The sequence below is a fragment of the Pacificispira sp. genome (genome assembly GCF_965228185.1).
Classification (GTDB): Bacteria; Pseudomonadota; Alphaproteobacteria; order UBA8366; family Aestuariispiraceae; genus Pacificispira.
The window spans coordinates 685,926-742,781 of sequence record NZ_CBDDHE010000006.1 but is presented as its reverse complement, the minus strand read 5'-3'; the positions used below and the strand labels follow the sequence as shown (position 1 = coordinate 742,781).

At 63.6% G+C, this 56,856-nt stretch carries 49 protein-coding genes and 4 tRNA genes (2 of these 53 running past the window's edge); 36 read left to right on the top strand and 17 right to left on the bottom strand.

Annotation, left to right across the window (positions count from 1 at the left end; all coding sequences use genetic code 11):
• Together pdeM and ACO06O_RS14190 are read right to left on the bottom strand one after the other, a co-directional pair.
• Nucleotides 1-684 carry the 5' portion of a ligase-associated DNA damage response endonuclease PdeM gene (gene pdeM / locus ACO06O_RS14195; protein ID WP_421880890.1) on the bottom strand. It extends 6 nt beyond the left edge of the window, so 684 of the gene's 690 nt are visible here — the first part of the coding sequence; its start codon is at nucleotides 682-684; its stop codon lies beyond the left edge, outside the window.
• Between the two features lie 6 nt (nucleotides 685-690).
• The gene (locus tag ACO06O_RS14190) at nucleotides 691-3,186 is read right to left on the bottom strand and encodes a ligase-associated DNA damage response DEXH box helicase (RefSeq protein WP_421880888.1); all 2,496 of its coding nucleotides are present in this window, start codon (nucleotides 3,184-3,186) and stop codon (nucleotides 691-693) included.
• 171 nt (nucleotides 3,187-3,357) lie between these two features.
• Here ACO06O_RS14190 and ACO06O_RS14185 point away from each other — a divergent pair, with 171 nt between their 5' ends.
• On the top strand, nucleotides 3,358-3,624 hold the full coding sequence (locus ACO06O_RS14185; RefSeq protein WP_420419514.1) for a hypothetical protein: 267 nt from the start codon (nucleotides 3,358-3,360) through the stop codon (nucleotides 3,622-3,624).
• A gap of 131 nt (nucleotides 3,625-3,755) precedes the next feature.
• On the opposite strand, the gene ACO06O_RS14180 is transcribed toward ACO06O_RS14185, so the two are convergent.
• Together ACO06O_RS14180 and ACO06O_RS14175 are read right to left on the bottom strand one after the other, a co-directional pair.
• On the bottom strand, nucleotides 3,756-4,178 hold the full coding sequence (locus ACO06O_RS14180; protein WP_421880885.1) for an HIT domain-containing protein: 423 nt from the start codon (nucleotides 4,176-4,178) through the stop codon (nucleotides 3,756-3,758).
• Entirely contained in the window at nucleotides 4,175-5,092 is a 918-nt protein-coding gene (locus ACO06O_RS14175) for a pseudouridine-5'-phosphate glycosidase (protein ID WP_421880882.1), read from the bottom strand. The genes ACO06O_RS14180 and ACO06O_RS14175 overlap by 4 nt, the downstream gene beginning before the upstream one ends.
• A gap of 107 nt (nucleotides 5,093-5,199) precedes the next feature.
• Between ACO06O_RS14175 and ACO06O_RS14170 the strand changes: the two genes are divergently transcribed.
• Entirely contained in the window at nucleotides 5,200-6,468 is a 1,269-nt protein-coding gene (locus ACO06O_RS14170; protein ID WP_421880880.1) for a glycerate kinase type-2 family protein, read from the top strand.
• 1 nt (nucleotide 6,469) lies between these two features.
• Here ACO06O_RS14170 and ACO06O_RS14165 read toward each other — a convergent pair whose 3' ends face one another.
• The 5 genes from ACO06O_RS14165 to ACO06O_RS14145 are packed head-to-tail and all read right to left on the bottom strand — an operon-like array spanning nucleotide 6,470 to nucleotide 12,877.
• Nucleotides 6,470-7,420: a dimethyl sulfoxide reductase anchor subunit family protein gene (locus ACO06O_RS14165; protein WP_421880877.1), complete on the bottom strand. Its 951-nt coding sequence runs from the start codon at nucleotides 7,418-7,420 to the stop codon at nucleotides 6,470-6,472.
• Nucleotides 7,421-7,426: 6 nt separating this feature from the next.
• Entirely contained in the window at nucleotides 7,427-8,173 is a 747-nt protein-coding gene (locus ACO06O_RS14160; RefSeq protein WP_421880875.1) for a 4Fe-4S dicluster domain-containing protein, read from the bottom strand.
• Nucleotides 8,170-11,163: a molybdopterin oxidoreductase family protein gene (locus ACO06O_RS14155; RefSeq protein ID WP_421880871.1), complete on the bottom strand. Its 2,994-nt coding sequence runs from the start codon at nucleotides 11,161-11,163 to the stop codon at nucleotides 8,170-8,172. Before ACO06O_RS14155 ends, ACO06O_RS14160 begins: the two co-directional genes overlap by 4 nt.
• Nucleotides 11,164-11,186: 23 nt before the next feature.
• On the bottom strand, nucleotides 11,187-11,945 hold the full coding sequence (locus tag ACO06O_RS14150; protein WP_421880869.1) for a TIGR02186 family protein: 759 nt from the start codon (nucleotides 11,943-11,945) through the stop codon (nucleotides 11,187-11,189).
• Complete coding sequence (locus ACO06O_RS14145) at nucleotides 11,942-12,877, bottom strand: sulfite exporter TauE/SafE family protein (protein WP_421880866.1); 936 nt, start codon at nucleotides 12,875-12,877, stop codon at nucleotides 11,942-11,944. Before ACO06O_RS14145 ends, ACO06O_RS14150 begins: the two co-directional genes overlap by 4 nt.
• A 216-nt stretch (nucleotides 12,878-13,093) precedes the next feature.
• Here ACO06O_RS14145 and ACO06O_RS14140 point away from each other — a divergent pair, with 216 nt between their 5' ends.
• A complete protein-coding gene (locus ACO06O_RS14140) occupies nucleotides 13,094-13,318 on the top strand; it encodes a sulfurtransferase TusA family protein (RefSeq protein ID WP_421880863.1) in 225 nt (74 codons plus the stop codon).
• A 19-nt stretch (nucleotides 13,319-13,337) separates the two neighbouring features.
• On the opposite strand, the gene fliN is transcribed toward ACO06O_RS14140, so the two are convergent.
• Nucleotides 13,338-13,649, bottom strand: a complete 312-nt coding sequence (gene fliN, locus ACO06O_RS14135; RefSeq protein ID WP_420419524.1) for a flagellar motor switch protein FliN — start codon at nucleotides 13,647-13,649, stop codon at nucleotides 13,338-13,340.
• A 117-nt stretch (nucleotides 13,650-13,766) separates the two neighbouring features.
• Between fliN and ACO06O_RS14130 the strand changes: the two genes are divergently transcribed.
• Both ACO06O_RS14130 and ACO06O_RS14125 read left to right on the top strand, forming a co-directional pair.
• Nucleotides 13,767-14,798, top strand: a complete 1,032-nt coding sequence (locus ACO06O_RS14130; protein ID WP_421880860.1) for a tetratricopeptide repeat protein — start codon at nucleotides 13,767-13,769, stop codon at nucleotides 14,796-14,798.
• Nucleotides 14,795-15,547 carry a YdcF family protein gene (locus tag ACO06O_RS14125; protein ID WP_420419526.1) on the top strand — a complete coding sequence of 251 codons (753 nt, stop codon included), beginning with the start codon at nucleotides 14,795-14,797 and terminating at the stop codon, nucleotides 15,545-15,547. Before ACO06O_RS14130 ends, ACO06O_RS14125 begins: the two co-directional genes overlap by 4 nt.
• A 7-nt stretch (nucleotides 15,548-15,554) precedes the next feature.
• Here the strand turns inward: ACO06O_RS14125 and ACO06O_RS14120 are convergent, their stop codons facing one another.
• Together ACO06O_RS14120 and ACO06O_RS14115 are read right to left on the bottom strand one after the other, a co-directional pair.
• Nucleotides 15,555-18,671 (bottom strand): efflux RND transporter permease subunit, encoded by a 3,117-nt coding sequence (locus ACO06O_RS14120; protein ID WP_421880857.1) that lies wholly within the window; start codon nucleotides 18,669-18,671, stop codon nucleotides 15,555-15,557.
• Nucleotides 18,668-19,753, bottom strand: a complete 1,086-nt coding sequence (locus ACO06O_RS14115) for an efflux RND transporter periplasmic adaptor subunit (RefSeq protein WP_421880854.1) — start codon at nucleotides 19,751-19,753, stop codon at nucleotides 18,668-18,670. Before ACO06O_RS14115 ends, ACO06O_RS14120 begins: the two co-directional genes overlap by 4 nt.
• A gap of 222 nt (nucleotides 19,754-19,975) precedes the next feature.
• On the opposite strand from ACO06O_RS14115, the gene ACO06O_RS14110 reads away from it, so the two are divergent.
• From ACO06O_RS14110 to arsJ, 4 genes are all read left to right on the top strand, one after another.
• On the top strand, nucleotides 19,976-23,395 hold the full coding sequence (locus ACO06O_RS14110; RefSeq protein WP_421880851.1) for an acyl-[ACP]--phospholipid O-acyltransferase: 3,420 nt from the start codon (nucleotides 19,976-19,978) through the stop codon (nucleotides 23,393-23,395).
• A gap of 96 nt (nucleotides 23,396-23,491) precedes the next feature.
• The gene (locus ACO06O_RS14105; RefSeq protein WP_421880848.1) at nucleotides 23,492-24,340 is read left to right on the top strand and encodes a metalloregulator ArsR/SmtB family transcription factor; all 849 of its coding nucleotides are present in this window, start codon (nucleotides 23,492-23,494) and stop codon (nucleotides 24,338-24,340) included.
• A 14-nt stretch (nucleotides 24,341-24,354) separates the two neighbouring features.
• Nucleotides 24,355-25,398, top strand: coding sequence for an ArsJ-associated glyceraldehyde-3-phosphate dehydrogenase (locus ACO06O_RS14100; RefSeq protein WP_421880846.1), 1,044 nt, complete (start codon nucleotides 24,355-24,357; stop codon nucleotides 25,396-25,398).
• 7 nt (nucleotides 25,399-25,405) lie between these two features.
• Nucleotides 25,406-26,620, top strand: a complete 1,215-nt coding sequence (gene arsJ / locus ACO06O_RS14095; RefSeq protein WP_421880843.1) for an organoarsenical effux MFS transporter ArsJ — start codon at nucleotides 25,406-25,408, stop codon at nucleotides 26,618-26,620.
• A 29-nt stretch (nucleotides 26,621-26,649) separates the two neighbouring features.
• Here arsJ and ACO06O_RS14090 read toward each other — a convergent pair.
• Nucleotides 26,650-26,725, bottom strand: a tRNA-Thr gene (locus ACO06O_RS14090).
• Between the two features lie 162 nt (nucleotides 26,726-26,887).
• On the opposite strand from ACO06O_RS14090, the gene ACO06O_RS14085 reads away from it, so the two are divergent.
• From ACO06O_RS14085 to ACO06O_RS14075, 3 genes are read left to right on the top strand one after another with little or no spacing between them, the layout of a single operon-like run.
• Nucleotides 26,888-27,649 carry a hypothetical protein gene (locus ACO06O_RS14085; protein WP_421880840.1) on the top strand — a complete coding sequence of 254 codons (762 nt, stop codon included), beginning with the start codon at nucleotides 26,888-26,890 and terminating at the stop codon, nucleotides 27,647-27,649.
• Between the two features lie 28 nt (nucleotides 27,650-27,677).
• A complete protein-coding gene (locus ACO06O_RS14080) occupies nucleotides 27,678-29,048 on the top strand; it encodes a M48 family metalloprotease (RefSeq protein ID WP_421880838.1) in 1,371 nt (456 codons plus the stop codon).
• 57 nt (nucleotides 29,049-29,105) lie between these two features.
• Nucleotides 29,106-29,684: a hypothetical protein gene (locus ACO06O_RS14075; RefSeq protein ID WP_421880835.1), complete on the top strand. Its 579-nt coding sequence runs from the start codon at nucleotides 29,106-29,108 to the stop codon at nucleotides 29,682-29,684.
• Here the strand turns inward: ACO06O_RS14075 and rlmB are convergent.
• Nucleotides 29,681-30,511, bottom strand: coding sequence for a 23S rRNA (guanosine(2251)-2'-O)-methyltransferase RlmB (gene rlmB, locus ACO06O_RS14070; RefSeq protein WP_421880832.1), 831 nt, complete (start codon nucleotides 30,509-30,511; stop codon nucleotides 29,681-29,683). The two genes, ACO06O_RS14075 and rlmB, sit on opposite strands and share 4 nt — an antisense overlap.
• Nucleotides 30,512-30,674: 163 nt before the next feature.
• Between rlmB and ACO06O_RS14065 the strand changes: the two genes are divergently transcribed.
• The 12 genes from ACO06O_RS14065 to rpoC all read left to right on the top strand — a co-directional run bounded on the left by ACO06O_RS14065 (nucleotide 30,675) and on the right by rpoC (nucleotide 45,024).
• Nucleotides 30,675-30,759: transfer RNA gene (locus ACO06O_RS14065), tRNA-Tyr, on the top strand.
• Between the two features lie 87 nt (nucleotides 30,760-30,846).
• Nucleotides 30,847-30,920, top strand: a tRNA-Gly gene (locus tag ACO06O_RS14060).
• Between the two features lie 135 nt (nucleotides 30,921-31,055).
• Nucleotides 31,056-32,246: an elongation factor Tu gene (gene tuf, locus ACO06O_RS14055; protein ID WP_420419538.1), complete on the top strand. Its 1,191-nt coding sequence runs from the start codon at nucleotides 31,056-31,058 to the stop codon at nucleotides 32,244-32,246.
• 68 nt (nucleotides 32,247-32,314) lie between these two features.
• Nucleotides 32,315-32,390: transfer RNA gene (locus tag ACO06O_RS14050), tRNA-Trp, on the top strand.
• Nucleotides 32,391-32,771: 381 nt separating this feature from the next.
• Entirely contained in the window at nucleotides 32,772-32,963 is a 192-nt protein-coding gene (gene secE / locus ACO06O_RS14045; protein ID WP_420419539.1) for a preprotein translocase subunit SecE, read from the top strand.
• A gap of 62 nt (nucleotides 32,964-33,025) precedes the next feature.
• On the top strand, nucleotides 33,026-33,556 hold the full coding sequence (gene nusG / locus ACO06O_RS14040) for a transcription termination/antitermination protein NusG (RefSeq protein ID WP_420419540.1): 531 nt from the start codon (nucleotides 33,026-33,028) through the stop codon (nucleotides 33,554-33,556).
• 156 nt (nucleotides 33,557-33,712) lie between these two features.
• The gene (gene rplK / locus ACO06O_RS14035; RefSeq protein WP_420419541.1) at nucleotides 33,713-34,144 is read left to right on the top strand and encodes a 50S ribosomal protein L11; all 432 of its coding nucleotides are present in this window, start codon (nucleotides 33,713-33,715) and stop codon (nucleotides 34,142-34,144) included.
• 5 nt (nucleotides 34,145-34,149) lie between these two features.
• The gene (gene rplA / locus ACO06O_RS14030; protein WP_420419542.1) at nucleotides 34,150-34,848 is read left to right on the top strand and encodes a 50S ribosomal protein L1; all 699 of its coding nucleotides are present in this window, start codon (nucleotides 34,150-34,152) and stop codon (nucleotides 34,846-34,848) included.
• Between the two features lie 336 nt (nucleotides 34,849-35,184).
• Entirely contained in the window at nucleotides 35,185-35,694 is a 510-nt protein-coding gene (gene rplJ, locus ACO06O_RS14025; RefSeq protein ID WP_421880828.1) for a 50S ribosomal protein L10, read from the top strand.
• Nucleotides 35,695-35,751: 57 nt separating this feature from the next.
• Nucleotides 35,752-36,135: a 50S ribosomal protein L7/L12 gene (gene rplL / locus ACO06O_RS14020; protein ID WP_420419544.1), complete on the top strand. Its 384-nt coding sequence runs from the start codon at nucleotides 35,752-35,754 to the stop codon at nucleotides 36,133-36,135.
• A 279-nt stretch (nucleotides 36,136-36,414) separates the two neighbouring features.
• A complete protein-coding gene (rpoB, locus tag ACO06O_RS14015) occupies nucleotides 36,415-40,593 on the top strand; it encodes a DNA-directed RNA polymerase subunit beta (RefSeq protein ID WP_421880825.1) in 4,179 nt (1,392 codons plus the stop codon).
• An 81-nt stretch (nucleotides 40,594-40,674) separates the two neighbouring features.
• Entirely contained in the window at nucleotides 40,675-45,024 is a 4,350-nt protein-coding gene (gene rpoC / locus ACO06O_RS14010) for a DNA-directed RNA polymerase subunit beta' (protein ID WP_421880823.1), read from the top strand.
• 69 nt (nucleotides 45,025-45,093) lie between these two features.
• Here rpoC and ACO06O_RS14005 read toward each other — a convergent pair whose 3' ends face one another.
• The 3 genes from ACO06O_RS14005 to ACO06O_RS13995 form a co-directional block, all read right to left on the bottom strand.
• A complete protein-coding gene (locus tag ACO06O_RS14005) occupies nucleotides 45,094-45,552 on the bottom strand; it encodes a GNAT family N-acetyltransferase (protein ID WP_421880820.1) in 459 nt (152 codons plus the stop codon).
• A gap of 78 nt (nucleotides 45,553-45,630) precedes the next feature.
• Complete coding sequence (locus ACO06O_RS14000) at nucleotides 45,631-46,779, bottom strand: substrate-binding domain-containing protein (protein WP_421880818.1); 1,149 nt, start codon at nucleotides 46,777-46,779, stop codon at nucleotides 45,631-45,633.
• A 103-nt stretch (nucleotides 46,780-46,882) separates the two neighbouring features.
• Nucleotides 46,883-48,022 (bottom strand): ABC transporter substrate-binding protein, encoded by a 1,140-nt coding sequence (locus ACO06O_RS13995; RefSeq protein ID WP_421880815.1) that lies wholly within the window; start codon nucleotides 48,020-48,022, stop codon nucleotides 46,883-46,885.
• 632 nt (nucleotides 48,023-48,654) lie between these two features.
• Here ACO06O_RS13995 and rpsL point away from each other — a divergent pair.
• The 12 genes from rpsL to rpsC all read left to right on the top strand — a co-directional run.
• Nucleotides 48,655-49,026: a 30S ribosomal protein S12 gene (gene rpsL / locus ACO06O_RS13990; RefSeq protein WP_169627166.1), complete on the top strand. Its 372-nt coding sequence runs from the start codon at nucleotides 48,655-48,657 to the stop codon at nucleotides 49,024-49,026.
• Between the two features lie 17 nt (nucleotides 49,027-49,043).
• The gene (rpsG, locus tag ACO06O_RS13985) at nucleotides 49,044-49,514 is read left to right on the top strand and encodes a 30S ribosomal protein S7 (protein WP_420419551.1); all 471 of its coding nucleotides are present in this window, start codon (nucleotides 49,044-49,046) and stop codon (nucleotides 49,512-49,514) included.
• 12 nt (nucleotides 49,515-49,526) lie between these two features.
• Nucleotides 49,527-51,605 (top strand): elongation factor G, encoded by a 2,079-nt coding sequence (gene fusA, locus ACO06O_RS13980; RefSeq protein WP_421880811.1) that lies wholly within the window; start codon nucleotides 49,527-49,529, stop codon nucleotides 51,603-51,605.
• 63 nt (nucleotides 51,606-51,668) lie between these two features.
• Nucleotides 51,669-52,859 (top strand): elongation factor Tu, encoded by a 1,191-nt coding sequence (gene tuf / locus ACO06O_RS13975; RefSeq protein ID WP_420419538.1) that lies wholly within the window; start codon nucleotides 51,669-51,671, stop codon nucleotides 52,857-52,859.
• A 109-nt stretch (nucleotides 52,860-52,968) separates the two neighbouring features.
• Nucleotides 52,969-53,277, top strand: a complete 309-nt coding sequence (gene rpsJ, locus ACO06O_RS13970) for a 30S ribosomal protein S10 (RefSeq protein ID WP_169626973.1) — start codon at nucleotides 52,969-52,971, stop codon at nucleotides 53,275-53,277.
• A gap of 16 nt (nucleotides 53,278-53,293) precedes the next feature.
• Entirely contained in the window at nucleotides 53,294-54,088 is a 795-nt protein-coding gene (rplC, locus tag ACO06O_RS13965; protein WP_421880808.1) for a 50S ribosomal protein L3, read from the top strand.
• Between the two features lie 13 nt (nucleotides 54,089-54,101).
• A complete protein-coding gene (gene rplD / locus ACO06O_RS13960) occupies nucleotides 54,102-54,722 on the top strand; it encodes a 50S ribosomal protein L4 (RefSeq protein WP_420419554.1) in 621 nt (206 codons plus the stop codon).
• Nucleotides 54,719-55,042, top strand: coding sequence for a 50S ribosomal protein L23 (locus tag ACO06O_RS13955; RefSeq protein ID WP_421880805.1), 324 nt, complete (start codon nucleotides 54,719-54,721; stop codon nucleotides 55,040-55,042). Before rplD ends, ACO06O_RS13955 begins: the two co-directional genes overlap by 4 nt.
• 42 nt (nucleotides 55,043-55,084) lie before the next feature.
• Nucleotides 55,085-55,915 carry a 50S ribosomal protein L2 gene (gene rplB / locus ACO06O_RS13950; protein WP_420419556.1) on the top strand — a complete coding sequence of 277 codons (831 nt, stop codon included), beginning with the start codon at nucleotides 55,085-55,087 and terminating at the stop codon, nucleotides 55,913-55,915.
• A 12-nt stretch (nucleotides 55,916-55,927) separates the two neighbouring features.
• On the top strand, nucleotides 55,928-56,206 hold the full coding sequence (gene rpsS, locus ACO06O_RS13945) for a 30S ribosomal protein S19 (protein WP_420419557.1): 279 nt from the start codon (nucleotides 55,928-55,930) through the stop codon (nucleotides 56,204-56,206).
• A gap of 2 nt (nucleotides 56,207-56,208) precedes the next feature.
• Nucleotides 56,209-56,589, top strand: a complete 381-nt coding sequence (gene rplV / locus ACO06O_RS13940) for a 50S ribosomal protein L22 (RefSeq protein WP_420419558.1) — start codon at nucleotides 56,209-56,211, stop codon at nucleotides 56,587-56,589.
• A protein-coding gene (rpsC, locus tag ACO06O_RS13935; protein WP_420419559.1) for a 30S ribosomal protein S3 crosses the window boundary here: on the top strand, nucleotides 56,589-56,856 show its 5' portion. The gene runs 443 nt beyond the window's last position; 268 of the gene's 711 nt are visible here — the first part of the coding sequence; it begins with the start codon at nucleotides 56,589-56,591; the stop codon falls past the right edge of the window. The genes rplV and rpsC overlap by 1 nt, the downstream gene beginning before the upstream one ends.

The window sequence follows — 56,856 nt, the reverse complement described above, 5'->3', positions numbered from 1 at the left end:
GGCTTTCCTCAATCGAGATCGCGGTACGCGCAGCACGCCTTGGCGCAGCGCCAGATGGACGGTGAAGCCTTTTGGGAACAGGCCGGAGATCGCCGTGTCCCACACATTGAGCCCGCCTGTATAGGCGCCGAAAGCGGGCAGGATCAGGCGTCGGGAATCCTCAACGAAGCACCGGGCGGACAGGCGTCGGGCGCGGGTTTCGACAGCGGCCTTGGGATGGAAATGCCCTGAGATTTCGCCCGCCCCGGCCTGCGGTGACGCCTCGTGCCGGAAGACCAACGGACCGTCGACCGCTTCCTCCATCACGATGCCGCCGAGATCGGCGGGCGGGGCGGGGTCGTGATTGCCGGCGATCCACACCCAGTCGCACTGCCGGGTCAGGCCGACCAACTGGTCGCGGTCCTGGGGCGTCAGCCGCGCGGCCGCCCGGACGTCATGAAAACTATCACCCAGACAGATAACGCGCTTCGGCCGGGTCGCCGCCATCGCCTGCCGCAGGGCCGTCAGGGTCGCGCGGCTGTCATAGGGGGGCAGCATCTGGCCCGTCGCCGAGGCGAAGGCGGATCCCTTCTCCAGATGCAGATCGGCGACGATCAACGTCTCGCGATCCGGCCAGTACAGCGCGCCGTCGGACCGCGCATGCAGCACCGCGCCATTCAGGGGAAAGGAGCTATTCAAGGACATGAAGGTTTATAACGGGAGTCCGCCTTGAGGGTCCATATGCATCGCCTCGTCGATCAGCTCCTGCGCCAACTCGTCGAACAACTGGTCCTCCGCGTCGCCATAGACGGCCTCCTTCCCGACCTCCAACAGGATCGGGACGGCCAGGGGCGATACCCGGTCCAGGCGGCGGTGGCGAATGCCCTGCTTCGCGCGGCGCAGAAATTCCGCCAGGCGTTCGACATCGATCATCCCGGTGCGCGCATCCGCCCGCGTCGCGCGCAGCAGCACATGGTTCGGCTCGTGACGGCGCAGCACGTCGTAAATCAGGTCGGAATTGAAGGTGACCTGACGGCCGGTCTTCTCCTGGCCCGGCTGGCGGCGCTCGATCAGCCCGGCGATCACCGCGACATTGCGGAAGGTCCGCCGCATCAGGGAGCTTTCTTCCATCCATGCCTCCAGGTCGTCGCCCAGCATGTCCTCGTCGAACAGGGATTCCATGTCTTTCGCGGGATGCAGGCTCCAGACCGCGATCACATAATCGCTGGCGACGAATCCCAGGGGCGCCAGTCCCATACGCTCCATCCGCCGGGTCAGCAGCATGCCCAGGGTCTGATGCGCGTTGCGGCCCGCGAAGCTGTAGGCGACCAGATATTCCTTGCCGCCGCGCGGGAAGGTTTCGACCAGCAATCCGTCCGGTCCGGGCAGGACCGAGCGCCATTGCTGCAGGCGCAGCCATTCATGCACCTGATCCGGCAGGCCCTGCCAGGAGGCGGGGTTGGACAGGGCTTCGCGTACCCGCTCAGACAGATGCGTCGTGAACGGCATGCGCCCGCCCATATAGGACGGGACTTTCGGGTCGCCGCCGCGCGCCGGCGTCACCTCGACGGCCGTCTGCTTGATCCCCTCGTAACGCAGCAAGCGACCGGCGAAGACGAAAGTGTCGCCCGGCTCCATCATGGTGACGAAGTATTCCTCGATCTCGCCCAGTGTCCCGCCGCCGCCGCGCATCCGCACCTTGAGGGTCACCGCCTCGACAATGGTGCCGATATTCATCCGGTGGCGATGGGCCAGCTTGGGGTTGGCGACCTCATAGGTGCCCGCCGCCGTGTGAAACAGCTTCTTCCAGCGGTCGTAGCTCTGCAGGGCATAGCCCCCATCCGCCACGAACCGCAGGACATCGTCGAAGGTCGCGCGGTCGAGATTGCGGTAGGGTTCGGCGCGGACGATCTCCGCATAGATCTCGTCGGGACGAAGGGGCGCTGCGCAGGCCAGGGACATGATATGTTGCGCCAGGACGTCCAGCCCGCCGTCGCGCGGCGGATCGCCGTCCAATGTGCCCTGGTCGACCCCATCGATGGCACAGCGGCATTCCAGCACCTCGAACCGGTTGCAGGGCACCAGAAGGGCACGGCTGGGCACGTCCAGCCGGTGGCCGGCGCGGCCGATCCGCTGGATCAGGCGGGACACACCTTTGGGCGGGCCGACCTGGACCACCAGATCGACCGCCGCCCAGTCGATGCCCAGATCCAGGGACGAGGTCGCGACCACGGCGCGCAAGCTGCCGGCGGCCATTGCCGCCTCCACCTTGCGCCGCTGTTCCCTGGCCAGGGATCCGTGATGCAGGGCGATGGGCAATGCGTCTTCATTCGCGTGCCACAGCGCCTGGAACAGCAACTCGGCCTGTGCCCGCGTGTTGACGAAAACGATCGCCGTGCCGGTCTTCTTGATTTCCTCGTATATCTCCGGAACGGCATGCAGCCCGTAATGGCCGGACCAGGGCAGGCGTTCCTTGGTGTCCAGAATGCGGATATCGGCCCGTTTCGCGCCGCCTCCTTTTATCACCGGCACGCTGTCCGGATCGGCATCGGGCGCGATATAGGCGCGCAGAGCCTCCGGCCAGGCGACCGTGGCGGACAGGCCGACCCGCTTCACCCCCGGCGCGATGGCCGACAGGCGGGCGAGGCACAGGGAAAGGTGATCGCCGCGCTTGGTCCCGACCAGGGCGTGGGTCTCGTCGACGACGATCCGTTTCAGGGAGGCGAAGAAGTCGAAACTGTCCGGTGACGCGATCAGCAGGGCGAGAGATTCCGGCGTCGTCAGCAGGATTTGCGGCGGGGCTTCCCGCTGGCGTTTGCGCCGGTTGGCCGGCGTGTCGCCGGTCCGTGTCTCAATGCGGATATCCAGACCCATCTCCTCGACCGGCAGGGTCAGGTTGCGCTGAATGTCGACCGCCAGCGCCTTCAGGGGGGAGATGTAGATGGTATGGATGCCCTCGGTCGGGGTCTCGGCAAGATCGATCAGGCTGGGCAGGAACCCGGCCAGGGTCTTCCCGCCGCCGGTCGGTGCGATCAGCAGTGCATGGTCGCCGCGCCGGTCGGCCGCCAGCATTTCCATCTGGTGCGGATGCGGCGCCCAACCGCGGCTGGCGAACCAGTCGGCGAAGCGGGCGGGAATGGGTACGGGAAGGTCGTTCATGGTCCGGCAGAGTATAGCGCCGCCGCCGGTCCCGGCGAGACCGGACATCGGCCGTTGCGTTGTTTCGGCTGTGAAACGAAGTTCTTGCGGGAGTTTAGGAAGAACCCTTAAAGGCCTAACCAACAAATAAAAATCGAGTTGGTGACAAGCGAATCCGAATCGCTGTACCTCCGATTTACAGCCCGGGTCTTCTGGCGAACCTGCCCGGGTGGAGGAACCATGATTTGTGATCTAGAAACCACCGGGACGCCCCGCGTGAATTTTGCCGAGGAGCAAAAACGCAAGGTGATGACCTTGTTCCTGGATGCGTGGGACGAAGCCTGCGCCCAGGGCATCCCAAGCGAGCTCCTGTCCGAGGTCTGTCTCTACCTGGCACTGACGGATCTTGTGGAAGACCATGGCGAAGACGATGTCGCGGACATCATCGAAACCCTGCCCTACCGCATCCGGACCGGCGAGTTCACGATGGAGGAAGAGCGGCACTGACCTGGATGTCCCGTTCTGGGGTCACGAACCGGCTGGCACCGGTTCGGGCCATACCGGTACGGGCGGCGGGCCAGCGGTTGCGGGGCCAGCGGTTGCGGGGAAGGGGAATGCGATGCGGCGCCTGGCTTCGGTCAGGGCAGGCAGGCGCGTATCCGCTTCACCGTGTCTGCTAGTGCGTCTTCCGAATACGGAACCGGCTTGCCCACACCCCAGATCGGCCCGGGCCATGCCGCGTCGTCGCGATAGCGCATGACGACATGAACGTGAAGCTGCGGCACCATATTGCCCAGCGCCGCGACATTCGTCTTGTCCGCGCCGAACTCTTCCTTCAACCGCCGGGACAAATGTGCGATTTCGTCGCTCAGGACGACACGGTCCGTCGCGTCCAGATCGTGCCATTCGGTCAGGTCCGCGTGGCGCGGCACCAGGATAACCCAGGGAAAGCGCGAATCCTTCGACAGCAGCACCCGGCACAACGGCGTGTCGCCGACGGTCTCGCAATCGGCGGCCAGTTGCGGATGCAGGGTGAAGGTCTTGGCGGTGTCGTCCGTCATGAAACTCCTTCCGCCAGGGCGACGGCGATCTCGCCGCCGACCCGGGCATTGTCGATCAGCAGGGCCTTGTTCGCGGCGAGACTTCGCCCGCCGGAAACATTCGCGATATGCCGCAGCAGATAGGGCGTCACCTCTTTCCCTGCAATGCCGTCCTGTTCCGCAGCGGCCAATGCGGCGTCGACCCAGGCCGCGACCTCGTCCGCCGGGATCGCCGCCTCATCGGGCACCGGATTGCAGATCAGAAGCCCGCCCAGCCCCAGCGCCCAATGCGCCCGTGCGACCCGTGCGGCGGCCTGTGGTCCCTCCAGTGCGGCATCGAGCGGCAGGCCGCTGTCGCGGCTGTGAAAGGCGGGAAGGCGGTCGGTGCGATAACCCAGAACCGGAACGCCTTGGGTTTCCAGAACCTCCATCGTGCGGGGCAGATCCAGGATGCTCTTCGCCCCGGACGACACGGTCAGGACCGGCGTCCGGGCCAGTTCCAGCAGATCCGCCGAAACATCCATGGAATTTTCCGCCCCTCTATGCACCCCGCCGATCCCACCCGTCGCGAAAACGCGGATCCCGGCGGCATGGGCGCAGATCATCGTGGCGGAAACCGTGGTCGCGCCCGTGCCGTTCAATGTGAGGCAGGCGGCAAGGTCCCGGCGGCTCAGTTTGGCGACCGCCGCATCCGGATCGGCCAGATTTGCGCGGTCCTCCTCGCTCAGTCCGATCCGGATGCGGCCGTCCAGAACGGCGATGGTCGCCGGAATGGCCCCGGCTTGCCGGACAGCGTCTTCCATCGCCGCCGCTGCTTCCAGATTGTCGGGATGCGGCAGGCCGTGGGCGATCACGGTGGATTCCAGTGCCACAACGGGCGCCCCGTCACGCAGGGCATTTCGGACAGGGCCGGACAGGCTGATGAGGTCTCGCATGGCGGCATGCTGTCAGGTGCCGGGCCGGGCGGCAAGCGGCCCGAAATCGACAATCGGCGGCGGCGTTTGGATCGACTTTCGCGCGCGGCCGGGATACATCGGCAGGCATGACACAGATATCCGATCCGCCTGCCTTCCTGCGTTCCCTGTTCGATGCCGCGCTGGCCGCCGCGGACCCGCTGCAGTGTGTGCCGCCCTGCCTGCCGGACCGGCCGGGCCGCCGGAACGTCCTGATCGGGGCGGGCAAGGCCTCGGCCTTGATGGCACAGGCAATCGAAAAGGCCTGGCCGCACGATCTCGAGGGGCTGGTCGTCACCCGCTACGGCCACGCGGTCCCCTGCGAGAGGGTGGAGATCGTCGAGGCGGCGCATCCCGTGCCGGACGAGGCCGGCGAGAAAGCCGCGCGCCGTATTCTTGAAATCGCCGAAGGCCTGGGCGAGGAGGACCTCCTGATCTGTGCCATTTCCGGCGGCGGATCGGCCCTGCTCAGCCTGCCCGGCGATGGGCTGACCCTGGCGGACAAACAGGCCGTCAATAAGGCGCTGCTGCGATCCGGCGCGACGATCGGTGAGATGAACTGCGTGCGTAAGCATCTGTCCGCCATCAAGGGCGGGCGGTTGGCGGAGGCCGCCTATCCGGCGCGGGTTCACACCATCCTGATTTCCGACGTGCCGGGCGACGATCCGGCGGTGATCGCCTCCGGTCCGACAGTGCCCGATGGAACCAGCCTTTCCGATGCGCTGGAGATCCTCGACCGGCGTGGAATCGATCTGCCGCAGGCGGTGCGCGACCGGCTGGCCGACCCTGCCGCCGAAACGCCGAAACCGGGCGCCCCGGCCTTCAAGAACACCGAAACCGTCATGGCGGCCCGACCGCTTGCGTCCCTCGAAGCGGCGGCGGAGGTGGCAAGACGGACCGGCGTCACCCCGCTGATCCTGGGCGATGCCTTGGAAGGGGAAAGCCGGGAGGTCGCGACGGTCCTGGCCGGGATCGCGCGATCCGTCCGCCAGCACGGATTGCCGGCGAAACCGCCGGTCGTCCTGCTGTCCGGCGGGGAGACCACGGTGACGATCAAGGGCGACGGTGTCGGCGGTCCCAATGCGGAATTCGCCCTGGCGCTGGCCGTGGCGCTGGACGGCGCGGAGGGGATTTACGGCATCGCCTGCGATACGGACGGTGTCGATGGCGCGGCGGAACTGGCCGGGGGGCAGATCGGGCCGGACACGCTGCGGCGCGCCCTTGCGCAGGGAATCATACCCCGCGCATCGCTGGCGCGGAACGATGCCCATGGCTTCTTCCAGGCGCTGGGCAACAGCATCGCGCCGGGTCCGACCCTAACCAATGTGAATGATTTCCGCGCGGTCCTGATCCTGTAACTCAGACCGACCGGTCCCCGTAATACAGCATGACCGTATGCTTCGCCTCGGCGAAGAACAGGAAGCGTTCGGCCAGCAGGCCCACCGCCCCCGTCACGACGGAAATGGCGATGAACAGGCTGGCCATGATGCCGGTCGCGAAACCGGCCGCCGTCACCGACAGCAAGGGGAACAGGAACCCCCACATCAAGGCGATACGGCGCAGGCGGAAGGCATGTTTGCGCGCGATGCGGAAACCCATTTCGGTCATCAGATAATTGTCGCCGTCATGCGGCGCTTCGAACAGATGGACCTTGCCCATATCGCCCAGACCGGTCGCGCTTTCGGCCGTCGAGCGCGGGGCCGCGTCCCGGATCCGCCGCCAGTAGATCATCTTCACGGCCATGGCGATCAGCAACAGAATGGCCGTCACGTTGACGATTTGGGGCGACACGAAACCCATCAGGAAGGCGATTGCGTTCAAAAGGATCGCGCCGCTGGCGGCGGCCATGGCGAGATACCCCACCGGCGTCACCGGATTCGACCAGGCCGGAATGGTCTTCAGCGAGCCGTAGATCATCGCCGTGCAGTAAACGGTCAGGGCCGCACAGCCGACGGCAATGCCGCCCAGTGCAGGTTGCCAGGCCGTGGACAGGTCCGGGACAATCAACCGTGCCAGGGCATAGGCGCCCATCGGGCCGAAGCTGACGATGGCCATGACGCCTTCCCGGCTGAGCCAGGAGGAACGCCATTGGCTCAAGGCCCGCCAGGCCCGCTCCGGATGACCCAGATGGAAGGTCGAGGATAAAAGCCCGGCGACGATCAGCGCGAAGGACAGGCCGCAAACTGTCCAGGTGACGCCGGGGGCGGGCGGCACAAGGCCCGCGAGATCCATCAGGACGAACAGCGCGAACAGACCGTATCCGGCGCCGGACGCCGTGGTGAAGAATATGACCGACTTGGCGGGATGCATCGCGCCTCACATGGACAGAATTTTGTCGAGCCAGCGGGCCATCAGCCCCGCCTTGTCGTCGGCAACCGGCGTCAGGCCGGCGCCGCCCAGCGCCTCTTCCGCGACCGTCTTGCGCGGGCGCGGCGGCAGATAGCGGTTCACCGGCCTCGCCCCCTGTTCGGGCATCAGCGCATATCCGCCCCGGTCGGCCGACAGGCGGGAGACGTCGCTGTCCGGATCACTTAGATCGCCGAAGGACCGCGCCCCCGCCGGGCAGGTCGACACGCAGGCCGGGACACGCATGTCCGGCGGCAGGGTCTCGTTGTAGATCCGGTCGACGCACAGCGTGCATTTCTTCATCACGCCCGCGTCTTCGTCATATTCCCGCGCGCCGTAGGGGCAGGCCCAACTGCACAGTTTGCAGCCGATGCAGGTGTCGCCATTGACCAGGACGATGCCGTCCTCCTCGCGCTTATAGGATGCGCCGGTCGGGCAGACGGTGACACAGGGCGCGTCTTCGCAATGCAGGCAGGATTTCGGGAAATGGACGGTCCGGCTGTCGCCTTCGTCCGACACGACCTCGAATGTGTGGATGCGGTTAAACCAGACGCCGGACGGGTGCGCGCCATAGGGATCGCTGTCGGTCAGGGGCGCGGAATGGCCGCCGGTATTCCACTCCTTGCAGTTCACCGCACAGGCGTGACAGCCGACGCAGATATCCAGGTCGATGACCAGTCCCAGTTTCTTGCCGGTCTTTGCGGGAAGGCTGGTCATTCTCGGCCATCCTTCGAAACGCGGTTGCCATGGCCGGGCCGGACGCCGCTGCCGCGATGGGCATGGGCTTCGCGGTTGCCGACCCAGTCCCTGGGTGTCGCCTCGGCCTTGCCGGATTCCTCCGCATGCTGGGACGCGCCGTAGCGCAGCGTGCCGTCGCCATCCGTAGCCGGATCGGCGAGATCGGGGCGGTGGAAGCGTTCGAACATCGGTTCCGTCGCGCCGGCCTCGGCGGGCGTGCACTTCTCCAGCCGGACCTTCAGATCGTACCAGGCGGCCTGCCCCGTCACCGGGTCGGCATTTGCGTATCGGAACCCGCCGTCCCGCGGGGGCAGCAATTCGGTTATGACATGGTTCAGCAGGAAGCCCTTTTCGGTCTCCGGCGCGCCGTCCTTCAGACCCCAGGCGCCGCGCCGCTTGCCGATGGCGTTCCAGGTCCAGACCGTCCCGGCCTCCACGCCATGCATGATCTTGATCTGCGTCTTGACCCGGCCGAAGGGGCTGACGACCCAGACCCAGTCCTGATCCGCCGCATCGATCTCCGCCGCCGTATCGGGATGGACGAACAGGCGGTTCTGATTGGTGATCTGGCGCAGCCAGGCGTTCTGCGATCCCCAGGAGTGATACATGTGCATCGGGCGCTGGGTCAGAGCATGCAGGGGGTATGCGTCGCCCGAACTTTCCCCCTCGAAGGGCGGATACCAGAACGGAATCGGGTCGAAATACTTCTCAACCCGCGCCCGGTGTTCCTCGGGCGGCAGGGCGGGGCCATAGCCCTGGGCGGCCAGCCGGAACCGCTGCACCGGCTCGGAATAGATCTGCATGACGATCCGGTCGGGCGACGGGATCCAGCCCATCCGGTGCGCCAGGGTCAGATAGTCCCGGTTGGCGTGCTTCAGCCAGGATTGCGCCTCGGTGAAGGGCATTTCCCAGAAGCCGCCATTTTCGATGTAGCGCGACAATTGGTTCGGATTCGGGCCGCCGCGCCCCTGATCGACGCCCAACTCGCCGCGCCATCCGGCCAGGGGGCCGATCCCGGGCGCGCGTTCGTGATTGACGATGTAATCGGGATAGCCGCCGGGATAAGCGGGCGATCCGTCCTCCTTCACGAAGCCGGGCAGGCCCAGCCGCGCGCCCAGATCGATCAGGACCTCCTGAAACGGTCGGACGTCGCGGTCCGGCTTCAGGACCGGATGGCGGATGGAATCCCCCGGCCCTTCGGCGCTGCAGATCGGCCGGTCCAGAAGGGAAATGCAGTCCCAACGTTCCAGATAGGTCGTGTCCGGCAGGACCAGGTCGGCATAGGGCACGGTTTCGGAATAGAAGGCGTCCGAATAGATGATCTTCGGGATCTTGTAGCTGCCGTCTTCCTTCGTGTCGGTCAGGTAATGCAGCACGCCCGGCACGTTCATCGAACTGTTCCAGCCCATATTGGCCATGTAGAGGAACAGTACGTCGATCGGGTAGGGATCGCCCTTCCAGGCGTTGTGGATCACCATCTGCATCAGACCGTGCGCGGCCAGCGGATGTTCCCAGCTATAGGCCTTGTCGATGCGCTTGGGCGTGCCGTCCGGTTCGATCAGCAGATCCTCGGGACCGGTCGGGAAGCCCAGCGGCATGCCTTCCAGCGGCTTGTCGGGGCGGACATTGTGGCCCGCCGGCTTCGGTCCCGGCGGGACCGGGCGCGGGAAGGGCGGTTTCGACCGGAAGCCCCCCGGCACGTCGATGGAGCCCAGGATCATCTGCAGGACATGAATGATGCGGCAGGTATGGAACCCGTTTGAATGGGCGGAGATGCCGCGCATGGCATGCATCGAAACCGGTCGCCCGATCACCTTGTCCTGTTTGCGGCCGGCCCAATCGGTCCATTCGATATCCAGCTCGATCGTCTGTTCGAAGGCCGCATGCGCCAGTTCGGCCGCAATCCGCCGGATCGTGTCCGACGGAATGCCGCAGGTTTCCGCGACCGTGTCCGGGGCATAGGCATCGTCCAGGAACCGGTCGGCCAGCAGATGGAAGGCCGGTACCGTGCGCTGACCGTCGATGTCCACGGACCCGACCAGAATGGGGCTGGAATCCGGTTCCAGCGCGCTGACGATCTTCTTCTGCTTGCCGTCCAGCAGCAGCGGATTGCCGTCCCGGTCGCGCACGAACAGCCCGTCATCCGGATGGCCCGGCGCCTGGATCACCAGCCAGGGCGCGTTGGTGTAGCGCGCCAGATAGTCCCAATCGACTTTCTCCGCCTTCAGCAATTCGTGGATCAGGGCACCGGCGAACAATCCGTCCGTGCCGGGCCGGATGCCGACCCATTCGTCGGCGACGGCGGAATATCCGGTCTTGACCGGATTGATCGATACGAACTTGGCCGCCTCGCGGCTTTTCAGATGGCCGATGCCCATCTTGATCGGGTTGCTGTCATGGTCTTCGGCGACGCCGAACAGCATGAAATACTTCGTGCGCTCCCAATCAGGTTCGCCGAATTCCCAAAAGGAACTGCCGATGGAATAGAGCCCCGCCGCCGCCATGTTGACGGAGCAGAACCCGCCATGGGCGGCGAAGTTCGGCGTGCCGAAACGCCCGGCCCACCATCCGGTCAGGGATTGGCTTTGATCCCGGCCGGTGAAAAAGGCCAGGCGGCGCGGATCGGTCTTGCGCACGCTGCCCAGCCACTCCTCCGCCAGGGCCAGCGCCTCGTCCCACTCGATTTCTTCGAACTCGCCGGATCCGCGCGGGCCGACCCGCTTCAACGGCTTGGTCAGGCGCGCCGGGGATTTGACATTCATGATCCCGGCCGATCCCTTGCCGCACAGGACGCCCCGGTTCACCGGGTGGTCGGGATTCCCATCGATGTAGCGCAGCTCGTCATTCTTGAAATGAACGCGGATACCGCAGCGGCAGGCGCACATGTAGCAGGTGGTGTATTCGGTCCGGTCGATGGACTGCGGCGTCGTGTCGACCTGCTCTCGCACGGTGGTAAAGGGTCCTGCCATAACGGAACGTCGCCTCGATACTTTTATAGTTTTCTAAAGACCCAGTTCGCCACGAACCCGGCCAAGGCGGCTATCAGAATAGCGGCAATTCCGTACAACAGCGCGTGTAGATGCGCCATGCGGAAGACCTGGGCCCCGAACCCTTCCTTGTTGACGAAAAGAGGGGTTGTCTGGGCGCCGACCACCTGTCCGTTCTGGACCAGAAGGGTCTCAATCGTATAGGTGCCGACGGGTACATTGGCCGGGATCAGAATGGCCGACCGGAACAAGCGTCCGCCCCGGCGCTCGACCCGACCGAACTGGGCGCTGTAATGCCCGATATTAATCTTGTTCCGGACCACGGCCTGCGCGAACAGGACCGACCCCGGCCCGGCCTCAGCCTCCACAGTGCGGAAGCGCAGATTGTCGACGCCGATCTGGTGCCGGCGCAGGGCGCTGCCGGGCAGATCAATCGGACCGAAGGCCGTCGTCGCGACATGATAGAAGGCCGGAACGCCTTCGAAGGAAACCGATTCCTGATTGATCCAGATGCCCGCCACCCGGTCTTTCCGGCGGACCGCGATCTCTTCCTTGGGACCGTGGACGACGATCACGACTTCCCCCGCGCCTTGCACCGATCCGAACACCAGGAGTTCCGTGCCCGTGAAACCGGCCGTAACGGCAACCAGGTGATGATCGATATCCGCGATCAGCGGTTCCGTGGCGCGCACCGGATCGGGCATGACAACCGCCGCCGCAAACCCGGCGACCAATGTCAGGAGTGTCGTTTTGCCCCGTTTCATTCGATGCCTCCGGTCGCGTCCATCGGGTGGATCGAATAGAAATCGTCCGGCGGAACGACCAGGTCGAAGACGATCTTGAAACAGACCGCCAGGACCAGGATGGCCAGAAGCACGCGTACCTGTTCGCCGCGCAGTTTGGCGCCCAGCTTGGTCCCGAACTGCGCCCCGACCACGCCGCCCAGCAGCAATAGGAGCGCCAGCACTACGTCGACCGTCTGGTTCAGAGTCGCCTGAAACAGGGTCGCGTTGGCGCTGACGAAGATGATCTGAAACAGGGACGTGCCGACGACGACATTGGTCGGCATGCCCAGCAGATAGATCATCGCCGGAACCATGACGAACCCGCCGCCAACCCCCAGAATGGCAGTCAGGATACCGACGAAAAAGCCGATTGAAATCGGCATCAGGATGCTGATGTAAAGCTTGGACTTGCGGAACCGCATTTTGAACGGCAGCCCGTGCATCCAATTGTGCTGGTGCAGTTTTCGGCGCGGCCCGCCTTTCGGTCGCCAGGTCCGGACAAAGGACCGGACGCTTTCCAGCATCATCAATCCGCCGATAATGCCCAGGAAGACGACATAGGACAGCCGAATGACGAGGTCGATCTGACCTTGAGACTGCAACCATTTGAAGATGAAAACACCCAGCGTCGAGCCGAAGAACCCGCCCAGCAACAGCACCAGACCCATCGCGATGTCGACATTGCCGCGCCGCCAGTGTGCCAGCACCCCGGAGACCGAGGAGGCGATGATCTGATTGGCACCGGTTCCGACGGCGACGGGGGCGGGAACGCCCAGAAACATCAACAATGGGGTCATCAGAAAGCCGCCGCCGACACCGAAGATTCCCGACAGCATGCCGACGCCCGCCCCCATACCCAGGATGAGGAAGATGTTTACCGACATCTCGGCGATCGGCAGATAGATGTGCATTGACGCGCCGACCCCCGTTGCGGCGTTGGCCCTGCCTTAAGGATGCGCGCTTTGGCGGCGGCCCGGTTGCACCAGAGCGCCGCTTAAGCAATTGTGATCTGGCGGATTCCCAAGGCGCAACATGAACCCGTATGCCCTGAGTCGTCAATGCGGCCCAAGGTTAAATTTAGTCACGATCATGATTAAATAAGCTTCGCAAAACGGGGAAGGAGTACGATGGAAAAGGCGGAACTAGACGCCACGGGGCTGAAATGCCCGCTGCCGGTTCTGAAGGCCCGCAAGGCGATAAAATCTCTGCCGCCCGGTGCGATCTTGGTCGTGCGCGCCACCGATCCGGGATCGCCGGCCGACATGCAGGCATTCTGCGATTCACAGGGCCACGACATGACCGCGTCCGAGGAAGCGGACGGGGTGTTTATCTTCGAAATCAGAAAGGGCTGACGGTGCGGCCGGATCGCGATCAGTCGTTGATCTGCGATTTGCTGTAGATTTCGGTGATCGACACGGCCAGGTGATCTTCGACGACGACGATCTCGCCACGGCCGATGGGCATGCCGTTGCAGCGGATTTCGACCGTATCGCCGACCCGGCGGTCCAGTTCGATCACCGCGCCGCGTCCGATCTTCAGCAGGTTCGAAACCTTCATCTCGGCGGTGCCCAGAACGGCGGTGATGTCGACGCCGATCTTGTTGACCGCGCTGACTCGACCGGCGCGGCTGACCGCGTCCGCCGCGGCTGCTGCCAATGCCCCTTTGTCGCCCTCGTCGGCCATTAATCGCTTCCGTCTCGACGCTCGTTTCCAATAGGACTAAGTCTACGCGTCGATTCGCCCCTCCGTCCATGCTATATCCGCTGCCAGCGTCTCGCGTCACCGGCCGGTTCAAGGATCATGGTCCAGTACAAACGTCTGTTTTCTGCGGCTTTCTTGCTTCTGTGGCTCTGCGTTCCGGCTCTTGCCACGGCACAATCCGGCCTGCTGCCCGCCGCCCAATCGGGCGATCCGGAAGCTCAGTTCCGCCTGGGCCGCGCTTATGAAAGCGGGGAGGGCGTGTCGCAGAACGATTTCGAGGCCGTGCGCTGGTTCCAGGCCGCCGCGCAGCAAGATCATCCGGCCGCTGCCATGGATCTCGGCTGGATGCTGGCCAATGGCTATGGTGTCGCAAAGGACGAAGACCGCGCACTCTACTGGTTCACACGGGCGGCTGCCTTGGGCGCAGAAGGCGCGGCCGATCAGCGCGATGCGCTGGCCGTCCGGTTTGACTCCGCCGCCCGGCGCGCCATTGCCGAAGAGGCCCTGCGCGGCTTGCCGGAAGGAAGCGCGGCCCCGAACCTGCCGCCCGCCCTGGCGGTCGCGTCCGATCCCGTACTGGGTCCAGAGGATGATTTCGAAACGCTAAGGGACCGGCTGAACGGCGGTGGCGGGCTGGATGTGTTGGCTAAACTCCGGCTCCTGGCGCAGGACGGTGATGTGAAGGCGCGTAATCTGGTGGGGCTGGCATTGCGCCGGTCGACCGATGCGGCGGATAGGGCTGCCGGCGGCCAATGGCTGTTCGCGGCGGCGCGCGACGGATTGCCGGCGGCACAATACAATCTGGCCGCCGCCCTTCTGGACGATGCACCGCCCGGTTCCGGCCGTTCTCCGGATTACGACGGTGCTACCCGGTGGCTCGATCTCGCCGCCGCCGGCAGCGCGCCCGCCGATCCGTCTGACTATGCCGCCGTCTCGCGCGAATTCGCCGCGCGCGCCGGAATCCGCGATCCGTATCGCGCGGCATTGCAAGGGTCTGAAGGCGCTTATGAGGAATTGCGGCAATTGATCCGCCTGAAACGCCAGGAACTGCTGGCCAGGCGCGACTATGATTCCCGGCGCGGCGCGCCGCCGACCGCGACCGGGCGTATAGAAAGCACGGTTATCGAATGAAGGCGATTGCGTCTCTGATTATCCCCAATATCGGGTTGTGGCTTGTCTTCGCGGCGGCGATTTTCGGATGGGTGCGGCGCGGCCGGGCCAGCCGGAACCGTGCCCTGATTGCCGCGATCGGTATCCTGCTGGTCCTTTCCTTTCCCGCCGGGCCGCGATTGGCCGCCGATATCTGGCGTTTGCCAGTCCCTGAAACGCCCTGGGCTCCGGCCGGGGTGGGGACGGCGGTCTTTGTTTTCGGCGGCGGGATCGATACCGACGGCTATGCCCATTTCTGGCCGTCGGAAGCGTCCATGCGCCGGGTCTCGGTCGGTCGGATGATCGCCGCCGAATCCGGTGTGCCGTTGCTGGTTAGCGGCGGGCCGACCAGCGGGGCCGGACCGACGGAAGCCAAGGTCATCGCGGATATGCTGGCGACGGAGAATTTCGACGTCCTGCGCGACGACACGGCCTTGAACACCTGGGACAATGCGGTCGCCGCACGCGCGGCGCTGGACCGGTACGGATGGACATCGGTTTATGCGGTGACGGACGCGATCCACGGGCGACGTGCCGTGGCTTGCCTTCGCGCCTTGGGCGTTCCGGTCGCGGGGTTCCGCGCGCCGAGACGGGAAAGCGGCGTGACGGCGGAGGATTTCATCCCCTCCGTGCGCGGCCTCGCTCATTGGGGGGTGGTCGGGTACGAAATCGTGGCCAGCGTCGTCTACCTGATGAAGGGGCGGATCGAACTATCCGACCTGCATGGTTGACGGCGGCTCACCCGGTGGCGTCGGGGATCGTTTCGGCGTCCTTCAACTCCCGGTCCAACTGATGGGCATGCCGCGCCCTGGCGGATGAGAACCGCGCGAGGCAGAGATAGACCACCGGCGTCAGGTACAGCGTGAACACCGCCGCCATGCCCAGCCCGCCGAAAATCACCCATCCGATGGCCGCCCGCGCCTCGGCACCTGCGCCGGAACTGAGGATCAAGGGCAGGCCGCCGACGACCGTCGACAGCAGGGTCATCATGATCGGGCGTAGCCGAACCAGCGCCGCCCGGCGCACGGCATCGGTGACCGACAGGCCCTGATCGCGCAGCTGGTCGGCAAATTCGACCAGCAGGATGCCGTTCTTGGCCATCAACCCGATCATCATCACCAGACCGATCTGGGAATAGATGTTGATCGTCGTACCGGTCAGCAGCAGGGCGTAGAGCGCCGCGGCGACACCGAAGGGAACGGTCAGGACGACAACCAGGGCGCTGGTCCAGCTTTCGAACTGCGCGACCAGTACTAGGAAGACCACTGCCAGGGCGATGACATAGGTGATCAGGACGTCGCGTTCGGTTTCCTGCAAGGTTGCGGCCTCGCCCAGCAGGATCAGGTCGATCCCGCCCGGCAGGATTTCCGCCGCCAGGGCCTCGACATCGCTCGCCGCCTGCTGCAGCGGATAGCCAAGCTCGATGTCGGCGTCGATCTCGACCGCCCGGCGCTGGACATGACGGTCCAGTTCGGCCGCCACTCCTTCCTCCTTCAGCGACACCAGGGACGACAGCGGGACCAAGGCGCCCTCGGCACTGCGGACATAGAGGTTCAGAAGATCGCTGGGGTCGTTGATCGCCCCGTCGCCCGCTTCCAGCAGGATCGGGATGGTTTCGTCCCCGACGCTGAGATCGACCAGCTCGTCGCCGTCGATGGTGACGCTCAAGGTCGCCGCCAGATCGTCCAGCGACACGTTCAGGTCCGACGCCCGCCGCCGGTCGATCTGGACCAGCAATTGCGGCTGGGTCGGCTGATAGGAAATCCGGCCATTGGACAAGCCGGGCAGCCGGTCCTCGATGGCTCGGTTCAGCGCCAACGCGGCCTCGTATAGCCGCAGATAATCGTTCCCGATCAGCGCGACCTCCAGCCCTGTGGAATTCGACCGGATATTCAGGCTGTTCGGGCTGTAGACGCTGATCCGCATGCCCGGGATATCGTTCATCTGGGGCCGCAGTTCCGCGATCAGGTCCGATTGCGGCCGGGTTCGTTCATGCCATGGGGCCAGGGGGGCGCTGACGAAGACCCGGTTCGGGTCCCAGCGCCCGACAATCGTGTAGACCGATGTGATCTCGCCACTGTCGACATAGGGCTGCAAGACCGCCTCGATCTTGTCGGCCTGCCGCCCGGAATAGGGCAGGCCGACCCCGTCCGGTCCGGTGCCAAAAACGAAGATCTGGCCGCGATCCTCCGTCGGCAGCAATTCGCGGTCGATATTCTGGAAGGCGAAGAACGCGGCGCCGCCCCCGGCCGCCGCCAGGGCGAGGATCACCAGCGGCACCGCCAGCGCGCCGACCAGCGTCACCCGGTAGAGCGCGACCAGCTTACCGCCGGTCCAGGCGATCAACCGGTACACGCCCAACCCGCTGGCGCCGTCATCGCTGCCCAGCCGCGCGGCCAGGGCGGGGACGAGCGTCAAGGCGACGAAAGAGGAGATGATGACGCTGACCGCCAGAACGAAGCCGAATTCCCGGAACAGCCTGCCCGCGTCGCTGGGCAGGAAGGAAATCGGGACGAAGACGGACACCAGGGTCGCCGTGGTCGCGACGACCGCAAAGAAGACCTGGCGCGTCCCCAGAACCGCCGCCGCCCGGCCGCCCAGACCTTGCGACCGGCGGCGCTGGATGTTTTCCAGAACGACGATGGAATCGTCGACGATCAGCCCCGCCGCCAGAACCAGGGCCAGCAGGGTGATGATGTTGATGGAGAATCCCATCAGCCAGATCGCCGCCACCGACCCGATCAACGCGATGGGGATCGAAATACAGGGGATCAGGGTGGCGCTGGGCGATCCCAGGAACAGCCACAGGGTCAGCACGACGATGGCCACCGCCAGAAGCAGCGTCACCACGACCTCGCGCACCGAACCGCGAATGAACTCGGCGTCGTCCGACACCTTTACGATCCGCACCGTCTCGAACCGCGCGTTCAGCCGTTCCAGCGCCGCATCGATCCCGTCCGAGATTTCGATCGTGTTGGACTTCGCCTGGCGGATGACGGCCATGCCGATGACCGACTGGCCATCGACGCGAACATGCGATTCCGCATCCTCCGGCCCGAAATAGACCGTTGCCACGTCGCCGATCGTCACCGGATCGCGGATGACGATCCCGCCGATCTCCTCTGCGGTCTCCGCCGTCGCGTCGGCGCGTACGATCAGTTCGTGATCGTCGGACGCGAAACTGCCCGCCGGAATGTCGAAGGGTGCGTTTTCCAGAACATCGGCGACGTCGGTGACGGTCAGCCCGTAGCTGCTGAGCCGCATCGGATCCAGCACGACATGCAGCATCCGGCGGCGATCGCCGTAAAGTGTGACATCGGCGACCCCGGTGACCGAGATCAGGTCCGGCACGATGTCGTTCTCGACAATCCGGGTCAGTTCCTCCTCACCGATCCCTTCGGCAAGGGCGGCGAGGCGCAGAATGGGGCTGGCATCGGCGTCGGCCTTGATCACCGTCAGTTGCTCGACATCGTCGGGCAGGTCCCGTTCGACCCGGCTGACCGCCTCGCGGACATCCGCCGCCGCCGTATCCAGATCGGTGTCGGCGGAGAAATAAAGCCGGATTCGGAAATTGTTCTCCTCGCTGGAAGACCGGATTTCCTTGACCCCCGTCACGCGGGCGACCGCGCCTTCGACAATGCTGGTGACCTCGGCGTCCATGGTTTCCGGCGACGCGCCGGGCAGGATGCCGCGCACGGTGACCGTCGGCTGATCGACATCGGGCAGTTCCCGGACCTCCGCGGCCGTCAGGGCCGCAAGCCCGGCCAGCGCGATCAGCAGGTTCAGGACCAGGGCCAGCAGCGGCCGGCGCACACTGGTGGAGGGCAGGTCGCTCTTGTCTGGCCGTTCGGTCACGATCCGGTCCCGTTCGTTGCGACCGGCGCGTCGCGTACCGTCACCGCGACTGGTCGACCGGCCCGCATCCGGTGCAGGCCCTCGACCACGACCGGATCGCCGGGTTCCAGTTCGGCGTCGACCAGGACGCGCGCGGCCTGCCGCTGGACGATGCGGACGGGGACTCGGGCCGCCGCGCCGTCGCGGATCGTCCACAGGAAGGATCCTTCGCCGCCCCATTGAATGGCGATTTCGGGGACGGCGGGACGTTTTTCTCCATAAAGATCCAATGTGACCCGGAAGCTCATGCCGGGACGGAACCGATCATCCGGATTCGGCGTCTCGGCCCGGACCACGAAGGTCCGCGACTCCGGATCGATGCGGCTGTCGAAATCGACGACGATGCCGTCGGCGCTGACGGTGCCGGCCCAGGGCGCAACGGTCACGGCGTCGCCCGGCGCGATGCGCCCCAGCAATGCTTCCGGTACGTCGAACCGGATCAGCAGCAATTCGCGATCGTCCAGCGTCGCAATCGCCGTCGCGGGATCGATCCGGTCGCCGATTTCGATATCGGTCAGCCCGATGTAACCTGCGAACGGCGCCTTCACGACCCGGTCGTCCAAGGCGACCTGTGCCTGTCGCAAGGCGATGCGGGCGCTGCGCAGCGCGGTGCGCGCATCGTCCAGCGCCGCCTGGGTCGATGTCCCGCTGGCGCTCAATTTCTCCAGGCGTCCGAAGGTGCGCTGTGCGTTTTCCAGCTGTACCCGGGCCAGTTCGACTTCCAGTTCCTCGGCCTCGCGGCGCAGTTCGACCAGGACGTCGCCGCGCTCGACATAACTGTCGGCGGTGAAGCGCAGGGCAGTCACTTCGCCGGCCGATTCCGGATGCAGAGTTACCGATCGGAAGGCGCTGGCCGTGCCGACGGCCTCCAGCCGGATCCGTTCTTCGGCCGTTTCCGTACGCTGTACGATCACCGCGACCGGATTGTCCGGTTTCGCGGCTTCCGTCGGCGCGCCGGATGGCGGCGGCTCACCGACCTTCCAGGCCGCGAAGCCCAATCCGGCCAGGACCGCAACAACCAACAATTGCTTGAAAATACTCACCTTAAGTTACCCTCCGGCCTTTGACCCCCGTGCCGGCGCCGCAGCTACCCTACCCGAAACTAGCGTGACGGGGCGATTAATCCATCCCAAGGCCGCACCTGCCTGCCCCCATTCCCCGACGCAAAGAGTGTCTCAATCCGTCGAAAATTTATATTGAACGTTGTTCAAAAAACACCACATCGATCTGAAGAAGACCGATTACCCTTTTTGGAGGATGGCGAGATGGCGGGTTCGTTGCGGTCGGTGATGGGAAATCGGCGTTTTCTGCCGCTGTTCCTCACCCAGGCTTTCGGGGCGTTGAACGACAATCTGTTCAAGCAGGCGCTGATCGTGCTGATCGCCTTCCGGCTGCTGGACGGGTCGGATATGTCGGCATCGGCGGTCGTCAGCGCGGCGGCGGGGCTTTTCATCCTGCCCTATTTCCTGTTCTCGGCGCTGGCCGGACAATTGGCCGACAAATACGACAAGTCGCGGCTGATCCGCGCCGTGAAGCTGGTCGAAATTCTGATCATGGCATTCGGCGCCGTCGCATTGTGGCTGGGCAGTCTGCCATTGCTGCTGACAGCCCTGTTCTTGATGGGCGCGCAGTCCGCCTTCTTCAGTCCGGCGAAATACGGGATCCTGCCCGCCCATCTGGACCCGGCCGACCTGATCCCCGGGAACGCGCTGATCGAAGCGGGGACCTTCGGCGCGATCCTATTGGGCACAATGATAGGCGGCCTGCTGGCGGCCCAGCCGATGGGGCCGGAGATTGTCGCGGCCTGCGTCCTGGCGATTGCCGCAGCCGGATGGGCATCCGCCCGGTTCATCCCGGCGGCGGTATCGAAGAATCCGCAATTACGGGTCAACCTGAACCTGCCGGGCGAAACCCTCGGCCTGATCGCGCAGGCGACGGAAAACCGCTCGGTCTGGCGCTCGATCCTGGGTATCAGCTGGTTCTGTGCCATGGGTGTCGTCATCCTGGCCCTGATCCCCAGCTATACGCGGGAAGTCTTGAACGCTGACGAGTCGGTCGCAACGGCGATCATGGTTCTGTTCACGCTGGGCATCGCGGCGGGCGCGTTGCTGTGCAATGCGGTCCTGAAGAACGAGATTTCCGGGCGGATCGCGCCTTACGCCGCCGCCGGCATGACGGTCAGTCTGGTCGATTTGTATCTGGTCAGCACGGCCCTGCCGCCGGCGGCTGGCGCGGTTCTGGGCCTTGGGGAAATCGCCTCCGCGCCTCACGGGTGGCGGCTGGCGCTGGATTTCGCGGGAGCGTCTGTATTTGGCGGTCTCTTCGTCGTGCCGCTCTATGCCATCATACAGCACCGAAGCGCGCCCGAGGCGCGGGCGCGGATCATCGCGGCAAACAACGTTCTGAACGCGGTCTTCGTTACCGGGGCGACGGCGGTGTCTGCCGCGATGCTCTGGCTCGGCTATTCGGTGACGCAGGTGATCCTGACAGCGGCGTTGCTTAACGGTGTGGCGACGGCAGTCGTCTTCCGCCTGATCCCCGACCAGGCGGCGAAGACGGCGGTCCGCGCGATCCTGAAGCTTTTCTATCGTGTCGAGGTCGATGGGCTGGAGCGCTACACCGCTGCCGGTCCACGGGCGCTTGTGGTCGGCAATCACGTCTCCTTCCTGGATGCGGCAATTCTGGCGGCCTATCTGCCGGAGAAGCCGGTCTTCGCGATCAATACCCAGACGGCGCTGGCCTGGTGGGTGCGACCCTTCCTGAAATTGGTCGATGCCTTTCCGCTGGACCCGACCAAACCCATGGCGGTCAAGGCGCTGGCCGCCCAGATTCGCCAGAACCGACATTGTGTGATCTTTCCGGAAGGCCGTCTGACGGTGACCGGTGGCTTGATGAAGGTTTATGAGGGGGCGAGCCTGATCGCGGAACGTACCCGCGCCACTATCGTGCCGGTCCGGATCGACGGTGCGCAGTTCACCCCCTTCTCACGCATGGGCGGTAAGCTGCGCCTGCGCTGGTTCCCGAAAATCCGGATCAAGATTCTGCCCCCACGTGCCCTGGTGCCGCCGGGCGGCGAATCCGCCCGCGCGCGCCGCCGGGCCAGAGCGGAGGCGATGTACGACGTGATGAGCGACATGATGTTCGAGACCAGCCCGCAGGACGGAACCCTGTTCGCCGCGTTGCTGGATGCCCGCCACACCCATGGGCGCAAATTGGAGATTCTGGAGGACGCGGACAGAAACCGTCTGACCTATGACGACCTGGCGATCCGGTCCTTGATCCTCGGCCGGGCCCTGGATACCGCCGCACCGGGCACGGCGCCGGTCGGGTTGATGCTGCCGAATTCGAATGCGGCGGCGGTGGTCTTCTTCGGGCTGCAGGCGGTCGCGAGGGTGCCGGCGATGCTCAATTTCTCAACCGGGCACGGGCCGCTGCTGTCGTCGGTCAAGGCGGCCGGGGTGACGTCGGTCGTGACATCCCGCCGGTTCGAGGCGAAAGCCAAGCTGACCGATACCGTGGACGCCCTGCGCGAGGCCGGGGTTGCGGTTCTGTACCTGGAAGATGTTGCAGGCCGGATCACCTGGCGGGAAAAGCTTCGCGCCGTGCTGCGAATCCGGCTGTGGGGAAGGGGGGCCGCGTCGCGCGGCATTCGGGCCGACGATCCGGCGGTGATCCTGTTCACCTCGGGCTCCGAAGGGATGCCGAAAGGCGTGGTCCTGTCGCACCGGAACCTGACCGCCAATCGTGACCAATTGTCGGCCCGGGTTGACTTCAACAGTGCGGACAAGGTCTTCAATGCGCTGCCGATGTTCCATTCCTTCGGCCTGACGGGCGGGACGTTGCTGCCGCTCCTGTCGGGCGTGCCGACCTTCCTCTATCCCTCGCCGCTGCATTTCAAGGTCGTCCCGGCCCTGGTCTATGACACCAGCGCCACGATCCTGTTCGGGACGGATACTTTCCTGGCCGGCTACGGACGGGCGGCGGATGCCTATGATTTTTACAGCCTGCGATATGTCTTCGCGGGGGCGGAACGAGTGCGGGACGAGACGCGGGCGCTGTGGAACGACAGGTTCGGCCTGCGCCTTCTGGAAGGATATGGCGCGACAGAGACCGGTCCCGTGATCGCCGTCAACACGCCGATGCATTTCCGGGCGGGCACGGTCGGGCGCGTCCTGCCGGGGCTTGAAACCAGATTGGAGCCTGTTCCCGGAATTTCGGAAGGTGGGCGGCTTCTGGTGCGGGGTCCCAATGTGATGTTGGGCTATCTGTTGGCCGACGCACCGGGGGTGCTGCAGCCGCCACCGGACGGCTGGTACGATACCGGCGACATCGTGTCCGTCGCACCGAACGGATTCGTCACGATCCGGGGCCGCGCCAAAAGGTTCGCGAAAATCGCCGGCGAGATGGTCAGCCTGGCGGCGGTGGAGGCACTGGCCGCAGAGGCCGCCCCCGAGGGCGATCACGCCGTCCTGGCCGTGTCCGACGACAGGAAAGGCGAGCGGTTGATCCTGATTTCCGAACGCGCGCGGCCCACACGCGACGGGTTGTTGCTAGCAGCCAGGAAGGCGGGAATGAGCGAATTGACCGTGCCCAAGGATATTCGTGCCATGGACAGCTTGCCGCGCCTTGCCACCGGTAAGGTGGATTACGCCGCCCTGTTCCAGTGGATTGGGGAAGGAGGATGAGAAGCACGGTTCCGTCCTACATCGCTGTTATGAAGTTTGTATGACCGGGGCGTATTTTTGATTTTCCGGCCCTGACTGTTCGACTATTCTAGAGAAATGGATGAATTGCTTGCAGCCACCTGTTTCTCCGCCCTGTCGCAGGAAACCCGCGTCCGGCTTCTGCGTCTCTTGATCGCGACCGGCGCCTCGGGGATGCGGGCGGGCGAGATTCAGAACCGGATGGAAATTCCGTCGTCGACCCTGTCCTTTCATCTCTCGGCGCTGGAACAGGCGGGTCTGATTCAATCGACCCGACAGGGTCGAACCACGATCTATGCCGTGCGGCTTCTGGGGCTGCGTCAGCTGCTGACTTTCGTGACCGAAACCTGCTGCAACGGGCGTACGGACCTGTGCGGCGATATCGCGGGAATGTTTCCTGACATCGTGGAGGAAAAGCCAATGACCGGGCGTTTCAATGTCCTGTTCCTGTGTACCCACAATTCGGCCCGTTCCATCATCGCGGAAGCCGTTCTGAACAAGATCGGCGGCGGCAAGTTCCGGGCCTACTCCGCCGGGTCGGACCCGATCGACGCGCCGAACGCGGATGTGTTGAAGAATCTGAAAAATCTGGGCTTTGACGTCTCCACCTCCCGCAGCAAATCCTGGGACGAGTTCACCCGGACGGATGCGCCGGAAATGGATTTCGTGATTGCGCTGTGCGACACGACCGCCGGTCAGACCTGTCCGGAATTCGGCAATCACGTCGTTACCGCATCCTGGCCCTTGCCGGATCCGGCGAAGTTCGAAGGGACAACGGCCGAGCGTGAGGTATTGCTGAAAGAACTGTTCGGCATGATCAAGCGGCGCCTGGAAATCTTCATCAATCTGCCTTTCGGCACGTTGGATCGTATGGCGCTGAAATCGCGCCTGGACGAATTGGGCTACGGCCCGGCTGAAAACGCTTAAGGGGGCCGCGTATCATGGCGATTGGTATCAACGGCATGGGCCGAATCGGAAGGCTTGCCATGCGTGCCGCCCTGGGCGGAGTCGCACGCGACCCGTCCGACCCCAAGGCAGGAACCGGTCTGGATGTCGTTCATGTGAACGAGATTTCCGGCGGTGCGGTCACGACCGCGCATCTGCTGGAATTCGACAGCGTCCAGGGCCGCTGGCGCGGCGATCTGAAAACCCTGTCCGATGACGCTATCGCCGTCGGCGGGCGTAAGATCGGCTTCACCGGTGCCGCCGAACCGGGCGATGTGCCCTGGGGCGATCTGGGCTGCGATATCGTCCTGGAATGCACCGGCAAGTTCCGCAAACGCGACCAGTTGCAGGCCTATCTGGACCGCGGCGTGAAACGGGTGATCGTGGCCGCGCCGGTCAAGGACCCGGATGTCCTGAATATCGTCATGGGGGTCAATGACGACCGCTACGACAGGGACCGGCATCGGATCGTGACGGCGGCGTCCTGCACGACCAACTGTCTGGCCCCGGTGGTGAAGGTCGTGCACGAAGCGATCGGCATCCGCCACGGTCAGATCACCACCATTCACGATCCGACCAACACCAATGTCGTGACCGACGCGCCGCATAAGGATCTGCGCCGTGCGCGCTCGGCCATGCTGTCGCTGCAGCCGACGACGACGGGCAGCGCCACCGCGATCGGGCTGATCTTCCCGGAACTGGTGGGCAAGTTGAACGGTCATGCCGTGCGGGCCCCGGTCCTGAATGCCAGCCTGACCGATTGCGTGTTCGAACTGACCCGAGAAACCTCGGCCGAGGAGGTGAACGCCCTGTTCGACACGGCCGCGGCCGGTCCTCTGGCCGGAATTCTCGGCATCGAACACCGGCCATTGGTTTCGGCGGATTATGCCCGCGACAGCCGCAGCGCCATCGTCGACGGGTTGAGCACGATGGTGACCGACGGGACGCTGCTGAAAATCTATGCCTGGTACGACAACGAACTGGGCTATGCCTGCCGCATGGTCGACCTGGCCAACAAGCTGATCGCCGACGGTCTGTGATCACGCGATGCGCAATTACCTGATCGTCACGGCCTCCTATTGGGGGTTTACGCTGACCGACGGGGCGTTGCGCATGCTCGTCCTGCTGCATTTCTACCGGCTGGGCTATTCGCCCTTCACGCTCGCCTTCCTGTTCCTGCTGTACGAGGCGGCGGGGATTTTCGCCAATCTTGGCGGCGGGTGGCTGGCGGCGCGCTTCGGCATCAGGCGTATGCTCGGGTTGGGTCTGGCGCTTCAGATCGTCGGACTGTTGTTTCTGTCGGCGCTCGACCCGGACTGGGGCGCGACCTTGTCCGTCATCTGGGTCGTCGCGGCGCAGGGTCTAGCGGGAATCGCCAAGGACATCACCAAGACGGCATCGAAATCGGCGATCAAGATCACCTCGGTCGATGGCAACAGCCAACTGTTTCGCTGGGTCGCCTGGTTCACCGGGTCGAAGAACGCAACCAAGGGCCTGGGCTTCTTCGTCGGCGGCCTGTTGCTCGACGCGGCCGGGTTCGAGCCTGCCCTCTGGGGCATGGCGGCGATGCTGGCGGTCATCCTGATCGCCTGCCTCGCGGCATTGCCGCCCGGCCTCGGGGTCAGCGCCTCGTCGAAATCGATGAAGGAACTCTTCGCCAAGTCGCCGGGGGTGAACATTCTGGCTGCCGCGCGGGTCTTCATGTTCGGGGCGCGGGACGTATGGTTCGTCGTCGGCCTGCCGGTCTTCCTTTATGCGTCGGGCTGGGATTTCTGGGCGGTCGGCGGATTTCTGGCTGCCTGGACGATTGCCTATGGCGGTATTCAGGCGGTCGCCCCCGCCCTGGTCACGCGCAGCCCCGACGGGCTCAGCCGCGAGGTTCCTGCCGCCCGGCTCTGGGGCCTCGCTCTGGCAGTGATCCCGGCACTGCTGCTCGCGGCGCTCAGTGCCCCTGCCGCACTGCCTGTCGCGGTCGAAAGCGTGGTGCTGGCCGGGCTGATGGTGTTCGGGGTGGCCTTTGCCGTGAACTCCTCGCTGCATTCCTATCTGATCCTGGCCTATGCCGGATCGAAGAAGGCGGCGGAGGATGTCGGCTTCTATTACGCCGCCAACGCGGCCGGGCGGCTGATGGGAACCCTGCTATCCGGGCTTTTGTATCAGGTCACCGGGCTGTCCGGCTGCATCGCGGGATCGTTGATCATGCTGGTCCTCTGCGCGGCGATCACCTTCGCCCTGCCCCGGGACGCAAAGTCAGCGGGCTAGAGGGCAATCGTTCGATTGTCGGGGAAAGGTGGTGCCGGATGCAGGGATCGAACCCGCGACCTTCGGTTTACAAAACCGCTGCTCTACCAGCTGAGCTAATCCGGCTGCTCTGATCGAGTGGCCGCTCTTCTACGGTGGTTTCGGGACCCTGTCAAAGTACCAGAGATGTGGAATGCAATCCGGGCGGTTTTCCGTTGGCACGCCTTGGTCTTGTGACTATGAATCCGAGTGGGGAATAGGATTGTTCTAGTGAGATTGGGGGTGGGTATGGATGCGTTTCGAGGCGTTGCGCGCCTTTCCGCGATGATCGCCGTCGCCCTGGTGGTGGCCGCTTGCCAGACCACCAGCATGAACCGGACCGATACCCTGACGACGCTGGAAGACGATGTCACGGTGATCGTCATGCCGGCGAATGTGCAATTGGTCGAACTGACGGCGGGCGGTCTTGAAGAACCGAATGCCCAGTGGACGGCGGATGCCACGGGATACATCCACGAAAGCCTGAAAAGCAGCTTTGATGACTTGGGCCTGACCTATCAGGTGTTGGACCTCGACACCTTGTCGGAACAGGAGCGGTTGCAAGAAGAAGAACTGGGTAAGCTGCATCGCGCGGTCGGCGCATCCATCATCGTGCACCGCTTCCTTCAGGTGATCCAGGTGCGCGGCAGCGTCCTGGTTCAGCCGAAGCTTCCCGTCATGGGGGATAAGTTCGACTTCAGCCTGGGCGACCAGGTCTCGGTGATCCGGGACCATAGCGGCGCCGACTATGCCCTCTTCCTCTTCGTGAAGGATCAATATTCCAGCGCCGGCCGGGTCGCGCTGAATGTCGTTGCCGCCCTGTTGGGGGCACCGGTTCGGGGCGGTACCCAGGTCGGTTACGCCTCTCTGGTCGACCTCAGGAACGGCGAGCTGGTATGGTTCAATCTTCTGGCGCGGCAGACGGGCGATCTGCGCAAGGCCGAAACGGCGCCGGAAACGGTTGCCGAACTGCTGAGCAATTTCCCGTCGAAGACGACGACCGCCCAGTAATGCCGACCGAACCGCCGGCCAATATGCAATGACTTGGACCGACCCATTCCGATCGTGGAGATCGCCGACCAACCTTCCCGCCGCCTTTGTGCGGGCGGCCGGCGTTCTGTGCCTGACGGCCTGTGTCGCGACGGGCGGCGGCAAATCCGAAACCACGCCGATCGCCGAGGGTCAGATTGTCGAGGCCGGTGACGGCTCCGTATCGCCAGGTGTCGTGGATGTCACGCCGGAAGGCACCGATTCCGCCCTTTATGTCGAACCCTTGCCGTTGCGGCCCATCCCGGCGGATATCGATATCGGGGAGCGTCCTAGCCTGGAGACCGACGAAGCCGGGTTGTGGATGCAGATGGATCGGGCGGAACGGCAGCTTGCCACGTCCGGCAAGAGAATCCGCGACCCGGAGTTGGAATCCTATATCACCCGGATCGTCTGCGATCTGGCCGACCAGTATTGCGGCGATGTTCGCGTCTATCTGGTTCGCACGCCGATCTTCAACGCCACGATGGCCCCGAACGGCGTGATGCAGGTTTGGAGCGGATTGCTGTTGCGTGCGCAGGATGAGGCGCAGCTTGCCGCGGTTCTCGGCCACGAGATTGCGCATTATCTGCGGCGGCATTCGATCAAGCGGTTCCGGGACGTCCGGTCGAAACTGACCGGACTGGCCGTGTTCCGGATCGCCGCCGCCGTCTTCGGCGTGGCGCCCGTGGGCGACGTCGCCGCGCTGGGGATGATGGGATCGATTCAGTCCTATAGCCGCGATCATGAGCGCGAGAGCGATTTCATGGGCCAGAACCTTATGGTCGAGAGCGGCTATGATCCGATGGCCGCGTCCGAGCTCTGGGCCCAGCTGAACCGCGAGCGCGCCCGGATGGAAGAGATCGACCCGGACAAGAAGTCGCCCCGTTCCGTCTTCTTCGCCAGTCACCCGCCCAGCGAGGAGCGGGAGGAGAACCTGCGCCTGCGGGCCGAGGCCTTCGCGCAGAGCGGGGTGGAGGGACGGCGCGGCCGCGAGGACTACATCGCCGCCCTGGGCGAATGGCGCGAAGTCTTTCTGCGCGACGAGTTGGAACTCGGCGAACACGCTCAGTCCGAGGCGCTGTTGGAAATCCTGGTCGACTCAAGACCGGAAGACGGCGCCCTGCGATACTTCCAGGGCGAACTCTACCGTGCCCGGTCGCAAGACGGCGACGCCGACCGTGCGCTGGCCGCCTATGCGGAGGCTGCGGAGCTTGGATATGCGGAGGCAGGTCTGTATCGCGGATGGGGCCTGACCGCCTTGAAGAACGGCGATAACGCGGCCGGAATCGCGGCTTTGAAAACCTATCTCGATCTGGCGCCGGAGGCACCGGATGCCGGGATGATCCGGTTCATGATCGGGAGTGCCGACGCGACGTCATGATCGCGCCCGGCTTCGTGCCGGGACCGTCATGCGAGTTGGGAAATGGAGGGGGTGAGAATGAAGAAGATTGTTTTGTCGCTGGGCCTGACGGCTCTCTTGCTGATGGCGGGATGTGCCAAGCAATTCGTACAGGTCGATCCCAGCACGCAGCAATTCGGCCCGGTATCCTTCACCACCGCTCAGCCCTGGAACAAGGTGGATATCAATGCCGATCATTCGATGTGGACGGTGGATGGCCTGACCCTGAACACCCTGGAACTGACGGGGAATGTCGGAAAGGGGGACCGCCTTTTCGGCAGCGCGAAGACGATCAAGGGCCCGCAATTCGACCCGTCCATGAGCCTGCCCGAACAATCGGAATTCCTGCTGGCGTCGCTGCGCGCGGACGGGTTGCCGAATGCCGAAATCTTTGGGTTGGAAGCCTTCCGGATCGGTGAGATCGACGCCTTCACGGTCTATTTCGGCGGCGAGAATGAGGACGGTTTGGATACGCTCGGCCTCGCGGTGGGTTTCGTTCACGACGCGGCATTCCATGCCATCGTCTACCGGGCGGCCAGCGAACATTACTATGAAAAGCTGCTGCCGGAAGTCACCGGGATCATCGAAAGCCTGAAGTCGAACGAAGTGGCTACCTAATCGCGCTGGGTGGTGGCGGCATAGAGGGCCACCGCGGCCGCGTTGGAGACGTTGAGCGAGCCGACGGCATTGGGCGCCATGGCGATCCGCACGATCCCGTCGCAGGCCTCCCGGGTCAGGCGGCGCATACCGTCGCCCTCGGCCCCGAGGATCAGGGCGATCGGGCGGTCCTGCGGCAGGGCGGACAGGGTCTCTTCCGCCTCGCCCGCTAGGCCCACGACCCAGTATCCCAACTGCTTCATTTCCTCCAGCGCGCGCGCCAGGTTGCCGACCCGCACAAAGGGGACGCTCTCCAGCGCCCCGGATGCGGTCTTGGCCAGGGCCGCGGTCTCCGGCGGGGCGTGTCGGTCCTGAACCACCACGGCGGCCGCCCCGAACACGGCGGCGGACCGCAGGATGGCGCCGACATTGCGCGGATCTGTGACCTGATCGAGCACCAGAAGCGGCTTGCCGGCCGCCGGATCGGGCAGGTCGGTCAGAGCCGGCGGTTCCAGCGGCAGGACCTCCAGCGCAAGGCCCTGATGGACGCTGTCCGGTCCGGCCAGGCGGTCGATATCGTCGCGGCTGCCTTCCTCGATCGCAATGCCGCGGCGCGCGGCGGCGGCGGCGACGGTCTCGGCGGCTTGGGCGGTGGCGATCAGGCGACCGCAGCGGCGCTCCGGATTGGCCAGCGCGGCGGCCACGGAATGGGCGCCGGTCAGCCAATAGCGATTGCCGCCCGCGCCGGACGCTCCGCCGCCTCGCGGCGGGCGCGGCGCGTCCTTCTGCGGACGGCCCTTCTGGCGGTTCTGACCCTTGGGCGGGCGGGATTTGTTCGACCGGTTCATGACCGCGTCATACGCCGCCCGCGCGGGTGCGGCAAGCGGTCCGTCGATTTCGGGCCGCGAGTGGCAATTGAGGGTGCGAATTCCGCAACTTGCCCGTTGACAAGGACCGGACGGAACTCTAAACCCCGTCCCGCCGTGCGGAGCGGCGCAGTCGGTGTTATCTGGAGGGATGCCCGAGTGGTTAAAGGGGACGGACTGTAAATCCGTTGGCTTAGCCTACGTTGGTTCGAATCCAACTCCCTCCACCATCGACGCCGAGGCGCTCTCCGGGTCCGGCCGAAGCATCGCGAAGCGGTCGATCCGGCGGGCCGGACCGGGCGCTTCGAGTATGTTTTGCGGGTGTAGCTTAATGGTAAAGCTCCAGCCTTCCAAGCTGGCTACGTGGGTTCGATTCCCATCACCCGCTCCAGGTTGACGGCCAGATCCGGCCACGCGCACGGGATCGGATGGCCGAAGTGGTTCGAGATGGTGCGGTCCGTTGCCGGGCGCACGCTGTGTGAAACGAGCGATCCTGAGTGACGCGAACGTAGGGAAGCGGAAAAAGATGGCGAAGGAAAAGTTCGAGCGTACGAAACCGCACTGCAACATTGGCACGATTGGCCACGTTGACCATGGCAAGACGACGCTGACGGCGGCGATCACGAAGACGCTTGCGGAGACGGGCGGCGCGACGTTCATGGACTACGCGAACATCGACAAGGCTCCGGAAGAGAAGGCGCGCGGTATCACGATCAACACGGCGCACGTTGAGTATCAGACGGACGCGCGTCACTACGCGCATGTCGACTGCCCCGGCCACGCTGACTATGTGAAGAACATGATCACGGGCGCGGCACAGATGGACGGCGCGATCCTGGTTGTGAACGCGGCGGACGGCCCGATGCCGCAGACGCGCGAGCACATTCTTCTGGCGCGTCAGGTTGGCGTTCCGGCGATTGTGGTTTTCCTGAACAAGGTTGACCAGGTTGACGACGAAGAGCTGCTGGAGCTGGTCGAGATGGAAGTGCGCGAGCTGCTGAGCTCGTACGACTTCCCGGGCGACGACATTCCGATCGTTGCGGGTTCGGCGCTGGCCGCTCTGGAAGGCCGCGACGACAATATCGGCAAGGAGAAGATCCTTGAGCTGATGGCGGAAGTCGACCGTTACATCCCGCAGCCGGAGCGTCCGAAGGACCGTCCGTTCCTGATGCCGATCGAAGACGTGTTCTCGATCTCGGGTCGTGGCACGGTTGTGACGGGTCGCGTTGAGCAGGGTATCGTGAAGGTCGGTGAGGAAATCGAGATTGTCGGTATCCGCACGACGCAGAAGACGACGGTGACGGGCGTTGAGATGTTCCGCAAGCTGCTGGACAGCGGGGAAGCGGGCGACAACATCGGCGCGCTGCTGCGCGGCATCGGCCGTGACGACGTTGAGCGCGGTCAGGTTCTGGCGAAGCCGGGCTCGATCACGCCGCACACGAAGTTCAAGGGCGAAGCCTACATTCTGACGAAGGAAGAAGGCGGTCGTCATACCCCGTTCTTCACCAACTACCGTCCGCAGTTCTACTTCCGCACGACGGATGTGACGGGCACGGTGACGCTGCCGGAAGGCACGGAAATGGTGATGCCGGGCGACAACATTTCGATGGATGTCGAGCTGATCGCCCCGATCGCGATGGACGAAGGCCTGCGCTTCGCCATCCGTGAAGGCGGCCGCACCGTCGGTGCCGGCGTCGTCGCCTCCATCATCGAGTAAGGTTTTCGGAAGGGCCGGGGCGGCCCGTCGGGCGGTGCCCGGCCCTTCCAAGAGTTCGCGTACCGTGTAGGGGTATAGCTCAGTTGGTAGAGCGACGGTCTCCAAAACCGTAGGTCCAGGGTTCGAATCCTTGTGCCCCTGCCAGTTTCTCTCCGGGTCTCAAGCGCTTTGCAGTGCGGTTCCCGGGGGCCGAAAGAGCATTCAGATCTGCGACGCGTTTGCCGAACAGCCGCCAGGCGAAAGGGCAAACGCGCGCAAGTTTTTTATGCCGATTTTCGGTTTTTTTCGCGTGGGGTGTTGTGCTTAGGCCCTGAAAGGCTTAGCCACGCCGGTTTCACGCGGCGTCGCTCCAGCGGATTGATCGGGGCGCGACACCGCGTTTTCCGTCTTGTCGGGCGCTTGGCTGCTGCCAGGGCGACCGGAAAAGGGCGGAAAACCGCCGGGTTCAGCCCGGTACAGTCACAGTGAAGCGGTTCGGTGGGTTTGTCCATACCGCGGTGCTTTTTAAGGAGTGAACGAAGGATCATGGCGAAGACCAGTCCCGCGCAGTTCGTCCGACAGGTTCGGCAGGAAGCCAGCAAGGTCACCTGGCCGACCCGGAAAGAAACGGGGATCGCGACCCTGATGGTGTTCATCATGGTGACGATCATGGCGGTCTTTTTCCTCGCGGTGGACGGAATCATCGCCTGGTTGGTCCAGCTCATTCTGGGGCGCTAATCCCGCTTAGGTCCGGTCCGCACAAGGGTTGCGGGCCGCAAGTACGAACGATGAGGTAGGTCGTGGCGAAACGCTGGTACGTAGTGCACGTGTTCTCTGGCTCCGAGAAAAAGGTAGCCGAGTCGATCATGGAACAGGTGCAGGCCCAAGGGCTGGAGGAGATGGTCGAGACGGTGGAGGTTCCGACCGAAACCGTCGTCGAGATGCGGCGCGGCAAGAAGGTGAATGCCGAGCGCAAATTCTTCCCGGGCTACGTCCTGGTGAATTGCGAAATGAACGACGTGACCTGGCACCTGGTGAGCAACACCGCCAAGGTCACGGGCTTCCTGGGAACCGGCAAACGTCCGTCGCCGATCTCGGAAAAGGAAGCGCAGCGCATCCTCGATCAGGTTCAGGAAGGCGTGGAGCGGCCGAAGCCCTCCATCACCTTCGATATCGGCGAGCAGGTGCGCGTCAGCGACGGGCCCTTCACCTCCTTCAACGGCACGGTCGAAGAAGTGGATGAGGAGAAGGCACGGCTCAAGGTTACGGTGTCGATCTTCGGTCGCGCGACACCGGTCGAGCTCGAATATTCTCAGGTCGAAAAGCTCTGAGGATCGGGTTCGCGATTTAAGCGATCGGAAAACGTCGCGGCAGGCCAGTCCCGGACAAGTCCACCGGGAGCCGTTTGAACCGCGGCGCGACCTTATCCGCCGGCAGGCAGCCCCGATGGGGCGGTCCGGCGGGAACGACGAAAAGGAAGGTTTGAAATGGCGAAGAAAAAGATTGCGGGCTACATCAAGCTCGAAATCAAGGCGGGGCAAGCGAACCCGTCCCCGCCCGTCGGCCCGGCCCTGGGTCAGCGCGGCATCAACATTATGGAATTCTGCAAGGCCTTCAACGCGGCGACGCAGTCGATGGAGCCGGGCACGCCGACTCCGGTCGTCATCACCGCCTATGAAGACCGCAGCTTCACCTTCGTGACGAAGACGCCGCCGGCGTCCTACTTCCTGAAGAAGGCTGCGAAGGTGCCGAAGGGTTCCGCCACGCCGAACAAGGAAAAGGTCGGCTCGGTCACGCTCGCCCAGGTGCGCGAGATCGCGGAAGCCAAGCTGCAAGACATGAATGCGGTGACTGTGGAAGCTGCGATGGAGTCCATTAAGGGCTCGGCGCGCGCCATGGGCATCACGGTGACGGAGTAAGCGTCATGGCGAAACTGGGTAAACGACTGAAGGGCGCCTACGAAGGCATCGACCGTACGAAGCTGTACGCGGTGGAAGAGGCGATCAATCTTCTGAAGGGCACCGGCGCGAAATTCGACGAATCCGTCGAAATCGCGTTGAATCTGGGCATCGATCCGCGTCATGCGGACCAGCAGGTGCGCGGCGCCTGCGCGCTGCCGCATGGCACGGGCAAGTCGGTTCGCGTGGCGGTCTTCGCCCGCGGCGACAAGGCCGATGAAGCCAAGGCGGCGGGTGCCGATTTCGTCGGTGCCGAAGACCTGATGGAACAGGTCCAGGGCGGCATGATGGATTTCGATCGCGTCGTGGCCTCTCCGGACATGATGGCCATCGTCGGCCGTCTGGGTAAGGTTCTGGGTCCGCGCGGCCTGATGCCGAACCCGAAGCTGGGTACCGTGACGCCGAACGTTGCCGACGCGGTCAAGAACGCGAAGGCCGGTGAAGTTCAGTTCCGTGCCGAAAAGGCCGGGATCGTCCATGCCGGTATCGGCAAGGCGAGCTTCTCTGCCGAACAGTTGGCCGAGAATGTCCGCGCCTTCGTGACCGCGATCCAGGCGGCGAAGCCGTCGGGCGCCAAGGGCACGTATATCAAGCGTGTATCGATTTCGTCGACCATGGGGCCGGGCATCAAGCTCGACCTGGCGTCGGCGCAGCCGCAGGCCTAAGGGCCCAAGGCAAGGGTTTCCGGTGCGGCTTCGGCCGTGCCGGAGAACCGCGTGTTCCGGTTCGCCGGATTATCGCGGGTACCTGTCCGAGATTGACGGTGGCCGGCCCGGTTCTCCGGTTCGGCTTTAAGCGGGGCACCGGCCGTCATGAGATAGGTAGGACTGGAATGCAGACGGAGTTCGCAACAGGTCGACTGTCGGCCCGCTCGATCGCCGTTTCCATCCTCCCGGGCAGGAAGTGGGTCCGCCCTTGAAAAGGCGGGCTTTGTTGAAACCGGTTCCGACCGACCCGAAACATCAATGGGGCGGAAAGAACCACAACAGCGGAGACGATCAGTGGACCGATCGAAAAAGGAAGCCCTGGTCGCCGAGCTGCGCGAGACCTTTGAAACCTCGAGCCTGGTGGTTGTTACCAGCCAGTCCGGCATGACGGTTTCGGAAGTCTCGGACCTTCGGCAAAAGATGCGCGATGCGGGTGCTGGTTACAAAGTGACCAAGAACACGCTCGTGAAGCTGGCGCTGAAGGGAACGAAGTTCGAGCACCTGGACGAGGTGTTCACGGGTCCGACGGCGATCGCCTTCTCCAAGGATCCGGTTGCGGCTGCCAAAGTGGTGACCGACTACCGGAAATCCAACGAGAAGATCTCGGTCGTCGCGGGGGGTCTGGACGGCTCCGGGCTGGATGCCGCTCAAGTCGATGCGCTGGCGAAGCTGCCGTCGCTCGATGAGCTGCGTGCCAAGCTCGTAGGCGTGATCCAGGCTCCGGCCACCAAGGTCGCTGGCGTGCTTCAAGCGCCGGCCGGTCAGTTGGCCCGCGTGTTCGCTGCGTACGGAAGCTCGAATTGAGGTGCGGCTCGGGACAAGCACGAGTCCAAACAATCTGCCTGAATGGAGTGATGAGAAATGGCTGATCTTGAGAAACTGGCCGAAGAGCTCTCGAACCTGACCGTCATCGAGGCGGCTGAGCTCTCGAAAATGTTGGAAGAAAAATGGGGCGTTTCCGCCGCGGCTCCGGTCGCTGTGGCTGCTGCTCCGGGTGCCGGTGGCGGCGACGCCGCTCCGGCTGCCGAAGAAAAGGACTCCTTCGACGTCGTTCTTGCCGCCGCCGGCGACAAGAAGATCAACGTCATCAAGGAAGTCCGCGCGATTACGGGCCTCGGCCTGAAGGAAGCCAAGGACCTGGTCGAAGGTGCGCCGAAAGCCGTTAAGGAAGGCGTTGCCAAGGACGAGGCCGAAGCTCTGAAGAAGAAGCTCGAGGAAGCCGGCGCGACCGTCGAGCTGAAGTAATCGGCTTTACGTCGAGGACGGGACCGCGAGGCCATACGGTCGAAACGGTTCCGTCCCGACGGCGTTTTGAAGAGGGGCGAAGCCGGCAGTCGGCTCCGTCCCTCGACGCGCCTCCGATCCCCGGCATGCCGGGAGTCGCGGGGCGATCCCGCTCCGGTCGCGGCGCATTCGGCGTCCGACTTGGATCGGTTGCAGATGGCGAAACCCGTTTCGATCGGCCGTGCAACGCGGCCACGGGCGAGATGGGCGGCGCGAAACAGATGAAGGATGAGGAACGAGATGGCGATGTCGTTCACCGGTCGGAAGCGTATCCGCAGAAGCTTCGGGCGTCTTGCGGAAGTGGCGCAAATGCCCAACCTGATCGAAGTTCAGAAGACCTCCTACGATGCCTTTTTGCAGACCGGAATCCCGATGGACCAACGGGAAAAAGCCGGCCTTCAGGAAGTGTTCAGCAGCGTCTTCCCGATCAAAGACTTCTCTGACCGGAGCCGTCTGGAATTCGTCCGTTATGAGTTGGAACGTCCGAAATACGACGTCGAGGAATGCCGTCAGCGCGGCCTGACCTATACCGCGCAGCTGAAAGTGTCGCTGCGCCTGGTGGTCTGGGACGTGGACGAGGAAACCGGTTCCCGCTCGCTGCGCGACATTAAGGAGCAGGAAGTCTACATGGGCGATATTCCGCTCATGACCGAACACGGCACCTTCATCGTCAACGGGACCGAACGCGTGATCGTCTCGCAGATGCACCGCTCGCCGGGTGTGTTCTTCGATCACGACAAGGGCAAGACCCATTCGTCGGGCAAGTATCTCTTCGCCGCGCGGGTCATTCCCTATCGCGGCTCCTGGCTCGATTTCGAATTCGATGCCAAGGACCTGGTCTATGTCCGTATCGACCGCCGCCGGAAGCTGCCGGCGACGACGCTGCTGCTGGCGCTCGACAATGCCGAGACCGCTGCCAAGCGCGAAGAGCTGGCCCTCGAAGGCGAACAGCTGGATCCGGGTCTGGCCCAGGGCATGTCCAAGGAAGACATCCTCGGCGCCTTCTATGAGAAAATCACATACACGCTGACCAAGAGCGGCTGGAAGACGCCGTTCGACGCCGAGCGTCTGCGCGGTCAGAAGCTGACCCACGACCTGATCGACGCCAAGTCCGGCGAAGTGATCGTCGAGGCGGAAAGCAAGATTACCCCGCGCCTGATCCGCAAGCTGGCCGATGCCGGCGTGAAGGACGTGCTGGCCCGCCAGGACGACCTGATCGGCCGTTTCGTCGCCGAGGATCTGATCGACGAAAAGTCCGGCCTGGTCATCGTCGAAGCCGGCGACGAGCTGACGGAAGAAAATCTGCAGCAGCTGGTCGACAACGGTATCGTCGACCTGCCGACGCTGTATATCGACCGTGTCAATGTCGGCCCCTGGATTCGCAACACCCTGGCCGCCGACAAGAACGCCAGCCGCGAAGACGCGCTGATCGACATCTACCGTGTCATGCGTCCGGGCGAACCGCCGACGCTGGAAACGGCCGAAGCGCTGTTCCGCAGCCTGTTCTTCGATTCGGAGCGCTATGACCTGTCCGCCGTCGGCCGGGTGAAGATGAATTCCCGCCTGGGCTTCGAACTGGATTCGGTTCCGGACACGACCCGGACGCTGCGCCGCGAAGACATCCTGTCGATCCTGAAGGTTCTGGTCGAACTGAAGGACGGCAAGGGCGAAATCGACGACATCGACCACCTGGGCAACCGCCGGGTGCGTTCGGTCGGCGAGCTGATGGAGAACCAGTACCGCATCGGCCTCTTGCGCATGGAGCGCGCGATCCGCGAGCGCATGAGCTCGGTCGATATCGACAGCGTCATGCCGCACGACTTGATCAACGCCAAGCCGGCGGCCGCGGCGGTGCGCGAATTCTTCGGCTCCTCGCAGCTGTCGCAGTTCATGGACCAGACCAACCCGCTGTCGGAAGTGACGCATAAGCGGCGCCTGTCGGCCCTCGGCCCGGGCGGTCTGACCCGCGAACGCGCCGGGTTCGAAGTCCGCGACGTGCACCCGACCCATTATGGCCGTATCTGCCCGATCGAGACGCCGGAAGGCCCGAATATCGGTCTGATCAACTCGCTGGCCACCTATGCCCGCGTCAACAAGTACGGCTTCATCGAAACGCCGTACCGCAAGGTTTCCGAAGGCCGGGTCACCGACGAGGTGATCTACATGTCGGCCATGGAAGAAACCCGCTACACGGTGGCGCAGGCCAACTCGCCGGTCGACGAGCAGGGCAACCTGGTCGAAGACCTGGTGCAGTGCCGTGCGCGCGGCGACTACATGGTCGCCCGGCCGCAGGATGTGGATCTGATGGACGTGTCGCCGCGCCAGCTGGTGTCGGTCGCCGCGGCCCTGATCCCGTTCCTGGAAAACGATGACGCCAACCGCGCTCTCATGGGCTCGAACATGCAGCGTCAGGCGGTGCCGCTCCTGCAGGCCTCTGCGCCGCTGGTCGGGACCGGGATGGAAGCGCGGGTCGCGAAAGACTCGGGCGTCGCGATCGTCGCCAAGCATGACGGCATCATCGACCAGGTCGACGCGACCCGCATCGTCGTGCGCCGCAGCGATACCGAAGCCGCCCGCGAAAGCTCGGTCGATATCTACAACCTGCTGAAGTTCCAGCGCTCGAACCAGTCGACCTGCATCACGCAGCGCCCATTGGTGAAAGTCGGGGACGAGGTCAAAGCCGGCGACATCATCGGTGACGGTCCGTCGACGGATTTGGGCGAGTTGGCGCTCGGTCGGAACGTGCTGGTCGCGTTCATGCCGTGGAACGGCTACAACTTCGAAGATTCGATCCTGATTTCCGAACGGATCGTGCGCGATGACGTCTTTACCTCGATCCATATCGAGGAATTCGAGGTCATGGCCCGCGATACCAAGCTGGGTCAGGAAGAAATCACCCGCGATATTCCGAATGTCGGCGAAGAGGCTCTGAAGAACCTCGACGAGGCCGGTATCGTCTATATCGGGGCCGAGGTCGAATCCGGCGATATCCTGGTCGGCAAGGTGACGCCGAAGGGCGAATCCCCGATGACCCCGGAAGAGAAGCTGCTGCGCGCCATCTTCGGTGAAAAGGCGTCGGACGTTCGCGATACGTCGCTGCGCATGCCGCCGGGCACGAAGGGCACGATCGTCGAGGTCCGCGTCTTCTCCCGCCGCGGCGTCGACAAGGACGAGCGCGCGCTGGCCATCGAACGGGCGGAAATCGAAAAGCTGGCCAAGGACCGCGACGACGAACGCGGCATCCTGGAGCGCTCCTTCCGCAACCGCTTCCTGGACATGGTCGACGGTCAGAAGATCACGGCCGGGCCGAAGGGCTTCAAGACCGGCGGCAAGGTCGAGCGCGCCGAGCTGGATGAACTGACCACCGGTCAGCTGCGCCAGGTCGCGGTCGACGACGCCACGGTCAACGACGACCTGGACGTGCTGCGCAAGCAATTCGACGAAGCCGTCGCGCGGGTTCAGGCCCGTTTCGACGACAAGGTCGAAAAGGTCCAGGCCGGTGACGAACTGCCCCCGGGCGTGATGAAGATGATCAAGGTCTTCGTCGCGGTGAAGCGTAAGCTGCAGCCGGGCGACAAGATGGCCGGCCGTCACGGGAACAAGGGTGTTATCTCCAAGATCATGCCGGTCGAGGACATGCCCTACCTGGAAGACGGCACGGCGGTCGACATCGTGCTGAACCCGCTGGGTGTTCCGTCGCGTATGAACGTCGGTCAGATTCTGGAAACCCATCTGGGCTGGGCTTGTGCCAGCCTGGGCAACCAGGTCCGCGACGCGCTGGAACAGTACAAGGCCGGCGGCAAGGCGATAGACATGCGCAAGACGCTGGAAGGCGTCTACGAGAAGGCTGACATTGTCTCCGACATCAAATCGATGGACGACGACAGCGTTCTGGAACTGGCCGGTAACCTGACCGGCGGGATCCCGATCGCGACGCCGGTCTTCGACGGCGCCCGCGAGGACGACATCAACCAGATGCTGGAAAAGGCGGGTCTGCAGACCTCCGGCCAGGTTTGGCTGACGGATGGCCGCACGGGTGAAATCTTCGAACGTCCGGTGACGGTGGGCATCATCTACATGCTGAAGCTGCACCACCTGGTCGACGACAAGATCCACGCCCGGTCGATCGGCCCGTACTCGCTGGTCACCCAGCAGCCGCTGGGCGGCAAGGCGCAGTTCGGCGGTCAGCGCTTCGGCGAGATGGAGGTCTGGGCTCTGGAAGCCTATGGCGCCTCCTACACGCTGCAGGAAATGCTGACGGTGAAGTCGGACGACGTTTCCGGCCGTACCAAGACCTACGAAGCGATCGTGCGCGGCGACGACAATTTCGAAGCCGGCATTCCGGAAAGCTTCAACGTTCTGGTCAAGGAACTGCGGTCGCTGGGCCTGAATGTGGAGTTGATCCAGGAGGAAATGTGATCGGGCGTTAAATCTCGCCCGTCCCTTTTCCTCCACCGCTTGACAGCGCCGCTAGACTGACAGGGCGCAAAGGAGAGCAACATGAATGAGTTGATGCAGCTTTTCGGTCAGCCCCAAGGGCTCCAGAGCTTCGACCATATCCAGATCTCGCTGGCCTCGCCCGAGCGGATCCGGTCCTGGTCTTTCGGGGAAATCAAGAAGCCGGAAACGATCAACTACCGGACGTTCAAGCCAGAACGGGATGGCCTGTTCTGTGCCCGCATCTTCGGTCCGATCAAGGATTACGAATGCCTGTGCGGTAAGTACAAGCGCATGAAGTACAAAGGCATCGTCTGCGAAAAGTGCGGTGTCGAAGTCACGCTGTCCAAAGTCCGCCGCGAGCGTATGGGCCATATCGAACTGGCCTCGCCGGTCGCGCATATCTGGTTCCTGAAGTCGCTGCCGAGCCGCATCGGCCTGCTGATGGACATGACGCTGAAGGATCTGGAACGCGTCCTGTATTTCGAGAACTACGTCGTCACGGAACCCGGCCTGACGGATCTGAAGATCCAGTCGCTGATGACCGAGGACGAGTATCTCGACGCCCAGGACAAGTACGGCGAAGACGCCTTCACGGCCGAAATCGGCGCCGAGGCGCTGAAGTCCATGCTGTCGCAGATCGAAGTTGACGAAGCGATCGAGAAGACCCGCGAGGATTTGGCCGAGACCGGCTCGGAAGCCAAGCGCAAGAAGCTGGTCAAGCGCCTGAAGCTGCTGGAAGCCTTCCAGGCCTCCGGTGCGCGCCCGGAATGGATGATCATGGACGTGATCCCGGTCATCCCGCCGGAACTGCGCCCGCTGGTCCCGCTGGATGGCGGCCGTTTCGCGACGTCCGACCTGAACGACCTGTACCGCCGCGTCATCAACCGGAACAACCGTCTGCGCCGGCTGATCGAACTGCGCGCGCCGGACATCATCGTGCGCAACGAAAAGCGCATGCTGCAGGAATCCGTCGACGCCCTGTTCGACAACGGCCGCCGCGGCCGCGTCATCACCGGCGCCAACAAGCGTCCGCTGAAGTCGCTGTCCGACATGCTGAAAGGCAAGCAGGGCCGCTTCCGTCAGAACCTGTTGGGCAAGCGCGTCGACTATTCCGGCCGTTCGGTCATCGTCGTCGGTCCGGAACTGATGCTGCATCAGTGCGGCCTGCCGAAGAAGATGGCGTTGGAACTGTTCAAGCCGTTCATCTATTCGAAGCTGGAAACCTACGGCATGGCCTCGACCATCAAGGCCGCCAAGCGCCTGGTCGAAAAGGAACGCCCGGAAGTCTGGGATATCCTGGAAGAGGTCATCCGTGAGCACCCGGTTCTGCTGAACCGCGCGCCGACGCTGCACCGTCTGGGCATCCAGGCCTTCGAACCGAAGCTGATCGAAGGCAAGGCGATCCAGCTGCACCCGCTGGTTTGCGCGGCGTTTAACGCCGACTTCGACGGCGACCAGATGGCGGTCCATGTTCCGTTGTCGCTGGAAGCCCAGCTCGAAGCGCGCGTGCTGATGATGTCCACGAACAACATCCTGTCGCCGGCCAACGGCAAGCCGATCATCGTGCCGTCGCAGGATATCATTCTGGGCCTGTACTACATCACGCATGAACGCAACGACGCGCCGAGCCCGGTGGTCCATATGGACAGCGTCGAAGCCCTGACGGCGGCCCTGGAGCGCGACGATGTCGTGCTGCGCGACGCCGAAACCGGCGCGTTGCTGAGCGAAAGCGACCCGAAGGTCGGCTTCAAGCTGATCACCGACGGCAAGGCCAAGGCCCATCGTGTTCCGGTCTACGCGACCCTCGCGGAGATGGAACATGCGATGGAAACCAAGGCGATCAGCCTGCACAGCCGGATCAAGTCGATCTATGATACGATCGACGCCGACGGCAATCAGGTGCGCCAGCGCGTGGTCACCACGCCGGGCCGCATGATGCTGGCGCAGATCCTGCCGCGCGATCCGCATCTGCCGTTCAGCCTGATCAACCGCCTGCTGACCAAGAAGGACATCTCCAACCTGATCGACGTGGTCTATCGCCACACCGGTCAGAAAGAGACCGTGATCTTCTGCGACAAGCTGATGGGGCTGGGCTTCGGCTGGGCCTGCCGTGCGGGCATTTCCTTCGGTAAGGACGATCTCTTGGTGCCGGAAGCCAAGACGGCCCTGATCGAAGAAGCCCAGGCGCAGGTCAAGGAATACGAACAGCAGTATCTCGACGGTCTGATCACCCAGCTTGAAAAGTACAACAAGGTGGTGGACCTGTGGTCGGGCACGACCGACAAGGTCGCCGACGAGATGATGAAGATCATGCAGAGCGGCAAGGGCCTGAACTCGGTCTACATGATGGCCCATTCCGGGGCCCGTGGGTCGCCCGCACAGATCAAGCAGCTGGCGGGCATGCGCGGCCTGATGGCCAAGCCGTCGGGTGAGATCATCGAAACGCCGATCATCTCCAACTTCAAGGAGGGCCTGACCGTCCTTGAATACTTCAACTCCACCCACGGTGCCCGTAAGGGTCTGGCGGATACGGCGTTGAAGACCGCGAACTCCGGTTACCTGACGCGCCGTCTGGTTGACGTCGCCCAGGACGCCATCGTGGTGGAAGAGGATTGCGGCACGTCGCATGGTCTGACCATGCGCGCGGTCATCGAAGGCGGCGACGTCATCGAAGGCCTGGCCGAACGGATCCTGGGCCGCTGCACGGCGGAAGACGTGGTCGACCCGCTGAGCGGCGAGATCATCGTCAAGAAGGGCGATCTGATCACCGAACCGGAAGCCGACGCGATCGAAACCGCCGGCATCGTCTCGGTCAAGATCCGCTCGGTCCTGACCTGCGAAACCAAGGTCGGCGTCTGCGGCACCTGCTACGGCCGCGACCTGGCCCGCGGGACCATGGTCAATATCGGCGAAGCCATCGGCGTCATCGCGGCGCAGTCGATCGGTGAGCCGGGTACGCAGCTGACGATGCGGACGTTCCACATCGGCGGGGCGGCCCAGCGCGGTGCCGAACAGAACTCGGTCGAAAGCTCGGTCGACGGCGTGTTGAAGATCAACAACCGCAACGTGGTGACGGACTCCGAAGGCCGCCTGGTCGTCATGGGCCGGAATTGCGAGCTGGTTCTGGTCGACGAACATGGCCGCGAGCGCGCGAAGCACCGTGTGCCTTACGGCGCGCGTCTGCGCATCGACGATGCGGCGCAAGTGGTGAAAGGCCAGACCCTGGCCGAATGGGACCCCTATACGATCCCGATCATCACGGAAACCGAAGGTGTCGCGCACTATGTCGACCTGGTCGAGGGCGTCTCCGTCCGCGACGTCGTCGACGAAGCCACGGGTATCGCGTCGAAAGTCGTCATCGACTGGAAGCAGCAGGCCCAGGGCAACGATCTGCGTCCGCGGATCACGCTGCGCGGCACGGATGGTGAAGTCGTCACCCTGCCGAACGGCATGGAAGCGCGCTACTTCATGTCCGTCGACGCCATCCTGTCGGTCCATAACCAGACCGAAGTGAAGGCCGGCGACGTGCTGGCCCGCATTCCGCGGGAAAGCTCGAAGACGCGCGATATCACCGGGGGTCTGCCGCGAGTGGCCGAACTGTTCGAGGCGCGCAAGCCCAAGGACTTCGCCATCATCGCCGACCAGGACGGCTATATCGAATTCGGCAAGGACTATAAGACCAAGCGCCGGATCGTTATCCGCCCGGCCGACGAGGATAAGGATACGTCCGAGTTCCTGATCCCGAAGGGCAAGCACATCACCGTTCAGGAAGGCGACTTCATCCAGAAGGGTGAAATGCTGATGGACGGCAACCCGGTGCCGCACGACATTCTGGAAGTGCTGGGCGTGGAAGCGCTCGCCGATTATCTCTGCAAGGAGATCCAGGACGTCTATCGTCTGCAGGGCGTGAAGATCAACGATAAGCATATCGAAGTGATCGTCCGTCAGATGCTGCAGAAGGTCGAAGTGATCCATCCGGGCGACAGCTACATGCTGGTCGGGGAGCAGTTGGACCGTTACGAGGTCCAGACGATGAACGAGAAGCTGGAGAAGGACGGCAAGACGCCGATCACGGCGAAGCCGGTGCTGCAGGGCATCACGAAGGCGAGCCTGCAGACCAACTCCTTCATCTCGGCCGCGTCCTTCCAGGAAACCACCCGCGTGCTGACCGAAGCCGCCGTCAACGGCAAGATCGACACGCTGGAAGGCCTGAAGGAAAACGTCATCGTGGGTCGCCTGATCCCGGCTGGTACCGGTTCGGTGATGAAGCGTCTGCGCGGCGTCGCCGTCGGTCGCGACAAGGTGATCCAGGCGGAACGCGCTGCCGCGCAGGCCGCCCTGGAAGCCGAACAGGCCGCCCAGTCCGGTGCGGAGGCGCCCGAAACGGAATCGTCGGACGCCGCCGAGTAAGACCGGCTGTATAGAATTGAAGAAGGGCCCTGATCCGTCGGGGCCCTTTTTCTTTGTTCGCGGTTAACTCTAGCGGCAGTCTCGCGTCATGAAGGCGCTGTGCGGATCGGGACGATACGCGCCGAACGGCCCGGTGGCGACGAAACCGTATTTGGCATAAAGGCCGCGGGCGGGCAGGAAATGGTCGGTCGACCCTGTTTCCAGGCTCAGGCGCTCATAGCCTCTGGAATCGGCGACGCCCAGGATATGCCGCAGAAGCAGATCGGCAACGCCGCGTCCCCGGCTGGCGGCACTGGTATGCATGGATTTGATCTCGCCATGGGTCGGATCGAGCTCCTTTAGCGCGCCGCACCCCAGCAAGCTGTTGCCGTCCCAGACGGTCCAGAAAGTGATTTCCGGCTGACGCAGTTTATCGAGGTCCAGCGCATGGACGCTCTCTTCGGGCGAGATAGAGCGCATCAGATCCAGATGCGCCTCCAGCAGTTTGGCGATTTCCGGCCCGGTCAGGTCGTCTTCGCGAATGTCCAACGGGATGCTCCTTCGAATGGGCGGCGCGGATAGGGGAAATCTAGACTGTGTCCGGCCAAACGGGCAATGGTCGGCGCGTTACTGACCCAATACCGCTTTCAGGTAGCTGTTCACGTTGAAATCGTATTGTTGAAGGGCGGGATTGGCGGCACGGCTGAATCGGCGGAAATCGATGCGATCCCAGGCGCCGGCGATCATGATCCGGCCGACCTGGGCGACGTTCTTCCGATACAGGAAGGAAAAATCCATTGAGTAGTTCAGCCCCAGATCCGCGAAATCGCGCCCCCTGGCATGGTCGTGCGCCAGGATCAGCGCTGCCGCGCCCTGTATGAAATGGCCGCCCGCGACATATTGAACCTTGTTCTGCAGAATCGCCGTCATCATCGGCTCGGTCCAATGAAACGCGCCGATAAACGTATCCGTACCGACCTTGCGATGGGTGTTGCGCAGAACGTTGATGACGCCCAATGCCATATTGTCGTCCGCCACCCACCAGATCGGGGACGATGCGGCATGACGGAAGGCTTTGTACGCCTCCCGATCCGCGACGCGGGTGTCCCAATCGCCGGGAAAGGCGTGCAGCAGTCGCGCATTGCCGATCTTGCTGATGCCGCGTTTCAGTCCGAAGACCCGGACTTGCGATCCGATATCCTGTTCCGGCCCGCTCATCGCGACGATCTCGATCACGCCTTTGGCCCCGGTGGCTTGAACCTCGCGCACCAGAAGATTGCCCAGGCTTTCGCCTGCCGTCGCGGCGTCGGGGACAACTTGGCCCAGCCAGGTCGACACTTTCTCGCGCGGTCCGCCGATCTGTTTGATCTCGTTGCTATGCAGCGGGGCATCGATGGTGATTGTGTTGATCCCGGCGTAATGGGCTGCCTGAAACACCTTGATGGCGACATTGTCGACATTGCGGAAAATGATGTAGTGCGGCTTCACATCCCGCTGCGTCGCCAGGGTAACGTGCTTCAGGGTATAGGCGGCGCTGTGGAAGGCGTTCTGGACCTCCAACTCGACATTCAGATCCGCGGCCGCCGCGCGCATGACATCGGTGACGATGCCCCAATGCTTGTCCTCCGGCGGCGCAGGATTGATGAACAGAATGCGGATCGGGCCCGAGATCGGTGTCTGCGCAGAAGCGCCGGCGGCTAAGGGAAGGGCGAGGGGCGAGACCGTCAATACGGCCAAAACCAGCCCGGCAAACGCCCGTACCAAACTGGCAACCATCCGCTACGATCCTTTGTTCCGCACGCCGACCGGCCGGTTATGCCATGAGCGGACGGGCGCGTCACGACCCTGGCGGAAAACCCAACCGAGGGCGGATTCTGGCCTATTTCATGGCGGCGAGAAAGGTCATCGCGTCGAACTCGTATCTCTGCCAGTTCGGGTTCATCACCCGGCTGAAGACACGAAAATCGATGCTGGAGAAATCATTACGTACCATGCGCTGATAGACGGCTCGGACATTTGATTTGGTCACCAACCCGTGGTCGTGGGTGAAACTGGTACCCTGATCCGCGAAATCTTTCCCGCGCGAATGATCGAACAACAACACGATCGCGGCACCGGCCTCCATAAAATGCCCGCCCAGCACGAATTCGATCTGATTCTCGGCGACGGCCTTCAGCGCCCAGGGGGACCAGTTGAAACAGCCGATCAGGGTGTCGACGCCGGGGATGCGCCGGGTGCGTTCGAACGTATCGAGCGCCCCGAGCGCCATCAGATCATTCGCCACCCAGTATAGCGAGGCTGTCGGTTGTTTCTCGAAAGCGCGGGCCGTGATAGCCCGTGCCTTGATCCGGGACCAGTCCGCCACGGCGCGCATGGTGATGTCGCCGTGATAGTATTCCTCCGCCGCCAGCTTGGCACCGTCCTGACGGTCGATCGCGGCAACATCGCCGACGCTGCCATTCATCACGACCATCTTATAGCGACCGGACGCGCTGACCAATTTCCGCTCATGGGCCGCACGGAACATCATCCGCGCCAAGGAATAGCCGCCGCCGACATTGTCGGTGCGTAGCTCGCCCAGCCATTTCTTGAAATTGACGCGCGGTCCCTTGACCTGGTCCTGCACGCTGTCGGACAGGCGGGTGCCGACCAGGAAGGCGAAGATGCCATTCCGCTCCGCCGCGTTCAGAATATAAGGCGCGGCTCCCTCGTAGTTGTGGAACAGGATATAGTCGGGCTTGTCCTGGGCCCGCGCCGCGACAGCCTTACCGGTCGCCAACAGCCGTTTGGCGTCGTTGAAGGCGTAGTGGACTTCCAAGACAAACCCCAGATCGTCGGCCGCGGCCTGGGCAAAGGCATGGGCGCTCTGCCAGAAAGGTTCCTTGTTGCTGCCGGGGATCAGATAGGCGATCCGCAGGGGCTCGGCCGCCCTTACGATCCCGGGGGCGACGCCCGACACCGGGACAAGATTAAAGAACGCGGTCAAACAGACCGCCAATGGCAGCAAAAGGCGACGCATAGGAACCCCCTCCGAGAAATCCGACACATACAATCCTCGGAAACCGTTCTCGCGCCAAGGGAAAACACCGCCATCACGCACCTGTCCGGAAGTCCCTCCGAACGGCGTCCGGCGGCCTGGTCTGGTCGGGCGTGCGGGAAATCGGGAAAATTCGGCCGAGCGCTGAAATAAAATTGCTCAAACCTGGTGTCATAGAGTTATAATAAAAGACGGAAAGATTCCCAAAAAACCCTGAGAATCGCGCTTGACGCGGGTAGGGTGCGTGAATAGTATCCGCGCGCCTTGGAAAGGGGCTGGCGGTAGGCCCGATCTGGTGATGAACGAGCAATCGGACAGCATCGGACGCTTCGACTGACCGGGGAAGGTTTCGGCCTTCTCTCGCGTGACACCGGAAGCGGTATGAGCCTAAACGCAGCTCAGGCATACCAGAGCTGACTTGGCGTCTTCGCCCATTGGGTGAGGGCGCCGAACATAATTGAGTTTTCATGCGTGGCGGGGTCGGAAGGACTTTCTTCCGCCGTCGTTACGGTTCGCTTCGTGCCGGGTTAAGCCGGCCGGCGCGATTTGGATGGACCAGGGTACCCGGATGTTCCGGGGTGGCCCCAGAAGAGAAACGGCGACGGGAAGATCATATGCCGACGATCAACCAGCTGATCCGCAAAGCGCGGAAGGACAAGCCGGTCCGGGAAAAGGTCCCGGCGCTGGAAGCGTGCCCGCAGAAACGCGGCGTTTGCACGCGCGTTTACACGACCACGCCGAAGAAGCCGAACTCGGCCCTTCGTAAGGTTGCGCGCGTCCGCCTGACCAACGGGTACGAAGTGACCAGCTACATTCCTGGTGAAGGCCATAACCTGCAGGAACACTCGGTGGTTCTGATCCGTGGCGGTCGTGTGAAAGACCTTCCCGGTGTCCGTTACCACACCATTCGCGGTACGCTCGATACGCAGGGCGTCAAAGATCGTCGCCAGCGCCGTTCGAAGTACGGCGTCAAGCGGCCGAAGTGATCGGGAGACCCTAAGACATGTCTCGTCGTCATAGTGCAGAGAAGCGCGAAATCATTCCGGACGCAAAGTTCGGCGATGTCGTGCTGTCGAAATTCATCAACTCGGTCATGCTGGACGGCAAGAAGTCCACGGCCGAACGCATCGTTTACGGTGCGCTGGACCGCATGGCCGGTCGTGGCGGCGCCGACCCGATGAAGGTTTTCCACGAAGCGCTGGAAAACGTGAAACCGCATCTGGAAGTCCGCTCCCGCCGCGTCGGTGGTGCGACCTACCAGGTTCCGGTCGAAGTCCGCCCGACCCGCGCCCAGGCGCTGGCCTTCCGGTGGATCATCGATATGGCTCGTAAGCGTTCTGAAAACACCATGGTCGAGCGGCTGTCCGGCGAATTGCTGGATGCCGCCAATAACCGGGGCGCCGCGATCAAGAAACGCGAAGACACCCACAAGATGGCGGAGGCCAACCGAGCCTTCTCCCATTATCGCTGGTAAGGAGCGTCGACCATGCCCCGCATTACCCCGATCGAACGGTACCGCAATATCGGCATTATGGCCCATATTGATGCCGGCAAGACGACCACGACCGAACGCATTCTGTACTACACCGGCCGTTCGCATAAGATCGGCGAAGTCCATGACGGCAATGCCACGATGGACTGGATGGAGCAGGAACAAGAGCGCGGTATCACGATTACGTCCGCCGCCACGACCTGTTTCTGGCGCGAGCATCGGATCAACATCATCGACACCCCCGGCCACGTCGACTTCACGATTGAAGTCGAGCGTTCGCTGCGCGTGCTCGATGGTGCCGTCGCCGTGTTCGATGCCGTCGCCGGCGTCGAGCCGCAGTCGGAAACCGTCTGGCGTCAGGCTGACAAGTACGGCGTTCCGCGCATGTGCTTCGTCAACAAGATGGACCGCATGGGCGCCGACTTCTATCGCTGCGTCGACATGATCGTTGATCGCCTGGGTGCCACGCCGCTGGTCGTGAACCTGCCGGTCGGCGCGGAAGCCGATTATGACGGACTGATCGACCTGATCCGCATGAAGCATATCGTGTGGAAGGGTGAGGATCTGGGCGCGGCCTTCGAATATGTCGATATTCCGGAAAGCATGGCCGAAAAGGCTGCGGAATACCGCGAGAAGCTGGTTGAGCTGGCCGTCGAGCAAGACGATGCCGCCATGGAAGCCTATCTGGAAGGCACCGAGCCGGACGTTGAGACGCTGATCAAGTGCATCCGCAAGGGCACGATCTCCAGCGCTTTCGTTCCGGTTCTGAACGGCACCGCGTTCAAGAACAAGGGCGTTCAGCCGCTGCTCGACGCCGTGATCGACTTCATGCCGTCGCCGTTCGACGTTGATAACGTCCAGGGCGTCTCCACGAAGGATCCGGAAGTGAAGATGGAACGGAAGACGCGCGATGACGCGCCGTTCTCCGCGCTGGCCTTCAAGATCATGGCCGACCAGTTCGTCGGTTCGCTGACCTTCTGCCGCGTCTATTCCGGTACGCTGGAATCCGGCTCCTACGTCATGAACTCCGTTAAGGAGAACAAGGAGCGCGTTGGCCGCATGCTGCTCATGCATGCGAACAGCCGGGAAGACATCAAGGACGCGATGGCGGGCGATATCGTCGCGATCGCGGGTCTGAAGAACACGACGACCGGTGACACGCTGTGCGATCCGGCCAACCCGATTATCCTGGAGCGGATGGAATTCCCCGATCCGGTCATCGAGATCGCGGTCGAGCCGAAGACCAAAGCGGACCAGGAAAAGATGTCTCAGGCGCTGCAGCGTCTGGCCGCCGAAGATCCGTCCTTCCGCGTGAAGACGGACGAGGAATCGGGCCAGACCATCATCGCCGGCATGGGCGAGCTGCACCTGGACATCATCGTCGACCGCATGAAGCGCGAATTCAAGGTGGACGCCAATATCGGCGCCCCGCAGGTCGCCTATCGCGAAACGATCACGAAGTCGGTTTCCGTGGATTACACCCACAAGAAGCAGACCGGCGGATCGGGTCAGTTCGCGAAGATCAGCCTGGAATTCGAACCGCATCAGCCGGGCGAAGGCTTCACCTTCGAAAGCAAGATCGTTGGTGGTTCCGTGCCGAAGGAATACATCCCGGGCGTCCAGAAAGGGATCGAATCCCAGATGGACAGCGGCATCATGGCCGGCTTCCCGGTCATCGACTTCGGCGTTCGCCTGGTCGACGGCGCCTATCACGACGTTGACTCGTCGGTCCTGGCCTTCGAAATCGCGGCCCGCGCCGCGTTCCGCGAAGCCATGGAGAAGGCAGGCCCGCGTCTGCTGGAACCGGTGATGAAGGTCGAGGTTGTGACCCCGGAAGATTACATGGGCGACATCATCGGCGACCTGAACAGCCGCCGTGGCCAGGTCAGCAGCATGGATCAGCGCGGGATCGCCCGTGTCGTGAACGCCATGGTGCCGTTGGCCAACATGTTCGGCTATGTGAACACGCTGCGTTCGCTGAGCCAGGGTCGTGCCCAGTACACGATGCAGTTCGACCATTACGAGCCGGTGCCGCAGGCCGTCGCCGACGAAGTCAAGGCGAAGATGGCCTAAGGCCGAACCCGCATCAGGAATAATGACCGTCGGCCAAGCGCCGACGTGGAATGGAGAGAAGAGATGGCGAAGGAAAAGTTCGAGCGTACGAAACCGCACTGCAACATTGGCACGATTGGCCACGTTGACCATGGCAAGACGACGCTGACGGCGGCGATCACGAAGACGCTTGCGGAGACGGGCGGCGCGACGTTCATGGACTACGCGAACATCGACAAGGCTCCGGAAGAGAAGGCGCGCGGTATCACGATCAACACGGCGCACGTTGAGTATCAGACGGACGCGCGTCACTACGCGCATGTCGACTGCCCCGGCCACGCTGACTATGTGAAGAACATGATCACGGGCGCGGCACAGATGGACGGCGCGATCCTGGTTGTGAACGCGGCGGACGGCCCGATGCCGCAGACGCGCGAGCACATTCTTCTGGCGCGTCAGGTTGGCGTTCCGGCGATTGTGGTTTTCCTGAACAAGGTTGACCAGGTTGACGACGAAGAGCTGCTGGAGCTGGTCGAGATGGAAGTGCGCGAGCTGCTGAGCTCGTACGACTTCCCGGGCGACGACATTCCGATCGTTGCGGGTTCGGCGCTGGCCGCTCTGGAAGGCCGCGACGACAATATCGGCAAGGAGAAGATCCTTGAGCTGATGGCGGAAGTCGACCGTTACATCCCGCAGCCGGAGCGTCCGAAGGACCGTCCGTTCCTGATGCCGATCGAAGACGTGTTCTCGATCTCGGGTCGTGGCACGGTTGTGACGGGTCGCGTTGAGCAGGGTATCGTGAAGGTCGGTGAGGAAATCGAGATTGTCGGTATCCGCACGACGCAGAAGACGACGGTGACGGGCGTTGAGATGTTCCGCAAGCTGCTGGACAGCGGGGAAGCGGGCGACAACATCGGCGCGCTGCTGCGCGGCATCGGCCGTGACGACGTTGAGCGCGGTCAGGTTCTGGCGAAGCCGGGCTCGATCACGCCGCACACGAAGTTCAAGGGCGAAGCCTACATTCTGACGAAGGAAGAAGGCGGTCGTCATACCCCGTTCTTCACCAACTACCGTCCGCAGTTCTACTTCCGCACGACGGATGTGACGGGCACGGTGACGCTGCCGGAAGGCACGGAAATGGTGATGCCGGGCGACAACATTTCGATGGATGTCGAGCTGATCGCCCCGATCGCGATGGACGAAGGCCTGCGCTTCGCCATCCGTGAAGGCGGCCGCACCGTCGGTGCCGGCGTCGTCGCCTCCATCATCGAGTAAGTAGAGACTCCATAGCGGCGGTCCTCATATCCGGGGCCGCCGCAATCCTTCCCCTAGCGGGGTGGCCGGAAATCGGCCCGAACGACGGGGATGACAGAGGGTGAACGGCATGGAAAGCCAGAACATTCGCATCCGCCTGAAGGCGTTCGATCACCGGGTCCTCGACCAGTCGACCAAGGAGATCTGCAACACCGCGAAGCGGACCGGCGCGGAAGTCCGGGGACCGATCCCGCTTCCGACCCGCATTGAGAAGTTCACGGTGTTGCGCTCGCCGCACATCGATAAGAAGAGCCGTGAACAGTTCGAAGTCCGTACGCATAAGCGCGTTCTGGACATCGTCGATCCGACTCCGCAGACGGTGGACGCGCTGATGAAGCTCGACCTCGCCGCCGGCGTTGATGTCGAGATCAAGCTCTGACGCGGGGGTTGGACCGATGAGAACCGGCGTTATCGCGAAGAAACTGGGCATGACCCGCATCTGGACCGATGAGGGCGTGCATGTGCCTGTCACCGTTCTGCAGATGGACGGTCTCCAGGTCACGGGTGTGCGCACCCAGGAAACGGACGGCTACACCGCGGTGCAGCTGGGCCTGGGCAAGCGTAAGGTGAAACATACCAGCAAGGCCATGCGCGGCCACTTCGCCAAGGCGAAAGTTGAGCCGAAGCGCAAGCTGGCGGAATTCCGGGTCGATCCGGACAATCTGCTGGCGGCCGGCGATGAATTGCAGGCGGATCACTTTGTGACCGGCCAGTATGTCGACGCCACGGGCATCAGCATCGGTAAGGGCTTTGCCGGTGCGATGAAGCGGCACAATTTCGGCGGCCTGCGGGCCAGCCACGGCGTGTCGGTCTCGCACCGCGCGCATGGCTCGACCGGGCAGTGTCAGGACCCGGGCAAGGTGTTCAAGGGCAAGAAGATGGCCGGTCACATGGGCGCGTCCCAGGTGACGAAGCAGAACCTGGAAGTCGTGTCGACCGATGTCGAGCGCGGCCTGATCCTGGTGAAGGGCGCCATCCCGGGTTCGAAGAACGCCTGGATCCTGCTGAAGGACGCCGTCAAGAAGGCGCTGCCGGAAGGACTGCCGACCCCGGCTTCGCTGAAGCCGGCCAAATCGGACGAACAAGCGCCGGTCGAAGCCGCTGCCGAAGAGGCCGCCGCTGAAGCCACTGCCGCCGACACGACGGAGGCCCCGGCCGCCGACGCTGACGGCGACAAGAACGACGCGTAAGAGGTAAGGCATTATGAAAACCAAGATCCTCACGCTCGAAAACAAGGCCGCCGGCGACATCGACCTGAGCGATGACGTCTTCGGCCTGGAGCCGCGCAAGGACATCCTGGCGCGCATGGTCAATTACCAACTGGCGAAGCGCCGCGCGGGGACCCACAAGGTCAAGAACCGTGCGGAGATCAATGGCAACGGCCAGAAGATCTATCGTCAGAAGGGCACCGGCCGCGCCCGTCAGGGTAACGGTAAGGCGCCGCAGTTCCGTGGCGGCGGACGGGCTTTCGGTCCGACCCCGCGCGATCATGCGCACGACCTGCCGAAGAAGGTTCGCGCCCTGGCGCTGAAGCACGCCCTGTCGTCCAAACTGGCCGACGGCAAGCTGATCGTCCTGGACGACGCCATTGCGACGGAAGCCAAGACGAAGGCCGTCAAGGCACAGCTGACCGCGCTGGGCCTGGCCAATGCGCTGATCGTCGGCGGTGCCGAAGTGGACCGCAACTTCGCGCTGGCGGCTCGGAACATCCCGAATATCGATGTTCTGCCGACCCAGGGCGCCAATGTGTACGACATCCTGCGCCGCGACACGCTGGTTCTGACCAAGGCGGCCGTCGAAGGACTGGAGGCCCGGTTGAAATGAGCTGGAAATTTCTGAATAAGTCGACGCCCAGCATGGAGCGCATGTACGACGTCATCGTCGCCCCGGTGATTACCGAGAAGGCGACGTTGGCCGGCGAACATAACGCCGTGGTCTTCAAGGTCGCGAAAGACGCGTCCAAGCCGGAGATCAAGGCTGCTGTCGAGAAGATCTTCGACGTGAAGGTGAAAGCCGTGAACACGTCGGTGGTGAAGGGCAAGACCAAGCGTTTCCGCGGCCGTATGGGCGTGCGCAGCGATTGGAAGAAAGCCGTCGTGAGCCTGGAAGAAGGGCATTCGATCGACGTCGGCGCCGGCGTCTGAGCCGGACCGCGACCGATACGGGATCGATAGAGGAGTTAAGCCATGGCGCTTAAGAGCTACAAGCCGATCACCCCGGGCCAGCGTGGCCTGGTTCTGGTCGACCGCTCGGACCTGCACAAGGGCGAGCCGGTCAAGTCCCTGACCGAGGGTCTGACCAAGAAGGGTGGCCGTAACAATACCGGTCGCATCACCCAGCGTCGCCGCGGCGGCGGGGCGAAGCGCCGCTACCGCGTCGTCGATTTCAAGCGCCTGAAGCGGGATATGTCCGCGACGGTTCAGCGCCTGGAATACGATCCGAACCGGACGGCCTTCATTGCGCTGATCGAATACGAAGACGGCGAGCTGAGCTACATCCTGGCGCCGCAGCGTCTGAAAGCGGGCGACAAGGTCGAAGCCGGCCAGAAAGTCGACGTGAAGCCGGGCAATGCGATGCCGATGGCCAACATGCCGATCGGGACCATCATCCACAATGTGGAGATGAAGCCGGGCAAGGGCGGCCAGATCGCGCGTTCCGCCGGGACTTATGCCCAGCTGGTCGGTCGCGATCAGGGCTATGCCCAGCTGAAGCTGTCGTCTGGCGAGTTGCGCGTCGTGCGGGCCGAATGTATTGCCACGGTCGGCGCGGTGTCGAACCCGGACCAGCAGAACATCAACCTGGGCAAAGCGGGCCGTAGCCGCTACCTGGGCAAGCGTCCGTCGGTGCGCGGCGTGGTCATGAACCCGGTCGATCACCCGCATGGCGGTGGTGAAGGCCGGACCTCGGGCGGTCGCCATCCGGTGACGCCGTGGGGCAAGCCGACCAAGGGCAAGCGCACCCGTTCCAACAAGTCGACGGACAAGTACATCATCCGTCGCCGCCACGCGAAGAAGTAAGGGTTAGAGACCATGGCACGCTCTGTATGGAAAGGTCCCTTCGTGGAGCTCAGCCTTCTGAAGAAGGCGGAGAAGACCCGCGAATCCGGCCGCAAGGAGGTGATCAAGACCTGGTCCCGCCGGTCCACCATCCTGCCGCAGTTCGTCGGACTGACGTTCGGCGTCCACAACGGTCAGAAGTTCGTGCCGGTGATGGTCAACGAACAGATGATCGGCCACAAATTTGGCGAGTTCGCGCCGACCCGGACCTATTACGGTCACGCGGCCGATAAAAAGGCGAAGAGGAAGTAACGATGGGTAAGGCGGCAAGAGAACGCACGCTGGCCGACACGGAAGCCCGCGCGGTCGTGAACGCGATCCGGGTCAGCCCTCAGAAGCTGAACCTGGTTGCGGCAATGATCCGCGGCAAGGCTGTCGGCGCGGCGCTGAACGACCTGACCTTCAGCCGTCGTCGGATCTCCGACACGGTGAAGAAGGCGCTGGAATCGGCGGTGGCGAACGCTGAAAACAATCATCAGCTCGACGTCGACCGGCTCTACGTCAAGGAAGCCTATGTCGGAAAGGCCTTCGTCATGAAGCGTTTCCGTCCGCGTGCCCGTGGCCGCGTCGGCAAGATCCAAAAGCCGTTCTCGAACCTGACCATCGTCGTCCGCGAGCGCGAGGAGACCGAATAATGGGCCAGAAAATCAATCCGATCGGCCTGCGCGTCGGCATCAACCGGACCTGGGATTCCCGCTGGTTCGCCGGTAAGAATTACGCCGATCTGCTGCACAAGGACGTGGCCATGCGGGAATACCTGCAGGACCGTCTGAAGGCCGCCGGTATCAGCCGCGTCGTCATCGAACGTCCGGCCGGCCGCGCCCGCGTCACGATCCACACCGCCCGTCCGGGCGTCGTGATTGGCCGCAAGGGTCAGGATATCGAAAAGCTGCGTCGCGATC

What these genes read in the sequence shown, in the direction of transcription:
- ACO06O_RS14080 (WP_421880838.1), top strand. Translation starts at nt 27,678, where the DNA reads ATGACTTGGACCGACCCATTCCGATCGTGGAGATCGCCGACCAACCTT.
- rplD (WP_420419554.1), top strand. Translation starts at nt 54,102, where the DNA reads ATGAAAACCAAGATCCTCACGCTCGAAAACAAGGCCGCCGGCGACATC.
- rplV (WP_420419558.1), top strand. Translation starts at nt 56,209, where the DNA reads ATGGGTAAGGCGGCAAGAGAACGCACGCTGGCCGACACGGAAGCCCGC.
- ACO06O_RS14085 (WP_421880840.1), top strand. Translation starts at nt 26,888, where the DNA reads ATGGATGCGTTTCGAGGCGTTGCGCGCCTTTCCGCGATGATCGCCGTC.
- ACO06O_RS14155 (WP_421880871.1), bottom strand. Translation starts at nt 11,163, where the DNA reads ATGGCAGGACCCTTTACCACCGTGCGAGAGCAGGTCGACACGACGCCG.
- rplK (WP_420419541.1), top strand. Translation starts at nt 33,713, where the DNA reads ATGGCGAAGAAAAAGATTGCGGGCTACATCAAGCTCGAAATCAAGGCG.
- ACO06O_RS14175 (WP_421880882.1), bottom strand. Translation starts at nt 5,092, where the DNA reads ATGCGAGACCTCATCAGCCTGTCCGGCCCTGTCCGAAATGCCCTGCGT.
- tuf (WP_420419538.1), top strand. Translation starts at nt 31,056, where the DNA reads ATGGCGAAGGAAAAGTTCGAGCGTACGAAACCGCACTGCAACATTGGC.
- secE (WP_420419539.1), top strand. Translation starts at nt 32,772, where the DNA reads ATGGCGAAGACCAGTCCCGCGCAGTTCGTCCGACAGGTTCGGCAGGAA.
- ACO06O_RS14075 (WP_421880835.1), top strand. Translation starts at nt 29,106, where the DNA reads ATGAAGAAGATTGTTTTGTCGCTGGGCCTGACGGCTCTCTTGCTGATG.
- rpsL (WP_169627166.1), top strand. Translation starts at nt 48,655, where the DNA reads ATGCCGACGATCAACCAGCTGATCCGCAAAGCGCGGAAGGACAAGCCG.
- ACO06O_RS14180 (WP_421880885.1), bottom strand. Translation starts at nt 4,178, where the DNA reads ATGACGGACGACACCGCCAAGACCTTCACCCTGCATCCGCAACTGGCC.
- ACO06O_RS13955 (WP_421880805.1), top strand. Translation starts at nt 54,719, where the DNA reads ATGAGCTGGAAATTTCTGAATAAGTCGACGCCCAGCATGGAGCGCATG.
- fliN (WP_420419524.1), bottom strand. Translation starts at nt 13,649, where the DNA reads ATGGCCGACGAGGGCGACAAAGGGGCATTGGCAGCAGCCGCGGCGGAC.
- rpoB (WP_421880825.1), top strand. Translation starts at nt 36,415, where the DNA reads ATGGCGATGTCGTTCACCGGTCGGAAGCGTATCCGCAGAAGCTTCGGG.
- ACO06O_RS14105 (WP_421880848.1), top strand. Translation starts at nt 23,492, where the DNA reads ATGGATGAATTGCTTGCAGCCACCTGTTTCTCCGCCCTGTCGCAGGAA.
- ACO06O_RS14125 (WP_420419526.1), top strand. Translation starts at nt 14,795, where the DNA reads ATGAAGGCGATTGCGTCTCTGATTATCCCCAATATCGGGTTGTGGCTT.
- ACO06O_RS14185 (WP_420419514.1), top strand. Translation starts at nt 3,358, where the DNA reads ATGATTTGTGATCTAGAAACCACCGGGACGCCCCGCGTGAATTTTGCC.
- rpoC (WP_421880823.1), top strand. Translation starts at nt 40,675, where the DNA reads ATGAATGAGTTGATGCAGCTTTTCGGTCAGCCCCAAGGGCTCCAGAGC.
- rlmB (WP_421880832.1), bottom strand. Translation starts at nt 30,511, where the DNA reads ATGAACCGGTCGAACAAATCCCGCCCGCCCAAGGGTCAGAACCGCCAG.
- rplC (WP_421880808.1), top strand. Translation starts at nt 53,294, where the DNA reads ATGAGAACCGGCGTTATCGCGAAGAAACTGGGCATGACCCGCATCTGG.
- ACO06O_RS14160 (WP_421880875.1), bottom strand. Translation starts at nt 8,173, where the DNA reads ATGACCAGCCTTCCCGCAAAGACCGGCAAGAAACTGGGACTGGTCATC.
- ACO06O_RS14165 (WP_421880877.1), bottom strand. Translation starts at nt 7,420, where the DNA reads ATGCATCCCGCCAAGTCGGTCATATTCTTCACCACGGCGTCCGGCGCC.
- arsJ (WP_421880843.1), top strand. Translation starts at nt 25,406, where the DNA reads ATGCGCAATTACCTGATCGTCACGGCCTCCTATTGGGGGTTTACGCTG.
- rpsG (WP_420419551.1), top strand. Translation starts at nt 49,044, where the DNA reads ATGTCTCGTCGTCATAGTGCAGAGAAGCGCGAAATCATTCCGGACGCA.
- ACO06O_RS14110 (WP_421880851.1), top strand. Translation starts at nt 19,976, where the DNA reads ATGGCGGGTTCGTTGCGGTCGGTGATGGGAAATCGGCGTTTTCTGCCG.
- ACO06O_RS14190 (WP_421880888.1), bottom strand. Translation starts at nt 3,186, where the DNA reads ATGTCCGGTCTCGCCGGGACCGGCGGCGGCGCTATACTCTGCCGGACC.
- rpsJ (WP_169626973.1), top strand. Translation starts at nt 52,969, where the DNA reads ATGGAAAGCCAGAACATTCGCATCCGCCTGAAGGCGTTCGATCACCGG.
- rplB (WP_420419556.1), top strand. Translation starts at nt 55,085, where the DNA reads ATGGCGCTTAAGAGCTACAAGCCGATCACCCCGGGCCAGCGTGGCCTG.
- ACO06O_RS14000 (WP_421880818.1), bottom strand. Translation starts at nt 46,779, where the DNA reads ATGGTTGCCAGTTTGGTACGGGCGTTTGCCGGGCTGGTTTTGGCCGTA.
- rpsS (WP_420419557.1), top strand. Translation starts at nt 55,928, where the DNA reads ATGGCACGCTCTGTATGGAAAGGTCCCTTCGTGGAGCTCAGCCTTCTG.
- rplA (WP_420419542.1), top strand. Translation starts at nt 34,150, where the DNA reads ATGGCGAAACTGGGTAAACGACTGAAGGGCGCCTACGAAGGCATCGAC.
- ACO06O_RS14130 (WP_421880860.1), top strand. Translation starts at nt 13,767, where the DNA reads ATGGTCCAGTACAAACGTCTGTTTTCTGCGGCTTTCTTGCTTCTGTGG.
- tuf (WP_420419538.1), top strand. Translation starts at nt 51,669, where the DNA reads ATGGCGAAGGAAAAGTTCGAGCGTACGAAACCGCACTGCAACATTGGC.
- ACO06O_RS14100 (WP_421880846.1), top strand. Translation starts at nt 24,355, where the DNA reads ATGGCGATTGGTATCAACGGCATGGGCCGAATCGGAAGGCTTGCCATG.
- ACO06O_RS13995 (WP_421880815.1), bottom strand. Translation starts at nt 48,022, where the DNA reads ATGCGTCGCCTTTTGCTGCCATTGGCGGTCTGTTTGACCGCGTTCTTT.
- ACO06O_RS14170 (WP_421880880.1), top strand. Translation starts at nt 5,200, where the DNA reads ATGACACAGATATCCGATCCGCCTGCCTTCCTGCGTTCCCTGTTCGAT.
- ACO06O_RS14150 (WP_421880869.1), bottom strand. Translation starts at nt 11,945, where the DNA reads ATGAAACGGGGCAAAACGACACTCCTGACATTGGTCGCCGGGTTTGCG.
- ACO06O_RS14140 (WP_421880863.1), top strand. Translation starts at nt 13,094, where the DNA reads ATGGAAAAGGCGGAACTAGACGCCACGGGGCTGAAATGCCCGCTGCCG.
- ACO06O_RS14145 (WP_421880866.1), bottom strand. Translation starts at nt 12,877, where the DNA reads ATGCACATCTATCTGCCGATCGCCGAGATGTCGGTAAACATCTTCCTC.
- rplL (WP_420419544.1), top strand. Translation starts at nt 35,752, where the DNA reads ATGGCTGATCTTGAGAAACTGGCCGAAGAGCTCTCGAACCTGACCGTC.
- fusA (WP_421880811.1), top strand. Translation starts at nt 49,527, where the DNA reads ATGCCCCGCATTACCCCGATCGAACGGTACCGCAATATCGGCATTATG.